This is a genomic window from Pseudomonas sp. A125 (assembly GCF_055409485.1).
This window is the reverse complement of sequence record NZ_JBUZVP010000019.1, coordinates 1-54,971: the sequence shown is the minus strand read 5'-3', so window position 1 is coordinate 54,971 and position 54,971 is coordinate 1. Positions and strand designations below refer to the sequence as shown.

General features: G+C 60.8%; 58 protein-coding genes (1 of these 58 running past the window's edge). 18 read left to right on the top strand and 40 right to left on the bottom strand.

Features of this window, described 5'->3' with window-relative positions:
• A protein-coding gene (locus ACZRN6_RS23710; RefSeq protein WP_322145825.1) for a glutathione S-transferase crosses the window boundary here: on the top strand, positions 1-153 show its end. 441 nt of this gene lie to the left of the window's left edge; the window shows 153 of its 594 coding nt (coding positions 442-594); the start codon falls outside the window, past its left edge; the stop codon is at positions 151-153.
• 137 nt (positions 154-290) lie between these two features.
• Here the strand turns inward: ACZRN6_RS23710 and ACZRN6_RS23705 are convergent, their stop codons facing one another.
• From ACZRN6_RS23705 to ACZRN6_RS23695, 3 genes are all read right to left on the bottom strand, one after another.
• A complete protein-coding gene (locus tag ACZRN6_RS23705; protein ID WP_003211212.1) occupies positions 291-470 on the bottom strand; it encodes a hypothetical protein in 180 nt (59 codons plus the stop codon).
• A gap of 156 nt (positions 471-626) precedes the next feature.
• Complete coding sequence (locus ACZRN6_RS23700; RefSeq protein ID WP_322145826.1) at positions 627-1,802, bottom strand: lactonase family protein; 1,176 nt, start codon at positions 1,800-1,802, stop codon at positions 627-629.
• A complete protein-coding gene (locus tag ACZRN6_RS23695) occupies positions 1,789-2,085 on the bottom strand; it encodes a DUF5629 family protein (protein ID WP_322145827.1) in 297 nt (98 codons plus the stop codon). Before ACZRN6_RS23695 ends, ACZRN6_RS23700 begins: the two co-directional genes overlap by 14 nt.
• A gap of 479 nt (positions 2,086-2,564) precedes the next feature.
• On the opposite strand from ACZRN6_RS23695, the gene ACZRN6_RS23690 reads away from it, so the two are divergent.
• The gene (locus tag ACZRN6_RS23690; protein ID WP_464008970.1) at positions 2,565-7,271 is read left to right on the top strand and encodes a dermonecrotic toxin domain-containing protein; all 4,707 of its coding nucleotides are present in this window, start codon (positions 2,565-2,567) and stop codon (positions 7,269-7,271) included.
• A gap of 46 nt (positions 7,272-7,317) precedes the next feature.
• On the opposite strand, the gene ACZRN6_RS23685 is transcribed toward ACZRN6_RS23690, so the two are convergent.
• Together ACZRN6_RS23685 and ACZRN6_RS23680 are read right to left on the bottom strand one after the other, a co-directional pair.
• Positions 7,318-9,693 carry an efflux RND transporter permease subunit gene (locus tag ACZRN6_RS23685; RefSeq protein WP_322145829.1) on the bottom strand — a complete coding sequence of 792 codons (2,376 nt, stop codon included), beginning with the start codon at positions 9,691-9,693 and terminating at the stop codon, positions 7,318-7,320.
• Positions 9,694-9,708: 15 nt separating this feature from the next.
• The gene (locus ACZRN6_RS23680) at positions 9,709-10,749 is read right to left on the bottom strand and encodes a WD40/YVTN/BNR-like repeat-containing protein (RefSeq protein WP_464009014.1); all 1,041 of its coding nucleotides are present in this window, start codon (positions 10,747-10,749) and stop codon (positions 9,709-9,711) included.
• Between the two features lie 428 nt (positions 10,750-11,177).
• Between ACZRN6_RS23680 and ACZRN6_RS23675 the strand changes: the two genes are divergently transcribed.
• On the top strand, positions 11,178-12,293 hold the full coding sequence (locus ACZRN6_RS23675; RefSeq protein ID WP_464008969.1) for a Gfo/Idh/MocA family protein: 1,116 nt from the start codon (positions 11,178-11,180) through the stop codon (positions 12,291-12,293).
• A 167-nt stretch (positions 12,294-12,460) separates the two neighbouring features.
• On the opposite strand, the gene ACZRN6_RS23670 is transcribed toward ACZRN6_RS23675, so the two are convergent.
• The 5 genes from ACZRN6_RS23670 to ACZRN6_RS23650 form a co-directional block, all read right to left on the bottom strand.
• A complete protein-coding gene (locus ACZRN6_RS23670) occupies positions 12,461-15,577 on the bottom strand; it encodes an efflux RND transporter permease subunit (protein WP_464008968.1) in 3,117 nt (1,038 codons plus the stop codon).
• The gene (locus ACZRN6_RS23665; RefSeq protein WP_464008967.1) at positions 15,574-16,845 is read right to left on the bottom strand and encodes an efflux RND transporter periplasmic adaptor subunit; all 1,272 of its coding nucleotides are present in this window, start codon (positions 16,843-16,845) and stop codon (positions 15,574-15,576) included. Before ACZRN6_RS23665 ends, ACZRN6_RS23670 begins: the two co-directional genes overlap by 4 nt.
• Positions 16,838-18,076: a TolC family protein gene (locus ACZRN6_RS23660; protein WP_464008966.1), complete on the bottom strand. Its 1,239-nt coding sequence runs from the start codon at positions 18,074-18,076 to the stop codon at positions 16,838-16,840. The genes ACZRN6_RS23665 and ACZRN6_RS23660 overlap by 8 nt, the downstream gene beginning before the upstream one ends.
• 96 nt (positions 18,077-18,172) lie before the next feature.
• The gene (locus ACZRN6_RS23655; protein WP_464008965.1) at positions 18,173-18,520 is read right to left on the bottom strand and encodes a hypothetical protein; all 348 of its coding nucleotides are present in this window, start codon (positions 18,518-18,520) and stop codon (positions 18,173-18,175) included.
• 219 nt (positions 18,521-18,739) lie between these two features.
• A complete protein-coding gene (locus ACZRN6_RS23650; RefSeq protein ID WP_322145835.1) occupies positions 18,740-19,660 on the bottom strand; it encodes a hypothetical protein in 921 nt (306 codons plus the stop codon).
• Positions 19,661-20,028: 368 nt separating this feature from the next.
• On the opposite strand from ACZRN6_RS23650, the gene ACZRN6_RS23645 reads away from it, so the two are divergent.
• Entirely contained in the window at positions 20,029-20,712 is a 684-nt protein-coding gene (locus tag ACZRN6_RS23645; RefSeq protein ID WP_003219726.1) for a response regulator transcription factor, read from the top strand.
• On the top strand, positions 20,690-22,087 hold the full coding sequence (locus ACZRN6_RS23640; protein ID WP_322145836.1) for a sensor histidine kinase: 1,398 nt from the start codon (positions 20,690-20,692) through the stop codon (positions 22,085-22,087). Before ACZRN6_RS23645 ends, ACZRN6_RS23640 begins: the two co-directional genes overlap by 23 nt.
• A 116-nt stretch (positions 22,088-22,203) precedes the next feature.
• Here ACZRN6_RS23640 and ACZRN6_RS23635 read toward each other — a convergent pair whose 3' ends face one another.
• The 3 genes from ACZRN6_RS23635 to ACZRN6_RS23625 are packed head-to-tail and all read right to left on the bottom strand — an operon-like array spanning position 22,204 to position 24,467.
• Complete coding sequence (locus ACZRN6_RS23635; RefSeq protein ID WP_322145837.1) at positions 22,204-22,620, bottom strand: SRPBCC family protein; 417 nt, start codon at positions 22,618-22,620, stop codon at positions 22,204-22,206.
• 27 nt (positions 22,621-22,647) lie between these two features.
• Positions 22,648-23,445 (bottom strand): SDR family NAD(P)-dependent oxidoreductase, encoded by a 798-nt coding sequence (locus tag ACZRN6_RS23630; RefSeq protein ID WP_218170914.1) that lies wholly within the window; start codon positions 23,443-23,445, stop codon positions 22,648-22,650.
• A 17-nt stretch (positions 23,446-23,462) separates the two neighbouring features.
• Positions 23,463-24,467, bottom strand: a complete 1,005-nt coding sequence (locus ACZRN6_RS23625; protein ID WP_464008964.1) for an aldo/keto reductase — start codon at positions 24,465-24,467, stop codon at positions 23,463-23,465.
• A 115-nt stretch (positions 24,468-24,582) separates the two neighbouring features.
• On the opposite strand from ACZRN6_RS23625, the gene ACZRN6_RS23620 reads away from it, so the two are divergent.
• The gene (locus tag ACZRN6_RS23620) at positions 24,583-25,470 is read left to right on the top strand and encodes a LysR substrate-binding domain-containing protein (RefSeq protein ID WP_464008963.1); all 888 of its coding nucleotides are present in this window, start codon (positions 24,583-24,585) and stop codon (positions 25,468-25,470) included.
• A 165-nt stretch (positions 25,471-25,635) separates the two neighbouring features.
• Here the strand turns inward: ACZRN6_RS23620 and ACZRN6_RS23615 are convergent, their stop codons facing one another.
• The 5 genes from ACZRN6_RS23615 to ACZRN6_RS23595 form a co-directional block, all read right to left on the bottom strand.
• Complete coding sequence (locus ACZRN6_RS23615; protein WP_081480101.1) at positions 25,636-25,845, bottom strand: YXWGXW repeat-containing protein; 210 nt, start codon at positions 25,843-25,845, stop codon at positions 25,636-25,638.
• 89 nt (positions 25,846-25,934) lie between these two features.
• Positions 25,935-26,411 (bottom strand): periplasmic heavy metal sensor, encoded by a 477-nt coding sequence (locus ACZRN6_RS23610; protein ID WP_322145840.1) that lies wholly within the window; start codon positions 26,409-26,411, stop codon positions 25,935-25,937.
• Positions 26,408-26,839, bottom strand: a complete 432-nt coding sequence (locus tag ACZRN6_RS23605) for a hypothetical protein (RefSeq protein ID WP_322145841.1) — start codon at positions 26,837-26,839, stop codon at positions 26,408-26,410. Before ACZRN6_RS23605 ends, ACZRN6_RS23610 begins: the two co-directional genes overlap by 4 nt.
• Positions 26,836-27,417, bottom strand: coding sequence for an RNA polymerase sigma factor (locus ACZRN6_RS23600; RefSeq protein ID WP_464008962.1), 582 nt, complete (start codon positions 27,415-27,417; stop codon positions 26,836-26,838). The genes ACZRN6_RS23605 and ACZRN6_RS23600 overlap by 4 nt, the downstream gene beginning before the upstream one ends.
• A 47-nt stretch (positions 27,418-27,464) precedes the next feature.
• Positions 27,465-27,785 (bottom strand): YXWGXW repeat-containing protein, encoded by a 321-nt coding sequence (locus ACZRN6_RS23595; RefSeq protein WP_322145843.1) that lies wholly within the window; start codon positions 27,783-27,785, stop codon positions 27,465-27,467.
• A 269-nt stretch (positions 27,786-28,054) separates the two neighbouring features.
• Between ACZRN6_RS23595 and ACZRN6_RS23590 the strand changes: the two genes are divergently transcribed.
• A complete protein-coding gene (locus tag ACZRN6_RS23590; RefSeq protein WP_322145844.1) occupies positions 28,055-28,198 on the top strand; it encodes a hypothetical protein in 144 nt (47 codons plus the stop codon).
• A 4-nt stretch (positions 28,199-28,202) separates the two neighbouring features.
• On the opposite strand, the gene ACZRN6_RS23585 is transcribed toward ACZRN6_RS23590, so the two are convergent.
• Positions 28,203-28,451 carry a DUF1652 domain-containing protein gene (locus ACZRN6_RS23585; protein WP_464008961.1) on the bottom strand — a complete coding sequence of 83 codons (249 nt, stop codon included), beginning with the start codon at positions 28,449-28,451 and terminating at the stop codon, positions 28,203-28,205.
• Between the two features lie 244 nt (positions 28,452-28,695).
• Here ACZRN6_RS23585 and ACZRN6_RS23580 point away from each other — a divergent pair, with 244 nt between their 5' ends.
• Positions 28,696-29,640: a diguanylate cyclase gene (locus ACZRN6_RS23580; RefSeq protein WP_464008960.1), complete on the top strand. Its 945-nt coding sequence runs from the start codon at positions 28,696-28,698 to the stop codon at positions 29,638-29,640.
• A 284-nt stretch (positions 29,641-29,924) separates the two neighbouring features.
• Here the strand turns inward: ACZRN6_RS23580 and ACZRN6_RS23575 are convergent, their stop codons facing one another.
• From ACZRN6_RS23575 to ACZRN6_RS23545, 7 genes are all read right to left on the bottom strand, one after another.
• On the bottom strand, positions 29,925-30,185 hold the full coding sequence (locus tag ACZRN6_RS23575; protein ID WP_322145847.1) for a hypothetical protein: 261 nt from the start codon (positions 30,183-30,185) through the stop codon (positions 29,925-29,927).
• 4 nt (positions 30,186-30,189) lie between these two features.
• Positions 30,190-30,318, bottom strand: coding sequence for a hypothetical protein (locus ACZRN6_RS23570; protein ID WP_322145848.1), 129 nt, complete (start codon positions 30,316-30,318; stop codon positions 30,190-30,192).
• 91 nt (positions 30,319-30,409) lie between these two features.
• Positions 30,410-31,309, bottom strand: coding sequence for a helix-turn-helix transcriptional regulator (locus ACZRN6_RS23565; protein ID WP_464008959.1), 900 nt, complete (start codon positions 31,307-31,309; stop codon positions 30,410-30,412).
• Between the two features lie 36 nt (positions 31,310-31,345).
• A complete protein-coding gene (locus ACZRN6_RS23560; protein WP_322145850.1) occupies positions 31,346-32,041 on the bottom strand; it encodes a fumarylacetoacetate hydrolase family protein in 696 nt (231 codons plus the stop codon).
• 95 nt (positions 32,042-32,136) lie between these two features.
• Positions 32,137-32,466, bottom strand: coding sequence for a hypothetical protein (locus ACZRN6_RS23555; protein WP_322145851.1), 330 nt, complete (start codon positions 32,464-32,466; stop codon positions 32,137-32,139).
• An 84-nt stretch (positions 32,467-32,550) separates the two neighbouring features.
• Positions 32,551-32,871 carry a DMT family transporter gene (locus tag ACZRN6_RS23550; protein WP_464008958.1) on the bottom strand — a complete coding sequence of 107 codons (321 nt, stop codon included), beginning with the start codon at positions 32,869-32,871 and terminating at the stop codon, positions 32,551-32,553.
• Between the two features lie 68 nt (positions 32,872-32,939).
• Positions 32,940-33,386 (bottom strand): carboxymuconolactone decarboxylase family protein, encoded by a 447-nt coding sequence (locus ACZRN6_RS23545; protein ID WP_322145853.1) that lies wholly within the window; start codon positions 33,384-33,386, stop codon positions 32,940-32,942.
• Between the two features lie 195 nt (positions 33,387-33,581).
• On the opposite strand from ACZRN6_RS23545, the gene ACZRN6_RS23540 reads away from it, so the two are divergent.
• The gene (locus ACZRN6_RS23540; RefSeq protein ID WP_322145854.1) at positions 33,582-34,184 is read left to right on the top strand and encodes an FMN-dependent NADH-azoreductase; all 603 of its coding nucleotides are present in this window, start codon (positions 33,582-33,584) and stop codon (positions 34,182-34,184) included.
• Positions 34,185-34,201: 17 nt separating this feature from the next.
• On the top strand, positions 34,202-35,623 hold the full coding sequence (gene pdxR / locus ACZRN6_RS23535) for a MocR-like pyridoxine biosynthesis transcription factor PdxR (protein WP_464008957.1): 1,422 nt from the start codon (positions 34,202-34,204) through the stop codon (positions 35,621-35,623).
• 55 nt (positions 35,624-35,678) lie between these two features.
• Here pdxR and ACZRN6_RS23530 read toward each other — a convergent pair whose 3' ends face one another.
• From ACZRN6_RS23530 to ACZRN6_RS23515, 4 genes are all read right to left on the bottom strand, one after another.
• On the bottom strand, positions 35,679-38,168 hold the full coding sequence (locus tag ACZRN6_RS23530) for a TonB-dependent siderophore receptor (protein ID WP_464008956.1): 2,490 nt from the start codon (positions 38,166-38,168) through the stop codon (positions 35,679-35,681).
• 89 nt (positions 38,169-38,257) lie between these two features.
• On the bottom strand, positions 38,258-39,202 hold the full coding sequence (locus ACZRN6_RS23525; protein ID WP_464008955.1) for a FecR family protein: 945 nt from the start codon (positions 39,200-39,202) through the stop codon (positions 38,258-38,260).
• Positions 39,199-39,744, bottom strand: a complete 546-nt coding sequence (locus ACZRN6_RS23520) for a sigma-70 family RNA polymerase sigma factor (protein WP_322145858.1) — start codon at positions 39,742-39,744, stop codon at positions 39,199-39,201. The genes ACZRN6_RS23525 and ACZRN6_RS23520 overlap by 4 nt, the downstream gene beginning before the upstream one ends.
• 207 nt (positions 39,745-39,951) lie before the next feature.
• Positions 39,952-42,099 (bottom strand): TonB-dependent receptor family protein, encoded by a 2,148-nt coding sequence (locus tag ACZRN6_RS23515; protein WP_464008954.1) that lies wholly within the window; start codon positions 42,097-42,099, stop codon positions 39,952-39,954.
• A gap of 216 nt (positions 42,100-42,315) precedes the next feature.
• Here ACZRN6_RS23515 and ACZRN6_RS23510 point away from each other — a divergent pair, with 216 nt between their 5' ends.
• Together ACZRN6_RS23510 and ACZRN6_RS23505 are read left to right on the top strand one after the other, a co-directional pair.
• A complete protein-coding gene (locus ACZRN6_RS23510; protein WP_322145860.1) occupies positions 42,316-42,474 on the top strand; it encodes a hypothetical protein in 159 nt (52 codons plus the stop codon).
• Positions 42,475-42,478: 4 nt separating this feature from the next.
• Entirely contained in the window at positions 42,479-43,117 is a 639-nt protein-coding gene (locus tag ACZRN6_RS23505; RefSeq protein WP_464008953.1) for a helix-turn-helix domain-containing protein, read from the top strand.
• A 930-nt stretch (positions 43,118-44,047) separates the two neighbouring features.
• On the opposite strand, the gene ACZRN6_RS23500 is transcribed toward ACZRN6_RS23505, so the two are convergent.
• From ACZRN6_RS23500 to ACZRN6_RS23490, 3 genes are all read right to left on the bottom strand, one after another.
• On the bottom strand, positions 44,048-44,560 hold the full coding sequence (locus ACZRN6_RS23500; RefSeq protein WP_322145862.1) for a hypothetical protein: 513 nt from the start codon (positions 44,558-44,560) through the stop codon (positions 44,048-44,050).
• Positions 44,561-45,165: 605 nt separating this feature from the next.
• On the bottom strand, positions 45,166-45,420 hold the full coding sequence (locus ACZRN6_RS23495) for a hypothetical protein (protein WP_464008952.1): 255 nt from the start codon (positions 45,418-45,420) through the stop codon (positions 45,166-45,168).
• 86 nt (positions 45,421-45,506) lie between these two features.
• On the bottom strand, positions 45,507-45,812 hold the full coding sequence (locus ACZRN6_RS23490; protein ID WP_464008951.1) for a putative quinol monooxygenase: 306 nt from the start codon (positions 45,810-45,812) through the stop codon (positions 45,507-45,509).
• Positions 45,813-45,964: 152 nt separating this feature from the next.
• On the opposite strand from ACZRN6_RS23490, the gene ACZRN6_RS23485 reads away from it, so the two are divergent.
• A complete protein-coding gene (locus ACZRN6_RS23485; protein ID WP_464008950.1) occupies positions 45,965-47,680 on the top strand; it encodes an amidase in 1,716 nt (571 codons plus the stop codon).
• On the opposite strand, the gene ACZRN6_RS23480 is transcribed toward ACZRN6_RS23485, so the two are convergent.
• Positions 47,671-47,946 (bottom strand): hypothetical protein, encoded by a 276-nt coding sequence (locus ACZRN6_RS23480; protein ID WP_322145866.1) that lies wholly within the window; start codon positions 47,944-47,946, stop codon positions 47,671-47,673. The two genes, ACZRN6_RS23485 and ACZRN6_RS23480, sit on opposite strands and share 10 nt — an antisense overlap.
• 262 nt (positions 47,947-48,208) lie before the next feature.
• On the opposite strand from ACZRN6_RS23480, the gene ACZRN6_RS23475 reads away from it, so the two are divergent.
• Positions 48,209-49,615, top strand: a complete 1,407-nt coding sequence (locus ACZRN6_RS23475) for a MalT transcriptional regulator family protein (RefSeq protein ID WP_464008949.1) — start codon at positions 48,209-48,211, stop codon at positions 49,613-49,615.
• 98 nt (positions 49,616-49,713) lie between these two features.
• Here ACZRN6_RS23475 and ACZRN6_RS23470 read toward each other — a convergent pair whose 3' ends face one another.
• On the bottom strand, positions 49,714-49,908 hold the full coding sequence (locus ACZRN6_RS23470) for a hypothetical protein (protein WP_322145875.1): 195 nt from the start codon (positions 49,906-49,908) through the stop codon (positions 49,714-49,716).
• A gap of 88 nt (positions 49,909-49,996) precedes the next feature.
• Positions 49,997-50,332, bottom strand: coding sequence for a helix-turn-helix domain-containing protein (locus ACZRN6_RS23465; protein ID WP_322145876.1), 336 nt, complete (start codon positions 50,330-50,332; stop codon positions 49,997-49,999).
• Positions 50,333-50,598: 266 nt separating this feature from the next.
• On the opposite strand from ACZRN6_RS23465, the gene ACZRN6_RS23460 reads away from it, so the two are divergent.
• A complete protein-coding gene (locus ACZRN6_RS23460; RefSeq protein WP_322145877.1) occupies positions 50,599-51,930 on the top strand; it encodes an OprD family porin in 1,332 nt (443 codons plus the stop codon).
• 329 nt (positions 51,931-52,259) lie between these two features.
• Positions 52,260-52,589: a hypothetical protein gene (locus tag ACZRN6_RS23455; RefSeq protein ID WP_322145878.1), complete on the top strand. Its 330-nt coding sequence runs from the start codon at positions 52,260-52,262 to the stop codon at positions 52,587-52,589.
• Here the strand turns inward: ACZRN6_RS23455 and ACZRN6_RS23450 are convergent.
• Positions 52,582-53,016 (bottom strand): hypothetical protein, encoded by a 435-nt coding sequence (locus ACZRN6_RS23450; RefSeq protein ID WP_464008948.1) that lies wholly within the window; start codon positions 53,014-53,016, stop codon positions 52,582-52,584. The genes ACZRN6_RS23455 and ACZRN6_RS23450 overlap by 8 nt on opposite strands.
• 128 nt (positions 53,017-53,144) lie before the next feature.
• Positions 53,145-53,321 (bottom strand): hypothetical protein, encoded by a 177-nt coding sequence (locus tag ACZRN6_RS23445; RefSeq protein ID WP_464008947.1) that lies wholly within the window; start codon positions 53,319-53,321, stop codon positions 53,145-53,147.
• A 113-nt stretch (positions 53,322-53,434) separates the two neighbouring features.
• Here ACZRN6_RS23445 and ACZRN6_RS23440 point away from each other — a divergent pair, with 113 nt between their 5' ends.
• Together ACZRN6_RS23440 and ACZRN6_RS23435 are read left to right on the top strand one after the other, a co-directional pair.
• The gene (locus ACZRN6_RS23440; protein ID WP_464008946.1) at positions 53,435-53,722 is read left to right on the top strand and encodes a hypothetical protein; all 288 of its coding nucleotides are present in this window, start codon (positions 53,435-53,437) and stop codon (positions 53,720-53,722) included.
• A gap of 69 nt (positions 53,723-53,791) precedes the next feature.
• Positions 53,792-54,067 carry a hypothetical protein gene (locus ACZRN6_RS23435; RefSeq protein WP_464008945.1) on the top strand — a complete coding sequence of 92 codons (276 nt, stop codon included), beginning with the start codon at positions 53,792-53,794 and terminating at the stop codon, positions 54,065-54,067.
• A gap of 320 nt (positions 54,068-54,387) precedes the next feature.
• On the opposite strand, the gene ACZRN6_RS23430 is transcribed toward ACZRN6_RS23435, so the two are convergent.
• Positions 54,388-54,663: a hypothetical protein gene (locus tag ACZRN6_RS23430; protein ID WP_322145881.1), complete on the bottom strand. Its 276-nt coding sequence runs from the start codon at positions 54,661-54,663 to the stop codon at positions 54,388-54,390.
• A 25-nt stretch (positions 54,664-54,688) separates the two neighbouring features.
• Positions 54,689-54,971: energy transducer TonB family protein (locus ACZRN6_RS23425; RefSeq protein ID WP_464008944.1), on the bottom strand; the 283-nt coding region annotated here is incomplete at its 5' end.

The following is a 54,971-nucleotide window of genomic DNA, read 5'->3' as shown; positions in this document are numbered from 1 at the left end:
AGCCTGGCGGATGTGGCACTCGCACCGTTTGTGCGGCAATTTGCGCATGTGGATCGGGAGTGGTTTGCCCAGGCGCCGTATCCGCGGTTGCAGGACTGGTTGCAGCGGTTTCTGGATTCGTCGTTGTTTGTCGCGGTGATGGCAAAAACCTGAGGTCAGAGCCAGCTTGTTGTGGCGAGGGAGCTTGCTCCCGCTGGGTTGCGAAGCGACCCAAAAAATGGGACTGCTGCGCAGTCCAGCGGGAGCAAGCTCCCTCGCCACAACAAGCCTGCTCTTAAAGAGTATTGCGCTCAGTTCTGGATTTTGTGGTCCAGCGCTGCGTAGAAGTTGGCGCTTTGTTGCAGGTATTTCTGGGTGTAGGCGCTGGTGCTGGTTTTTTTGCTGCTGATCTCAACGCTGGCGCTGGCTGGCAACGCAACAGTGGCGGAAACAGCGGAAGCGGCGATGATCGAGAAGAGATTGAAGTTCATGTCGGTAACCCTTGTGTTCGGTTGGCTGAGTGGCCTGTGTTGGCCTTGGAACCAAACTTACGCCCGAGGGGTTAGCCTTAGAAATTCATTGAAACACTAGCCGCTATCAATACGATTAATACAAGAGGTCAGGCCCCGCTGTGCGGGGCCTGTGGCTTATTGTCGCGCCAGGAACTTGAGGTCGCTGGGGGCATCAATCGCCAGTTTCTGCGTGGTTTTGCCCAAAAGGCCGGTCTTGGGGTCGCGCTCTACGACCACAATCTGGTTGCTCTTCTGGTTGGCGATCAGCAGGAACTTGCCGCTGGGGTCGAGGGCGAACTCGCGGGGATGATCACCTTCCACTGAGCGGCGCTGGATCTCTTTCAACTGCGCGGTGGCCGGGTCGATGGCAAACACCAGCATCTGGTTGGCGGTGCCACGGTTGCTCACGTAGAGGAACTTGCCGTCGCTTGAGGTATGCAGCGCGGCGCCGGCCTTGTCGGAGACAGGTTGGCCATCTGCAAAGTTGACCAGTTGCTTCTGGGTCAGCTTACCGTCGTTGTAATCGAACACCGCCACTTGCGCGCTCATCTCGGTGGTCAGCCAGGCGTGCTTGCCGTCTGCGGTGAACAGCAAGTGCCGCGGGCCGCTGCCCGGTGGCAATTGCACAAACGCAGGGTCGGCCGGGGTCAGCGGCAGTTCATGGTTGGCCTTGGGGTCGTAGTGGTAGGCGAAGATCTTGTCTGCCCCCAGGTCCTGCACAAACACGTATTTGCCGTCTGGCGAAGACACCACCGAATGCACATGGTTGGACGCCTGGCGCTCAGGGTTGACCCGGCTGGCCGGGTGCCCGCTCAACTGCACCGGCGGCGACAGCTTGCCTTCAGCGTCTACCGGCAATACCGCGAGGCTTCCGCCTGGATCTTCCAGCACAGAATAGTTGGCCACGAACAAGTAGCGCCCGTCGCCGGCCAGGCTGGAATAGGTCGGCTCATTGCCCAGGCTCTGCACCTGGTTGATCAGGGTCAACTGATGGTTTTTCGGGTCGATGCTGTAGCTGCTCACGCGCCCCACCGGGTCTTTTTGGCCCGGGCCGTTTTCATTCACCACAAACAGGTGCTTCTGGTCTTTGGACAGGGTCAGCCACGACGGGTTGGCCGCCTTGGCGGCGAGCACCGGCTGGCCGCTGAACTGCCCGGTGCGGCTGTCGAACTGCAAACGGTAGATGCCTTCACTGGAGCCAGCGGTGTAGCTGCCCACCAGCAATTCAAAGGTATCCACCGGCGCGGCCTGGACCGACATCGCGCCTACACTGCCGGCCATCAGCAGGGGCCAGAATTTACGCATCATCATCCGCTTCATCCTCGTCATTATTGTTGCCGGTGACGCCGCTCATGCAGACCAGGCGGTGTTCGCCCGAGTCACCGGTAAGGGTCCAGCTTTGCAGGGTTTGATCAAAGGTCGCCGCCTTGACCTGCTCCAGGCTGAAATTCCAGCGCTTCTCGGCGCGACCGTCCATGCAGCTGATCAGTAACTTCTGGTCATCCAGGCTGAAATCAAAGGTATGCAGGCCATCGATTTCGACCATCTGGCAGTCTTTAAACGCGTCGAGCAAGGTAGCGGTGTCGGCAGTCATAACCATCAATCATCAAGAGGAAAGACCTCATGATAGGTCAAATCGTTGCATCGGCCTAAGCCGCCATTAGAGGCGGCATTGCGATATCACCCGTGCGTACAGGCATTGGCCGGGTGATGGCAAATACCATCGTTCACATCCGGCCATAAATTCGCTCGGCGGTGACACCGCCATGAACAGCGGCAGGAGCCCGCCGCGAAACAGTTGCCAACGTATTCCCCAAGAAACCCAAAGCCTGCTGACGTATTTTTTCCAGCACTTTCGCGGTGCACCCCGCGAGGGTTCCACATCAGTAAGGAGGCGTTTCCATGATTTCCAGCAGCAGAGCCCCACGTGCTTTCCAGACCGTCACCCGACCGCTTGAACCCGCCCCGCTGAACTCCGCTCCTTCCCCGGGCCCAACCCCTGCGCGTCCCCTGCCCCTGCCCCGCTCGTCGGCCCCGCCAGTGCCGACGCCCGCGCAGACGACGGCCCAAGGGGTGAACGTACGCTTCGCGACACGTCCCACGGTCCGGTCGGTGGTCTCGCAGTTACTGGATGAGGCGATCAAACAGCTATTGCCCACCCTGCAACTGGACCTGGCACACACCTCGCTGTCGCGAGCGGCCGCAGATACCTCGGCGCAACAACGGCCGACCCCACTGCTGGAAGTGGCCCTGCATCACCTAATTGACCGTGACGAACTGGATTTCAACGACGCGACCTTCGACCCGCCCTTGAGCGACCCGCAAAAGCAGGCCGTCGAACTGGCGATACGCAGCCTTCGCGAACTACTCAAGCCCGCATTCCAGCAAGCCCTCACCCGCTACTGGAGCGAGCCGGGCACGGGTGAAACCGGCAGCCGCTGGCTCGGACTCAGCAACACCCTCAGCAACACCTTGCGCACCGCAGCGCTGACTCAGCCGGGGCTTACTGACGCGCACCAGGACACCCTCGACCAGATCGTGACCTGGCCCGACAGCACCCAACGCCAGCGCGCCAAGGGTAAAGATGCCGCCAGCGTATTCGTGCTCGACTCCACCCTGACGCACTCCGGCAGTACCTCCACCATGCTCAGTCCGGACCTGCTGATTACCCGGCAAATCGATGGCCAGACCCGGGTGCTGCATGCCACTGCGGCGGGCGTCATCACGCCCTATGCTTCTCTGGAAGACTTCGGCAAGGCATGGGGCAAGCGACTGGAGCAGGCCTATGTGTTCGAGGCCTTGAGCTGGAAACGCCAGGAACCCCAGGGAAATGTGTTCGATACCCAGGCGGCACTATTGCTCAATTGGCAGTTGGAGAACCTAACGTCCATTGCAGTGCCCGGCAAGGGCACCCTCAACGAGCTGGAGCAGGCCTTTGCCCGGGCGAGCAATCCGGCCCCCTGGTTTACCGATGCCTATACTCCGCCGGCGGGCACGCTTGAGCAGATGCGCGAGAAACTCCCCACCTGGATGGGTCGGGCCACCCCGGCAGAACGCCTCGCCTACAGCACCCGCACGCTGGAGCTGGCAAGCAGTGTGCAACGCAATCAGGGGCGCACCTTCCTCACCGACATTCCCGACATCCGTGAATTTACCCGGCAACAACTGCAACCCTTGCTGCAGCCCCTGGGTTTGCAGGCCGACCAGGTACAGGTCACCTTCAAGGTGCCGGTGGGTGACTTGGGCAGCGGCTATATCGAACGGGTGCCCATGAGCCTGACCGACATGGCCTTGCGTAATCTCGCCGGGCTGCCCAAGGGCGAGATGGAGGTGCGCCACCACGGCCAACTGCTGCGCGACGCCGCCCTGCCACAACAGCTCAAGCAGATCATTACCCAGGTCGACATCGGTACAACGTACCCGGCCTTGCTCCAACGCCAGTTGCTCGATGACACGCCCACCGCCCGCGAGCGCAGCACCCTGTTCGCCGAACAAGTGCCCATCCAGTTGTCGATGCAAGCCCTGGAGCTCAAGCTCAAGGGCGCAGCCGGTATCAGTGCGCGTGGCTACCAATACCTTGAAGCCGTGCTCAAACCCGGTGTCGGCGAGAAAACCGTCGATGGCCACCCTATCGTCATGCGGCCCCTGGCGTTTTTACGCAAGCCGGGGGCAACTCCCGATGTGGTCACCAACATGTTTGTGATTGAACCCCAAAACGCGGCCAACGGCCCGCACCTGCTCTACCGGCCCATGCTGGCACCTGCGCTGCAGGAATTTGCCACCCGCCAGGCCCTGCTGGAGGCGGTGCAACAACCCGGCCCGCTGCAGCAAAGCATACTGGCCTGGCTACCCGACGACCGTACACGTGCGGTGTATGGCAATGGTGGTTTCAACATTCCGAATATTGCTCATTACTACCGCTCAAATGAGTTCGACGCCCCCGATACACCGGCGCCCACGGCCCTGGCCACGGACGGCTATGCGCCAGCAAAGACCCTGGCCCGTGACCTGCACGACGGCCGGTTGATGGAGCATCTGTTCAACGCCAATGCCCGTAGCCTGGTTGACCTCGCGCAAGGGCAGTCAGTGTCCGACACGCAAAGCCGCTGGGCCTCCTACAAGGAGCTTGGCTGGCTGTTGTTCAACACCGTGCTCCCTGTTTTGCGGGGGCCGGGTGCGATGGCGGGCTGGCTGGTGCAGTTGGCCAATACCGAAGAGGACATCAAGAAGCTGACCAACCTGGATAACCAGGACGCCTCGGCGGCAACGGTCGACCTTCTGGTCAATGTCGCCTTGTTGTTGGCCCATGCCGGTACATCCGGTTCGACCACGCCCGTGGAAAAATTCGAGGAGACGGCGCGCCCCGCAGGCCCGGCGCTACGCCAACCCAACGCTGAACCGACGCCACCGCGTGCCATGGCCCGCCAAAGCCCGGCCCCGGACGCCCCTGGCGTGATTGGCAACCACAGCACCGCGCTGGATTTTTCCTTCTCCAGCCCACGGGCATTGACACCTGGGGAGCACGCGCAAATTGAGTCGTTCAAAGTGCCCGCCCCGTCCGGTGTTGGAGCTGCGATTGCCGAAGGCCCACAAAGGGGCCTGTACCGGGTCCATGAGAGGTTGTATGCGCAGGTTGATGGCCATTGGTTTCGCGCCGCCAGTGACCTGGATGGCGTGTTCATCATTGATGCAAACCACAAGGCACGTACCGGGCCGCCACTGATCCGTGACGCGCAAGGCCATTGGAGTTTTGATACCCGGCCCAAATTGAGAGGCGGGGCCGGTAACGCCAAAAGTATCGCCGCCCGGCTGAAAAAGAATGCGCAGGTCGAGCGAGAGATGCAGGCCCAGAACAGTGCGCGCGTTGGCGCTAACTTGCCGGTATTCGTCGCGCGCGATGCAATCAAGCATCAAACGCTCGAAATCAACACCGACTATCACAGTGCTCGCAAGAAACTCCAGGAGCTCTGGAAAGAGAACAACCTGGGCGAGCAACGAGGGCAGCTCACCGAGCAAATTAAAACCCAACTAGAGGCCACCAATAAGCTGAAAGCTGAACTGGAGAAAAGCCTCATAAAGCTGGAGGAAAAAACCAACACCGCCTACGCCGCCCTCCAGGAACAGGTCGAGACCCTGAACCCGAGAAAACTCGGCGGCTGGGACGACACCTCGGAAAACAAACGCCAGCGCTCCATTGACTATCAGGGCATGTTCACGATTTACCGCGATATCGAAAGCCTGCGCATCGGCCTGGTCAATGACAGTAATACCTTTGGCGTTGGCGGTGCCCCCATAGGACAAATACTGCGCGACGCGGGGACGGGCAACAGGCTGGCCTATGACGAATTGCAGGAAACCTTGAAGCGTGGCTACCACGACCGTGAAAAGCTGTGTGAAGCGGCGCAAGCCACGCAGACCGCCCTCGAAAAATGGAAAAACGACTCCGCGTACGGCAACAAAAAAGCCGAGGAGCACCTGAAAACCCAGAAGGCCTGGCCCCCCGCCTTTACCGTTCTGAAGATGAGGCTGGGGGTGCTGTCACATCTCAAGGAACTCGCTCTTAACCGGCTGACTCGCAGCACCGAACCTTCCGAGATGTTTTTTTTGCAGCGCTTCAAAGACAACGACCTCAAATCGGTCTCCAGCGCCTTTCTGGAACAGCAACAATACAGCGGCTATACCCTGGCGGAGCGCAAGGCCACCTTGCAGACGGTGATCGACAAATACCAACGGTCCTTGAGCGATATGACCTCGCTGCACGAGGAAAACCCCGCATTCTTTCGCGATGAATACCGCCAGGCCCTTGCGGATCGCCTCAACGACGTCATCAACGATGCCCGGACGCAACTGGCCGAGGTGATGGGAGAGGAGCAATCGTTGAGCCCCGCCGTGGCGAAGCATGCCGAAAAACAGCGTAAACCGGCCAACCAACGGGTGTTCAACACCCGAGATAAAGAAACCTTGATTGGCAGCCTGCGGCGCCCCCAAGCCGGGGAATCGCACCCTATCATCGACGTACTTGACGCACAAACCGGGCGCCCCATTGCCAGTTACAGCGAACACCCCACAGAGCATGAATGGGTAAAGATCGTCCCCGCTCAACCGGTACCCAGAGCCCCGGCCACGCCCTCCCCCAAATCCCTGGCATCCTACAGGTCAGACGGCCAACGGCTGATGGACGAAGGCGCCTCGATCGAGCGCTCGATTTTGTTCCAGAAAAAAAAGCTTGGGGACCCATTGCGCAGGGAAAGCCTCAACCCGCTGGACTGGAACGACATGCTCGAAGCCCAGGCCGAAAAGCTCGAACGCATGGCACAACGAACCGCCGCCGAACATGGCACCGACCCAAAGGCCACTGAACTGGTCAAGCAGTGGAACAGTGCCGTTGGCGAGATGCGCAAAAACGCCCGCCAGCATTGCGCCGACGGTTACATGGCATTGCCACCCAAACCCGCAAACGTCGATTTTCTATGGCAGCACGGGTTTGTCGACATAAACCTGTTACGCCGGGATATTGCGACCAAAAGCGGCGACGTGTTTACCGAGTATGCGGTGCGCAAAAAAGACCAGGGTGAGGTGCTGTGGTATGCCCACTTTCACTACCCGGCCAAAGGCTCGCCACGCAATCTCTATACGGCGGCCCATCTGAAAATCCCGTCCCAGCGCACCAAGACCCAGAAGGACTTGATTGCCGAAGCCGGCAACAACCGGGTGGTCGAGCAAATCACTCGGGCGCGTATTGGATCGCCACTCGATGAGAAGCTGTTTCTGAAACTCTGACGCCAAAAAAAGCCGCACACTGTGCGGCTTTGTTAAAGCGCAAGGCTTAGTGGGCGAACAACGAATTGCCCTTTTGCCCCGCCAGTTTCTCGGGCTTGATCAGGAAGCGCGCCAGCGCCGGCAACAGCCACAACGCGCCGAACATGTTCCACAGCAGCATGAAGGTCAGCATCAGGCCCATGTCGGCCTGGAACTTGATGGCCGAGAAGATCCAGGTGCACACGCCGATCGCCAGGCACAGGCCGGTGAACAGCACGGCTTTGCCGGTAGACTTGAGCGTCTGGTAGTAGGCTTCCTGCAACGGCAAACCGGCGCGCAGGAAACTCTCCAGGCGGCTGTAGATGTAAATGCCGTAGTCCACGCCAATCCCCACGCCCAGCGCCACCACCGGCAAGGTCGCGACCTTGACGCCGATGCCCATGAACGCCATCAGCGCGTTGCCCAGCACCGAGGTCAGCACCAGCGGCAGCACAATGCACAGGGTCGCTGCCCACGAGCGGAAGGTGATCATGCACATGGTGGCCACGCACAGGTACACCAGGATCAGGATGGTCAGCTCGGACTCCTTGATCACCTCGTTGGTGGCCGCTTCGATCCCGGCGTTACCCGCGGCGAGGATGAATTCCAGGCCGTCCCTGTTGTTTTCCCTGGCGAAGTCCTGCACTGCATGCACCGCACGGTCGAGGGTTTCGGCCTTGTGGTCATTGAGGAACACCAGCACCGGCGCCAGGGAGCAATTGTTGTTGTACAGGCCATCGGCGCGGGCGATGGAGTTGTTCAGCACATCCGGGTTGCGCGACAGGGTTTCCCATTTCAGGTTGCCCTCGTTCATGCCCTTGATCATCTGCTTGGACACGGTCACCAGCGAGATGGCCGACTGCACACCCTCGGTGTTCTGCATCTTCCACATCAACTGGTCGATGGGTGCCATGGCCTCATAACGCGAGCAGCCTTCGGGCGGGGTCTTGACCATCACCACCAGCACGTCGGAACTGGTGGAATAGTTGTTGATGATGAAGTTGTTGTCCTTGTTGTAGCGTGAGTCCGGGCGCAGCTCCGGCGCGCCCTGGTCGAGGTCGCCGATCTTCAGGTTCTGGCTGTACCACAGGCCGCCACCGAAGGCGACCAATGCCAGGGCAATCGACACCGGCGCGACTTTGGGGCTGGCGAACTTCGACAGCAGGCGCCAGAACGGGTGTTCGCGGTGCGCGTCCTTTTTGCTTTTGGCGATGGCGCGCTTGCTGATACCCACATAGGAAATCGCCACCGGCAGCAGGATCAGGTTGGTGAACACGATGACCGCTACACCCACCGAGGCGCCGATCGCCAGTTCGCGGATCACGCCGATATCGATGATCAGCAGGGTGATAAAACCGACCGCATCGGCGAGGATCGCGATCATTCCCGGCAGGAACAACTGGCGAAAGGTGCGCCGGGCGGCAGTCAGGGCATTGTCGGCATCACTGGATTGCAGGGCGATCCCGTTGATCTTCTGTACGCCGTGGGAAATACCGATGGCGAAGATCAGGAACGGCACCAGCATCGAGTAGGGATCCAGCCCGAACCCCAGGGCATGCATCAGCCCCAGTTGCCAGATAACCGCCACCAGCGTGGTGCTCAACACCGCGATGGTGCTGCGCAGGCAGTTGGTGAACCACAGCAGCAGCACCAGGGTGATGACGAACGCGATGCCAAAGAACAGCACCACCATCACCAGGCCGTCGATCAGGTCGCCGACCTTCTTGGCAAAACCGACAATGTGGATCTTGACGTTGGGGTTCTGCGCTTCGAACTTGTCGCGGATCTTGTCTTCGAGTTCATGGGAAAACTTGCGGTAATCCAGGGCCAGCAGCTTGCCTTGGTCTTGCGGGTCGGGGTAGGACTCCAGCAGCGGAATGTCGACGATGCTCGACTTGAAGTCGTTGGCCACCAGCCGCCCGACCTGCCCGGACTTGAGCACGTTGTTGCGCAACTGATCGAGGCTTTCCGGCGAGCCGTTGTAGCTCTGCGGGATCACTTCACCGCCGGCAAAGCCTTCTTCGGTGACTTCAGTCCAGCGTACGCTGGGGCTCCACAAGGACTTGAGCCCGGAGCGGTCAACGCCGGAAATGTAAAACACCTCGTCGTTGATCTGACGCAGGGTCTCCATGTACTCCTTGGTAAAGATGTCACCGTCCTTGGCTTCCACCGAGATGCGCACCGTGTTGCCCAGGTTCGCCAGGTCGTTGCGGTGCTCCATCATCTTTTCGATGAAGGGGTGCTTTAAGGGGATCATTTTTTCGAAGCTGGTGGACGGGCGAATTAACGTCGCCTGCCAGAACAGGAAAATACTCACCACCAGGCAGATGATGATCACTGCCGGGCGGTTATTGAAAATCAGGCGCTCGAGAAACGTGGCCTTGTCGTTGTGATGACTGCTCATGGTGTCCCCGCCTTCTTATTGTTTTATCGGCTCGGCACCGGTCGGCGTTGCGACGCGTACGCCACCCTGCCCCACCAGAATCAAGTTGCCGTTGCCCGCCGCCGTGACCGCCGACAGCGAAATACGGTCCGGGCGATTGAATACGCTGAAGGTCAGCCCGTCGTCGTGGCTGACCACCACGCTGCCGCCGTTGCCCACCACCACGATGGAGCCGTCGTCCAGCAGGGTCGCCCCCGACAAGCCGAACTCCAGCGCGCCGCGGGTGGCGTTCAACTCGACCGGCTCCCAGGTGCTGCCAAAATCGGTGGAGCGAAACAGGTTGCCGCGCAGACCGTACGCCAACAGGGTTTGGGGCTGGGCGGTACCGATCACACCAAACAGCGAACCCTCGTAGGGGCCTTCGAGTTTTTCCCAGGTTTGGCCCTCGTCGTGGGAGCGGAACATGCTGCCCTGCTCGCCGACGATAAACAGCCCGGCGTCTTTCACCTCGGCGATGGCGTTGAGGTGAAACTGGTCTTCGTTGTCGAGGCGGTCGCTGACGTCGTCCCAGGTCTTGCCGCCGTCGGTGGTTTCGATCAGCGCACCGTAGGCGCCCACGGCAAAACCGTTGCTGGCGTCCTTGAACCAGACGTCGAGCAGCGGTGCTTCGCGTTTCAGGTCCTGGAATTGTTGGGCCCAGGTCCCGCCGCCATCGGTGGTGGCGAGGATCTGTGCGTCATGGCCCACCGCCCAGCCGTGCTGCTCGTCGGCGAAAAACACCGCCGTCAGCAGTTGCCGGGTGGGGACTTTGGCTTGAGTCCAGGTGGCGCCCTGGTCGTCGGAATAGAGGATGTGCCCGCGATCACCGACCGTGACCAGGCGCTTGCCTGCGTGCACCACGTCGATCATCAGGCTTTTGGCGGCCTTGGGGGAATCAATGGCAAACACCGCTGCGCCGGTGGTTTCAGTGGCGGCGTGGGCAGGTGTCGACAACGCGACAACGCCCAGCAACGAGAGCGCTGTGGCCAGCAATGCGACCCTGCGCGTGGCCTTCGGGCGGTAAAACACCACACCCATGACAGGCTCACTCATAGACCTTTCTCCCATTTATTATTGTTAGGTCGTCTTGCCGTGCGGAGCCCTGAAACCTGCAATCTAGAGCGCCTTGGGCAAGCTGGGCCATCCTAGCGGGCTTTGGAATCGTCTGACAATCGGCGCTACGTTATGTTTTGTTAACTGGAGGGGTTTGGGCCGGTGCTGAATGTAGTGCTATCAGCAGCGGTGATCCGTGGAGGGGGCCGTTGTGGTGAGGGAGCTTGCTCCCGCTGGAGTGCGCAGCGCTCCCACGCTTTTTGGGGGCCGCTGCGCAGCCCAGCGGGAGCAAGCTCCCTCGCCACGGGTGAGGTGTGAGCTTTGGGAATGAACATTTATTCTATGTGTTGAGTTTTGGGAATATTTATTCCATAAATAGGCTTCTCAAAATAATAATTTGAAGGAACCCGGCTATGCGCGAACTCGGAATCGGTCTGATTGGCACAGGCTTTATGGGGCGTGCCCACGCTCTGGCCTTTAATAACGCGCGGGCGGTGTTTGAGCTGCCGGTGAAGCTGACACTGGCCGCTTTGGCCGATGCCAATACCGAGCGCGCTACGCGCTGCGCCAGTGACTGGGGGTTTGCCAGGGCCCATGGCGACTGGCAGCAGTTGATCGACGATCCCAAGGTCGATGTCGTCGCCATCACCACGCCGAATCATTTGCATTACCCCATGGCCATGGCGGCGCTGGCGGCGGGCAAGGCGGTGTACTGCGAGAAGCCGCTGGCGGTCAGCCTGGAGCAGGCGGCAGCCATGCGCGAGGCGGCCAGCAAGGCCGGGGTGGTGACGCGGGTGGGTTACAACTATCAGCACAACCCGATGATTGGCCTGGCCCGGCAGTTGATCGCCAGCGGCGAGTTGGGGGAGATCATCAGTTTTCAGGGGGAATTCAGCGAGGATTTCATGGCGGATGCGGCGTCGCCCTGGTCGTGGCGCTGTGAGGTCGGGCATGCCGGCGGTGCATTGGCGGACTTGGGCAGCCATTTGCTGTCGATGGCGCGGTATTTGGTGGGGGATGTGCTGAGTGTGTGTGCCGATACACAGACGGTGCACGCGCAGCGGCCCGGCACTGCCGGGAGTGAGACGCTGCGGGAGATTGCAGTGGATGATCAGGTGCATGCGTTGCTGCGCTTTGCCAATGGTGCGCGGGGGACGGTGAGCAGTAGTTGGCTGAAGCATGGGTATAAGAATCACCTGAGTTTTGAGATCAGTGGCACCCAGGGCACGTTGTTGTTTGATCAGGAACGGCTGAATGAATTGCAGCTGTTTCGGGTTGGGCAGGATGGGTTTCAGCGCTTGCTGGCGGGGCCTTCGTTGCCGGGGTATGCGGCGTTCAGCCCGGCGCCGGGGCATCAGTTGGGGTACAACGAGTTGAAGACGCTGGAGGTGCATGAGCTGCTGATGGCGTTGGCTGGCAAGGGTGGCGATGGGACGGATTTTGCGGCGGCGTGGGAGGTTGAGCGGTTGGCGACGGCGATTCGGGTGGCGGCCAGGGAGGAGCGGTGGGTCAGGCTGAGTGAGGTTTGAAGGATAGAGGAGATTCAAATGTGGGAGCCGGGCTTGCCCGCGATAGCGGTGTGTCAGGCACCCTATCAGGTGACTGGTACACCGCTATCGCAGGCAAGCCAGCTCCCACAGAAGCCAGCTCCCACAGAAGCCAGCTTCTACAGAAGCCAGCTCCCCACGTTAGATTTTCATTGTGCTTGGGATTTGCGCATCAGGCGGTAGGCGGCCGGGATGACGAAGAGTGAGAGCAGCGGTGCGGTGAGCATGCCACCGATCATTGGGGCGGCAATCCGGCTCATGACTTCGCTGCCGGTGCCGCCGCCCAACAGGATCGGCAGCAAGCCGGCGATGATCACGGCCACGGTCATCGCCTTTGGGCGCACGCGCAATACGGCACCTTCGATGATGGCTTGCAGCAATGCCCGGTCCCCGCCTCCTTGGCGTTCAGCCCAGGCGTTTTTCAGGTACAGCAGCATGATCACGCCGAACTCGGCCGACACACCCGCCAATGCGATAAACCCGACGCCGGTCGCCACCGACAGGTTGAAGCCCAGCCAGTACAACAACCAGACCCCACCGGTCAGCGCAAACGGCAATGTGGCGAGGATCAGCAGCGCCTCATCCACCCGGCGGAATGTCAGGTACAGCAATACGAAGATGATCAGCAATGTCGCCGGCACCACCAGCTTCAGGCGTTCATTGGCCCGCTCCAGGAACTCGAACTGCCCCGAATAGCTGAGGCTCATGCCCGGCTGCAACTGCACTTGCTGGTTGATCGCCTCACGCAGGTCCTTCACCACCGACGCCAAATCACGGTCGCGCACGTCGATGTACACCCAGCCGGAAGGCCGGGCGTTTTCGCTCTTGAGCATCGGCGGGCCTTCGGTGACCTTTATGTTGGCCACCGTGCCCAGCGTGATCTGGCTGCCCGACGGGGTGTAAATCGGCAGGTTGCTCAAGGCACTCACCGAGTCGCGCCATTCTTTCGGGTAACGCAGGTTGATGGGAAACCGCGCCAGGCCTTCGACGGTCTCGCCGATGTTTTCACCGCCAATCGCCCCGGAGACGATGGACTGCACATCGGTGATGTTCAGGCCATAACGCGCAGCCGCCGGGCGATCAATATCCACGTCGATGTAACGCCCGCCGGTCAGGCGTTCAGCCAGGGCCGAACTGACGCCGGGCACCGTCTTGGCGACTTTTTCCACGGCCTGTGTCACCGCGTCGATCTGCATCAGGCTGGTGCCCGCGACCTTCACGCCAATCGGGCTTTTGACCCCGGTGGCGAGCATGTCGATGCGGTTGCGGATCGGCGGGATCCAGATGTTCGTCAGCCCTGGCACCTGCACCACACGGTCGAGTTCCTTCACCAGTTTTTCCGGGGTCATGCCGGGGCGCCATTGGTCTCGCGGCTTGAACTCGATGGTGGTTTCGAACATTTCCAGCGGGGCCGGGTCGGTGGCGGTTTCTGCACGGCCAGCCTTGCCAAACACATGGGCAACTTCCGGCACACTCTTGATCAAGCGGTCGGTACGTTGCAGCAACGCGCCCGCGGTTTGCGTCGACAGCCCCGGCAGCGCCGACGGCATGTACAGCAGGTCGCCCTCATCCAGCGGCGGCAGGAATTCACCGCCCAGCTGCGACATCGGCCACAGCGCACTGGCGACCATCAACAGCGCCACCAGCAAGGTCATGCGCGGCCAGCGCAATACGGCTTCCAGGGCCGGTTGATAGAGTTTGATCAGGCCACGATTCAGCGGGTTGCGTTGCTCGTCGGGGATGCGCCCGCGAATCCAGTAACCCATCAGCACCGGGATCAAAGTCACCGACAACCCTGCCGCTGCGGCCATGGCGTAGGTCTTGGTGTAGGCCAGCGGCCCGAACAGCCGGCCTTCCTGGGCTTGCAGGGTGAACACCGGGATAAACGACAAGGTGATGATCAGCAGGCAGAAAAACAGCGCAGGTCCCACCTCCACCGCTGCGTCGGTGATGACCTTCCAATGTTCATCGCCCTTCAGCTCGCGGTTCGGATGCGCGTGGTGCCAGGCCTCGATTTTCTTGTGGGCATTCTCGATCATCACCACTGCGCCATCGACCATTGCACCGATAGCGATTGCAATCCCGCCCAGGGACATGATGTTGGCATTGATGCCCTGGAAACGCATGACGATAAAGGCGATCAACACTCCCACCGGCAACGAGATGATCGCCACCAGCGAGGAGCGCAGGTGCCAGAGGAAAATCCCGCACACCAAGGCCACCACCAGGAACTCTTCCAGCAACTTGTGGCTGAGGTTGTCCACGGCGCGGTCGATGAGTTTGCTGCGATCGTAGGTGGTGACGATTTCCACGCCGGGCGGCAAGCTGGTTTTCAGTTGCTCCAGCTTGCTCTTGACCGCCGCAATGGCCTCGCGGGCATTCTTGCCGCTGCGCAGGATCACCACGCCGCCCACCGCTTCACCTTCGCCGTCCAGCTCACTGATGCCCCGGCGCATGTCCGGGCCCAACTGGATCGTCGCCACATCCCCCAGGGTCACCGGCACGTTGTTGGTGGCGAGCCGCAGGGGGATGCCGCGAAAGTCCTCCAGGGTTTTCAGGTAACCGGAGGCGCGCACCATGTATTCCGACTCGCCCATGTTCAGTACCGAGCCACCGGTTTCCTGGTTGGCCTTGCCGATGGCTTCCACCACCTGGGCCTGGGTGATGCCGCGACTGGCCAGCGCCAGCGGATCGATCTGCACCTGGTACTGCTTGACCTGGCCGCCGATGGTCGCCACTTCGGCGACGTTGGGCAGGGTCTTGAGTTCGAACTTGAGGAACCAGTCCTGCAACGAGCGCAGCTGCGCCAGGTCATGTTTGCCGGTGCGGTCCACCAGGGCGTACTGGTAGATCCAGCCGACACCCGTGGCGTCCGGGCCCAGCGCCGGTTTGGCGGATGCGGGCAAACGCGCCTGCAACTGGCTCAGGTATTCCAGCACCCGCGAGCGCGCCCAATACAGGTCGGTGCCTTCGTCAAACAGCACGTAGACGTAGCTGTCGCCAAAGAACGAAAAGCCGCGCACGGTCTTCGCCCCCGGCACCGAGAGCATGGTGGTGGTCATCGGGTAAGTGACCTGGTTCTCGACAATCTGCGGCGCCTGGCCCGGGTAGGGCGTGCGGATGATCACCTGCACGTCCGACAGGTCCGGCAAGGCATCCACCGGGGTGTTTTGTACCGACCACAGGCCCCAGGCGGTGACAAACAGCGTGGCCAGCAGCACCAGAAAACGGTTGGCCACCGACCAGCGAATCAACAGGGCGATCATGGCCGGGCTCCCGGTTGCATGCTCATACCGTCCCTGGACCCCTCATTTGAAAAACCATCGGACGATTGAGCGGTAATCCCCGTCAAACTTGCTTCAGAGTCCAGCAGGAATTGACCCGAGGCGACCACCTGCTGGCCTTCCTGCAAGCCTGCAACGATTACAGTCTGGTCCTGGTTTTCGGCACCGGCCTGAACTTCTACCGGGCGATAACGCCCGCCCTCCTCGGCCACCATCACCAGCACGCGTTTGCCGGTGCGAATCAATGCCTCGCTTGGCAGCAACAGCACCGACTGCCCGGTGGCTTGCGCCAGATTCACCTGCGCGGTCATGCCGGGCCGCAACATGCCGTCCGGGTTGGGCAGCTCGACCCGAACCTGCACCGTGCGGCTGTCCATGGCGGTGGCCGGCAGAATCGCGGCGACGGTGCCTTTGACGACGCGCCCCGGCAACCCGACAAAACGGCTCTCGACGGATTGCCCAACGGCCAATGCGCCACTCTGGGCTTCAGGTACGGCGACTTGCAGCCACACGGTAGCAAGGCCATTGATGCGCGCCAGGGTTTGGCCCGCCGCAACGGTCATGCCCTCACGCACCTCCAGTGTTTGCAACGCGCCACCCAGCGGGCTGGTGATGGTCATCACCGATTGCACCCGGCCGCTGCGTTCCATCTGCGTGATCAGCCCGGCGGGCATGCCACTCAGGCGCAAGCGCTGGCGAGCGGCGGCCAACAGGCCGGGGTCGCTGTGGCGCAACGCAAGGAACTCTTCCTGGGCACCCGCCCATTCCGGCACCAGAATGTCAGCCAGCGGCGTCTGAGCCTTGAGCACATCACCCGTCGCACGCGCGTAAACCCGCTCCACAAACCCGACAGCGCGGGCCTGCACCACCGCCACCTCACGGTCGTTGAACGCCAGGACTCCCGACAACTCAAGACTCGACGCCAACACCCCCCGGCTGACACTGGCCAGGCGCACACCGATGTTCTGGGTCAGGCTCGAATCGATATGAATCGCCGCCCGTTCCTCGTCGCCACCGCCATAACGCGGCACCAACTGCATGTCCATAAACGGCGACTTGCCCGGCTTGTCGAACTTCTGCTGCGGGTACATCGGGTCGTACCAGTACAGCGCCTTTTTCTCGTCCGACGCCTGCATCGCCCCGGCCATGGACGGTTGCGCTACGCGCATCTGCGCCAGCCAATAGCCGCCACCCAGGCCCAGGAGTAATACCCCGCCCAGCAGGGCTACGTTCACGATTCGGTTATTCATTGGCAGGTTCCCCGTAAGCGAAATACAGCTGGGCGCCGATCAGGGCGCGCTGCTCAATGGCATCAATCTGTTTGAAGCGCGCCTCGACCAGCTCGCGGCGGGCGCTGACCACGTTCATCAGGTCGCCCTTGCCCGCGCGATAACCCGCCAGGCTCAGGGAAACCTTCTCCTCGGCCAACGGCACCAGGCTGTCCTGGCTGCGCTGCACGGCGCGGTCCAGGCGCTGATAATTGGCCAGGTCGTCTTCGAGTTCCTGGGTGTGTTCACGGGTCTTCGCTTCGCGTTCGGCATCCAGTTGGTCGAGTTCGGCCTGCTTGGCCGCGATGCCGGGGTTCTGTCGGCGACCGGGAAAAATCGGCAAGTCGAAGGTCAGTTGCAGGCTGACCATGTCGCCGTACTCACGGCCACGGTGCTGATAGTCGACCTCCCAACTCCAGTCCGAGGTCTTTTGCGCCTTGGCCTCGTTCAGTCGAGCTTCGGCCTCGCGGGTGCGCGGCACAAAGGCTTGCAGAACCGGATGCTGGTGCAGGTTGTGGGTGAAGCCGGTGGTGTCGACTTTCCAGTTCGGCAACTGCCCGCTGGGGGCTTCACTGGCGGCCGGGCCGATCCAGCGCTTGAGCGCGGCGCGGGCCTGGGCACGTTGCTGAGTCAGCTCGTCCTCGCGCTCGGCAAGGTCGGCGGCTTCCTGCCGGGGGATCACCGCGTCGGAAGGCTGGCCACGACCGCCGGCCAACTGCGCACGCACGGTGTCTTGCAGCAGGCGATTGTGTTGATAGAAGTCCTGGAACAGTGCCACTTTGCGTTCCACCGAATAGGCGCGAATCCACGCCTGGGCGGTGGCCTGCCGTACGTTCAAGCGTTCGATCCGGCCTTCGGCGGCAGCCGTATCCACCGTGGCCGAAGCCAACTCGACCCGCGCCTTGCGCTTGTCGCGACTGGGTACTTGTTGCTGGATGCCGATCATTTGCTCGGTCATGTCATCACCATACAACGTGCCGCGATTGGGCCCGCCAATGGGGAAATTCTGCAGGCCGACTACCAGTTTCGGGTCGGGCAGTTCACCCGCCGGAATCGCCGCCTGGGTCGCAGCCTGCAATTTGGAAGATTCAGCCGTCAGCGACGGCGCGTTGTTTTGCGCCAGGCGCAAGGCTTCGTCCAGGGTCAGCGCAGACGCCAGTGTCGGCCATACCAGCACGCCCACCACCAGGGCACGCACGCATAGGGAATTCATTTTGAAGTTTCCTGTTCTGTTGCGCTGCGCACCGCTTTACGCGGCCCACAGCAAGGCCATCCCGGGTCAGGGACGAGTCTTCAGGTGCAACAGGGTTCAGGTACGGGGCGGACGCCAGACGCCGGAAGGCGTGCGGTCGGGGATGAAATCAGAACCGAGGCTTGCCACCACGGGGGTGGAGACAGCAACAGGGGACTTGAGCACTGGCATCGACAGCTGCAACATGCCGCCGGTCTTGCATTCCTGCCCTGGCTTGCAGCTCTTGCCGTGGTCGGCGTGGCCGGCACCGTCCGCGCAACAGTCGGGGGACATGTCGCCCATCATCTGCATGTCGGACATCTGCATCGGGCACGGTTCGGTGCTTGAGGCCACACCCGCCATCCCGGTCAGGGGAAGCGTGAGGCTCAACAGCAGGACCAGGAAAAAACGCAGATAGCGGCTCATGGGGCGAGAGTCTAGACAAAAAGCGGTTAAGCAACAATTAACAAAAACCGGAGATTTGGCTTCCAGGCGCAGCAACAAAAAACCGCACCTGCTGGAGCAGGCGCGGCTTGGGTCAAACAGACAGCAGGATCAGTGCATGAAAATCGCGATCAGGATGATGACCGGGATAGGCACACCGAGGAAAAACAATAGTAATGAGCGCATGACGTTCTCCTTGAATTAACGAACAGGTGGCAGCGAAGTGGAGGTGGTGTAGGCATCGGTTTCCAGGTACACCACGGCATCCCGGCGACGACCGCCAAAGGTTGCCGCGAGGCTGGCAAAAAACGCACCGATCAACAGCGCCACGAAGGTCCACAGCGAGGTGTAGGCAGCCACTTTCGCAGCTGTGTCGGCAGCCTGTTTGGCTTTCAACTTGGCGTCATCCAGGGCTTTTTGGGCCTGGCCATAAACCTGGTCAACACGCGCCTCGGCATCGGCCTGGCTGAGGTTGGTGCGCTGGCTGATCAACTGTGCAAGGTATGCACGGTCTTCAGGGGCCAGCTGGCCGTTATTGCTTACGGTACGCGCAAAAATGCGCGCCACGACGCCGTGCACCGCGTCATCACTGACGGCCGCTGGGCGATCATCGCGGAACAGGCTGTCGACGTAGTAGCCGAAGTCTTCACCCTTGGTGGCAGCACCCGCCGCCTGGCTCATGCTACTGGCGGCACCCGAGGCCACGCTGGCACCGGCCTTTACACCACCGCTGACCACACTGCTGACCGAACCGACGATCAGCACCGCCGTCACCAGTGTCGCCACGGCCCAGGCCAGGAAGCCATGGGCGGTGTCGCGAAAGTACACCTCATCGCCGTGCATATTGGCCCACTTCACCCGCAGGCGACCGGCGAGATAACCGCCCATCCCCGACGCGATGATTTGCGTAACTGCCAGCCAGACAATGGTGGAAATGCCAAGCCCTTTAGCGCTGATGCCACTGTCGGCCCACGGCGAAACCGCCGAAAAGCCCAGGCCGAAGCCCAGCAATACCAGGATCAGGGACAACGCAGCTGCCGCAGCAGCCCCGGCAAAGATGGCGCCCCAGGAAACCCCGGAGAGCGCGCTCGATTCTTGCAGCGTGGATGAGGATGTGATCATTGTTGTTTTGCTCCAGGCATGAAAAATAGTGTTACAAGTCTCAAAAGGGACAGTGCAGTCGCCGTGCCAGGAACTTAAAAAATAAAAACCTATGTTTTTCAACATGTTAAGTAATTTGAACTAACTCAAACCATGCAACTTGCAAGATATGCCCTCAAGCAGCGGGCGTTATGCATTCCTCGTAGGAAACAACCGCGCGCACGGCCATGCTGGGCAAAAAATCCTACACACACAGCATTCGTTCAGAATCAGCGGGGTAAGGTGAATTGTGTCGTTTATGCCTACATAAATTTTTATTTAGGAAGCGGGCTATCATTTCTTGGCAAAATGCCCGCACTTCAGTGTGAATCGCTCACCAGGTAACCCTTATGACCCGCATTTTGACCATCGAGGACGACGCCGTAACGGCCCGCGAGATCGTTGCCGAGCTGAGTAGCCATGGACTGGACGTAGACTGGGTAGACAATGGCCGTGAAGGCCTGGTCCGCGCCGTCAGCGGTGATTACGACCTGATCACCCTCGACCGCATGCTCCCGGAACTGGATGGCCTGGCCATCGTCACCACCCTGCGCACCATCGGCGTGTCGACGCCGATCCTGATGATCAGCGCCCTGTCCGATGTGGACGAACGGGTACGCGGCCTGCGGGCCGGTGGTGATGACTACCTGACCAAACCATTCGCTTCCGACGAAATGGCTGCCCGCGTCGAAGTGCTGCTGCGCCGCAAAAGCACGGTCAAGGAATTCGAAACCGCCCTGCGTGTGGCCGATCTGGAATTGAACCTGATCAGCCGTGAAGCCAGCCGCGCCGAACAGCCCCTGAGCCTGTTGCCGACGGAATACAAACTGCTGGAATTCCTGATGCGCAACACCGGGCAAATTCTGTCGCGGATGATGATCTTCGAGGAAGTCTGGGGTTATCACTTCGACCCGGGCACCAACCTGATCGACGTGCACATCGGCCGCCTGCGCAAAAAAATCGACCCGCCGGGCCTCACGCCGCTGATCCGCACGGTACGAGGTTCCGGGTATGTCATTGCTGAACCCCTCTAAAGGCTGGCGCTCCTCCAGCAGCCGGCTGCTGGCGCTCTACAGTTCGTTGTTCGTGGCCTGGAGCTGCATCCTCATGGGCGTGCTGTACTACGAGGTGTCCGGTTACCTGGGCGACCTCTCGCGCCATTCGCTGATGCAACGCCAGCACTTGTTCCAGCGCTTTGACGGCGAAGAACTGGTGGAAGCCCTGACCACCAGCATGACCTTCGACATGAAGGGCGTTGACGCCTACGGCCTGTTCGACGATCAGTTCAACCCCATCAGCGGCCCGATCCGCGTGATACCGCCCGACCTGCCGATGGACGGACACATCCACGCCCTCGCCAACTGCATTGATTCCGACGACCCGAAACTGCCGCGCGACAGCTGCGACGCCGTGGCCACCCACACCGAAGACGGCCGCTGGCTAATCCTGGTGCGCGCCAATGGCTCGCTGTTCGGCGTGACACGCATCATCCTGCACGCCTTGCTATGGGGCATCACCCTGACGATCATTCCTGGCGCGGCCGGTTGGCACCTGCTCAGGCGGCGCCCGTTACGGCGGATTCGCGGGATCCAGGCCAGTGCCGAAGCTATCGTCGCCGGCGACCTGACCCACCGCTTGCCGCTGTCAGACCGGCGCGACGAACTGGACATGCTGGCGGCCATCGTCAACGCGATGCTCGACCGCATCGAGAAGCTGATGAACGAGGTCAAGGGCGTGTGCGACAACATCGCCCACGACCTGCGCACCCCGCTGACCCGCCTGCGGGCGCAGTTGTATCGGATCCAGCAGCAAGCCGATGAAGACGCACCCCACGCGCTGCAACTGGACGCGGCCATCGCCGAAACCGACACCCTGATGGCACGCTTTCGCGGCTTGCTGAGGATTTCCGAACTGGAAGACCACCAGCGCCGTTCAGGCTTCCTGGTGCTCGACCCCCTGCCCTTGCTGCAGGAACTCCACGACTTTTACCTGCCCCTGGCGGAAGAAGGCCAGATGGAGCTGCTGCTGCAAGTGCCGCCTTCGTTGCCCTGGATCACCGGCGACCGCGCCTTGCTGTTCGAAGCGCTGGCCAACCTGTTGAGCAACTCGATCAAGTTCACCCCACCGGGCGGCGAAGTGATTTTGCGGGGCGTAAACGATGCCGGCAGCACCCGCATCGAAGTGCTCGACTCCGGCCCCGGGATTCCGGCAGCGGAACGTGCAGCCGTGTTCCAGCGCTTTTACCGGGTAGACGAAGGCAATCAACAACAAGGCGGGTTTGGGTTAGGGCTATCGATCGTGGCCGCGATCATCAACCTGCACGGCTTCAAACTGGAAGTAGGCAGCAGCGAAAGCGGCGGCGCAAAATTGATCCTGGAATGCCGCCAACAACTGATGCCCGAAGCCTGAAGAACACCCCAACCCCAATGTAGGAGCTGGCTTGCCGGCGATGCAGACACCTCGGTGTATCAGGTACACCGAGCTGATGCGATCGCCGGCAAGCCAGCTCCTACAATTGAGCCTTATTAACCCGGGAAATTGCCCCGCAGCGCCTCAAGCCCACCGCTATACACACCGGCAAACAACTCCTCCACCGCCGCATCCGTCACACCGGCCACCGGGGTAAACACCCCCGACCAGGTGACCTTGGCGGAACTGGCAGTCAGCCCTTCTACCTTCAACGTCGCCAGGTACTCACTCACCGGAAACGGCGACTCGCTGATCGAGTAACTGTAGGTGCGTGCGACGTTATCAAACGTTTGCAGCCGCTCCACCACCACACCACCGTCTGCAGTTTGCAGATGACGCACACGCCCGCCTTCACTCGGCTCGCTCTTGGCGATAAAGGGCAGCCAGTCCGGCAGCGCATTAAAGCCGCCAACCAATTGCCATACCTGTTCGGCCGACACCGGGATTTCAATAACAGCAGATGCTTTTGCCACGATTAATACTCCAAACCATTCAAAAAATTAGATTGCCATGCTGTCGACAACGCCGCCGTCGACCCGCAACGCGGCACCGGTGGTTGCAGAGGACAACGGTGAAGCAATGTACGCCACCAGATTAGCCACTTCATCCACATTCGCGGCGCGCTGGATGATCGATGTCGGCCGGGCGTTGCGCACAAATACATCCGCCTCGTCCCGCGCACTGCGCCCGGACTTGGCCACCGCGTCCTTGAGCATGTGCTCCAGGCCGTCGGTAAAGGTCGGCCCCGGCAAAATAGCGTTGACCGTCACCCCGGTGCCCGCCAGCCGTTTGGCCAAGCCATGGGACACTGCCAGGTTGGCGCTTTTGGTGACGCCATAGTTGATCATGTCGGCCGGCGTTGCCACGCCCGATTCCGACGACACGAAGATCACCCGGCCCCAGCCCTGCTTGACCATGCCCGGCGTGTAGTGCCGCGACAAACGCACGCCGGAGATCACGTTGACCTCGTAGAAACGCGTCCACTCGCTGTCGGGTGCGTCGAAAAAATCCACGTCGTTGAAGATCCCGAGGTTGTTCACCAGGATGTCGGCCCGAGGTTCGGCGGCGAAGAGTTTTTCTGCGCCCTCGACGGTGCCCAGGTCGGCCACCAGCCCACGCAGTTCGGCACCCGGGACCGCCTGGCGAATCGTCGCCAGCGCCTCGTCGACCTTGCCCGATTCACGCCCGATCACCACCACCGTGGCGCCGGATTGTGCCAGCGCCTGGCTGATGCCCAGCCCTATGCCGGCGGTACTGCCACTGACGATTGCGACTTTGCCACTGATATCAATTTTCATCGTTCGCGTTCCTGTGGTTAGAGCGGCAGCGGTGCGCGGGCCGAAATCAATCGGGCATCGCGCAGGGCCTGCCAAAAGGCTGCGGGAATCTTCTCTGACAACGCCGCGACGTCTTCAGCAATTCGACCCGGACGACTGGCACCCGGAATCACCGTCGCCACTGCCGGATGAGCCAGGGAGAATTGCAGCGCAGCGGCTTTCACACTCACGCCATGAGCCGCAGCAATCGCCTTGATCTGCTCGACCTTGCTGATAATTGCCGGGCTGGCTTTCTGGTATTCAAAATGTGCGCCGCCCGCCAGGATGCCCGAGCTGTATGGGCCGCCGACCACGATCTCGACATTCTGCGCCAGCGCCGCGTCCATCAGGCGCTGCAAGGCACGTTCGTGGTCGAGCAAGGTGTAGCGGCCCGCCAGCAGGAAGCCATCAGGCTGGGCTTCGGTCAGGTCCAGGGTCAACTCGCACGGTTCCACGCGGTTGACGCCCAAGCCCCAGGCCTTGATCACGCCCTCTTCACGCAGGCGGGTCAGTACCTTGAAGGCACCGGTGCGCGCCTGGTTGAAGTAGTCGAGCCATTGGTCACCGTAGAAGTCCTGGGCGATGTCGTGAATCCACACGATGTCGAGGCGGTCGGTTTGCAGGCGGTTGAGGCTGTCCTCGATGGAACGCAGGGTGGCATCGGCGCTGTAGTCGTTGACCATTTTGTTCGGCCGGCCATGTTCGAACACACCGCTTTTCTCACCCAGGTCGCGGGCGCTTTCTTCCACTTCATCCAGGATCACCCGGCCGACCTTGGTACTAAGCACGTAGTCGTCACGGTTGTAGTTCGACAGGGCCTGGCCCAGGCGGATTTCCGACAGGCCCGAACCGTAGAACGGCGCGGTGTCGAAGTAACGCACGCCCTGGTTCCAGGCGGCCTCGACGGTGGCCTGTGCCTCCTCTTCTGGAATCGCGCGGAACATGTTGCCCAAGGGGGCGGTGCCAAAACCCAGCACGCCGGGCAATTTGTCTTTCAAGCTCATGGGTAAATCCTCAAGTGTTCAAGGCCGCTGTGTTGACCGTTGAGCAGATCGTAGATTGCAGAGATCGGACCGTCCAAGACATACTGCGACCAACTTGAGTCCCTACAGGTCTTACATGATCGATTTCCGCCAATTGCGCTACTTCGTTGTAGTCGCTGAAGAAGAACACGTGGGGCGTGCTGCCGAACGGCTGCACATCTCCCAATCGCCCCTGAGCCGGCAGATCGCCCAACTGGAAGAACGCCTGGGCCTGACCCTGTTCGAGCGCAGCCAACAGCGCATCCGCCTGATCCGCGACGGCCAGACGTTCCTGGCCGAAACCAAGGCGCTGTTGACCCACGCCAACCGCCTGGAGTCCCTGGGCCGGCGATTGGGCAAAGGCGAAGAAGGCGGTCTGTGCATCGGCTACATCGAAAACGCCATGCACGCAGGCGTGCTGCCGAATGCCTTGAAAGTGCTGCGCGAGGCACGGCCCAACGTGCACATCGCCCTGTACAACCTGCCCTCCATCGAGCAACTGGAAGGCTTGCGCCAACGCAGCCTGGACATCGCCCTGGTGGGTGAGCCACCGGCAGCGGACGATCCGGACCTGGTGGCCCTGCAAGTGCTGGACGACCCAATGTTACTGGCGCTGCCCGAACAGCATCCGCTGGCCAGCGTCAGCGAGTTGCTGCCCGAACACCTGGCCGAGCAGCAATGGATTGGTGTGCAACGCAAGCCTGGGGCGAACCCGGCGGATGACTTTGTCGCCGCGTGCATTCGGGCAGGCTTTACCCCGCAGATTCCGATGGAAGCCAGCGAGCCGTTTACCGCGCTGGGGTTGGTGGCGTCGGGGTTGGGTGTGGCGATGGTGCAAAAGGGTTTGAGCCGCAATGCGCCACCGGGCGTGGTGCTGCGGGAACTGCCGTGGCTGACCTACACCACACCGCTGTGGGCGGCGTGGCACCGGATCAATTTGCGGCCGTTGGTGGAGACGTTCAGGAAAGTGCTGACGGAGCGTTGAGGGTATTGGGGCATGTGTTATTGGATCGCCTGCCCCGATCAAATGTGGGAGCCGGGCTTGCCCGCGATGCAGGCACCTCGGTCTGTCAGTAAGACCGCGGTGATGCCATCGCAGGCAAGCCAGCTCCCACAGGGGTTCGGTGTTGTTGCTGAAAGTGGTGAAGGATCAGTAGCGCCAATGCCCCGGCACCCACAACCACTGCCCGTTCCCCCAGCGGTAGTGCCCCCGCACCCACTGGTACCCCGGCGCCGGAGCCACCGGCACTACTTCTACCAACGGCGGCGGGCGCCGTGGGTGAACAGGTTCAACGATGCAACCAGACAACGCAGCCGCCATCAATGTGGCGGTGAGCGTGGCCTTGAATAGACGGGACATGGCACGGTTCCCCAATGAAACTAGCCGTCGCCTGGGTGGCGGGCTTACCCGGGTTAAACGCTGCCAGCCGGGAAAATCCGTCGCCTGTCTCAGTTATTTTTGGCTACCTTGCCCTTCGCCTGCCCTTTCAAATACAACGCCTCCACCAGCCGCTGGCGCTCATCCCGGGGCAAGGTGCTGGCGAACTGCGCCAGGGTGTTGTCCACCAAAGCCCGCAGCGCCATGTCCGCTTCCCGGGCTTTGCCCAGGTCTGTCACCAAGGCCTCTCGGTCCAGGGTCGGCGCCTCCAATTGCTTGATCACATCCAGCCGCGCCTCGCGCCCGGCGAGCACCAGCGGTTGGCTGTCGGCGCGGTTCTGGCGCAACAGTTGACGCAGCTCCTTGCGCCGCTGCGGCGGCAGCTTGACCATCGCCTGGCGCAAGCCATGCTGGTTCACCACCGCTTCGGCGGGCTTGGCAGTCGCCAGCCAGTGGTACAGGCCACCGCCGACGCCGCCGATCAAAAACACGTTGAACAACACCGACACAACCAGCAGCGGCTTCAGGTACTTGGGTGACGGGGTCATTGCTCGCTTTCCTCGGCGTTGACGGTAAAGACGACATCGGCGTCGCCCTGGTCGAAGACACTCGGCAGCACTTCAGGACCGAGCATGGGCAGCGGCACACTCAATGACGCGACCAGGATGCCGGCGGCGATCCCCGCGACGCCCACGCCGACAAACCCGGCCGGCGACAGCCAGCCGGCGTAGCGCGCCCAGAAGGACCGGCGCTGGGGAAATGACTGGCGGATGTGCCGCGCCAGCGCCGGGTCGACGGGCGCCAGTTGATAGCCGTCCAACTGGCCATCGAGCCAGCGCGCCTGGTGCAGCACCTCAAGTACGCCGTTATTCCCTGCGTCCAGCAGTGCCTGGGCCTGCGCCTGTTCGGCGCGGGGCCAGCGGTGCAGGTGGCCGCCGTAAGCCTCGGCCAGTTGGGCAAATCGTTCAGGCGTCATGGTTTTCCCCTTCCTGGGCGGGCGGGCCCGGGTGTGTCGTCAAGGTAACTGCGCAAGTTGCGCCGCGCCCGTGACAGCAAGCTCTCCAGTGCCTCGACGCTGATGTTCATCAGCGCCGCGGCGTCGATATTCGACAGCTCTTGATAGTACTGCAGCACGATTGCCTCGCGCTGGCGATCAGGCAGCGACGCCAACGCCCGCGCCATGTGCTCACTGCGCGCGGCCGCTTCCAGCTGTTCATCGGGGGCGGGCGCGCTGTCGAGCACTTCGTGCATGGCCTCTTCGTCGTGCAACGGGCGCTCCTTGCGCCGGCGCAAATGGTCGTGGCACAGGTTGAGCACCACGCGGTGCAACCAGGTGTCGAAGCGTGCTTCGCCACTGCGCCAACTCGCGGCCTGGCGCCAGATACGCAGGAAGCTTTCCTGGGCCACGTCCCTGGCCTCGTCGGCATCCCCGAGGATCCGACTGGCGAGCGCGAGCAAACGCGGGAGCTTGCGCGTCACCATTTCGTTGATGGCCGCCGGTTCGTTGTTACCGATGCGGGCCAACAGCTCAACGTCCGGATCAGTGTCTTTCAATAGGGCAAGTCTCGGTCCGGTGGCTAAGGGTCAGGTTGACGAAGCTGTCAGCGAATCCAGTGCCCTTCCATCCAGTACCAGTTGGGGCCGCGTGATTCCCAGTGGCCTGGCTCCCAGCGGGCGTTGCGCATCACCGGCTGCCAGTGACCCGGCACCCAGGCATAGCCGCGCCCTTCGTAACGCCAGTGCCCGCGGTCCCACACATAGCCCTGGCGTTCGACGGGAACCGCCTCGACGCGCATCGGCGGCGGCGCATCGCGAATGATCACTTCGGTCTGGGCAAAGGTCGGCGTGCTGACCAGGGCGGCCAATGCCAGCGGGATCAACAGGGCAAAACGGAACGCGGCCAAAGGTCGTGCAAGTCTCATGACAACTCCTTCATCGGCGATCGCCAGTGATCGCAGCTGTAGGGTTGAACGGCAGGTGCTGAGGAAATCCGTCGCGCTGGAATCAATTTTTTTCGCGACCACTGCGCACGTCAGGCAGGGCCAGTATTGCCCAGGGTTTGCGGGGGTTTGATGAAATATGCAAAAAGCTGCGACGGATTTGGCCAGGCGGTCGCGTTCAAGGGTTAACCGCTGGCAATCGGCAGGCTCATCTGTTGATTGGCAGCGTTCACTACCTTGAGGAAATCACCATGTCTCGTCGAATTTCACTGCTGGTTGCCGCCGTCCTGCTCATGAACCTTGGCGGCTGCGTGTTCCTGCCGGGGCACCGCGAGCACTGCTGCTGGCGCGGGTACGGGGTAGTCACCGCACCGACTGCACAAGCGATCTCCTGAGTCGCTAACCGAAGGCTGCAAACCCTCTGCGCCCGGCTTTGAGCTCGGTGCGCAGTTCGCCGATAAGGTTTGAGATGGCACGGACGCTGTCCAGGCCCAGGGGAGACACGCGAGGCAGCAGCAAGTCGACGCGCCCGGAGGTGGGATCGAAGATATTGATGCGCAGCGAACCGTCGCTGTTCAACGAGCAGTCACAGGCGAGCGGCAGGAAGCCGGACTCCATGATGTGGCAAAACTCGGCAATTGAAAGCATTGGGCACCCTTTCCCTGGACCGGGCTCGGAGGACATGATCCGTCTAGGGTAGATGAGCTTTTTCAGCTTGCCCGGGAATTAAATCAAAAGTGATACTTAGTGCTCATTTAGCCTGAAACCGCTGGCCGGTTGACGCCAGAAAAACCACGTCACGACCTCCCATCCGATGCCGCGCGAAGCACTTGATTCCTGGCGATGATGGCCAGATGCTCTGGGCGTTTGCCACCCTCCGAGTACCTCCCGCATGAACATCGACCCGCCAAGCGAACCCGACAGTGCCGTGTACAAGACGTTGCTGGAATCGACCAAGGCCATTCCCTGGCGCATCGACTGGCAAACCATGACATTCAGCTACATCGGCCCACAAATCGAGGCGCTGCTGGGCTGGACACCGCAGAGCTGGGCCACCGTGGATGACTGGGTGGCACGCATGCACCCGGACGACCGCGAGTACGTGGTCAACTTCTGCGTCTCGCAGTCGCGCGCCGGCGTCGACCACGAAGCCGATTACCGGGCGCTGACCGCCAGCGGCGAGTACGTGTGGATTCGCGACGTGGTGCACGTACAGCGCAAGGACGGCGAGGTGCAGGCGCTGATCGGCTTCATGTTCGATATCAGCGAACGCAAGAAGACTGAAGAACACCTGATTCGCCTGCAGAAACAGCTGGAGGAATATTCATTCCAGGACGGCCTGACCGGCATCGCCAACCGGCGCATGTTCGACACCGTACTGGCGCGCGAGTGGGCCAGCGCCCTGCGCAGCCAATTGCCGCTGTCGTTGATCCTGTTGGATATCGACTATTTCAAGCAGTACAACGATCTCTACGGGCATATCAAGGGCGATGAATGCCTGCGCCAGGTGGCGCGCACGCTATCGCTGGCGGCCAACCGGCCACTGGACTTCATTGCACGCATTGGCGGCGAGGAGTTCGTGTGGTTGCTGCCGCAAACCGATGCCGAATCCGCTCGGCGCGTGGCCGATCGCTGCTTGCACCTGATACGCCAGCAACAGATCGAGCATGGGCATTCGGCAGTGTCCAACCTGTTCACGTTGAGCCTGGGCGTGGGCACCTGCACGGTAAAACCGGGCAGCGCGGCGCTGGCATTTGTCGAGGCGGTCGACAAGTTGTTGTACCAGGCCAAGCGCAATGGCCGGATGCGCGCGGAGTTTGCCGACGTGGCGGATTGATACAACGCTTGAATCGCAGGCAAAAAAAATCCCAAGTAGCTGATGGAAACTTGGGATTTAAAAATGCATAAACCGTGGGAGGTGAACGCACGGCTATTTTACCCACAGGGGAAACTTGCAACAAGATAATCTTCAACCTTTCGTCGGATTAAAACAACGCTAAGTCGTTCAATAACCACACTTTTTTAATGGATCCGATTTTTAAAGCGCCACTTTTTGGTGCAATACCCAGCGCGATTAAACATACCGCAATGTTTATTCCGCGACAAAAACAAGCTCATTGATTAAAGGGGCGTGGGCGACTTCAGATAACGTTCATTCAAGTGTTTGCACGGATCCACCAGTTCAAGTTCGTTCTGGGGCATGGTGCGCGAGACACTGGCTGCCTGGCGGCATAACGCCAGGCGCTCCGCCGCCTCTTCGCGCTGCCGATCAACCTGGGCATTCACCCGAACGAAATAGGCGCCCAGCACCACGGCCGTGCACAGAACCCCGACGACAAAGTAGCGGAAGGCGTTGGATTGAGGGGGCTCCAGCTCGCTCATACGCTCATTGCACCGTGTGTTTCTGATAGCGAACGTCGTCACACAGGGTTCCACTCACCTGCACCACTGCGGTGCAAATCTGGAAAATGGCATTGATCTCGTCCGCCGTTGCCAACCGAATAACCGTACCCATGCGCACCGCTTCCCAATGAGACGCTCAATTGTATGTAAATTGAAACACATCGGTTGTGGTGGATTTGTAAAACAGTCATCCGGATTACGCGTTAATCCTGTTCACGTCGCCTGAACTGCCCTGGCGCCAGCCCGTGGGCCTTGCGAAAACACCGGGAAAAATAGGCCTCGTCGGTAAACCCGCAACGGTGCGCAATTGCGCCAATCATCTGCGGGCTATTGAGCAGCAGCGTACGCGCCAGTTGCATGCGACGGTCGAGTACCAATTGGGAGAAGGGTTTGCCGGTTTCCTTGCGCAGCAGGTGGGTCAGGTAGTTGGGCGACAGGAAAGCGGCCGCCGCCGCGTCGGTCAGGTTCAGGGTGGGTTCGTGCAGATGCTCACGGATATAGCCCTGCACCCGCGCCAGGGCGTCCTTGCGGCCACGCCGGGTGGCGTTGTTGGCGGCGAAGGCCTGGAGCGGCTCGGCATACGCTTGGCAAACCAACCCGACCAACTGAAACAGGTAACCCTTGAGCCGCTCCCGGGCGCCGAAGCTGCGCTGGGCATCGAGGGCACGCATCTGCTCCAGCCAGGTTTTGACTTCCTCGAAAGCGGCATCATCGAGGATGAAGTCCAGCTGTTCCTGAAAGCGAAACGGCGACAGTTCCGGGGCCTGGCCGATGGGAATGTCTTCCAGGTCCAGCGGGTCGCAGGTCAGTTGCGGCAGGAAAAATCCCTGGCTGAAATTGATCAGCATGAAATCGCCGTCTTCGGGATGGGGAATCACGTGCAGGCGATGAGGCAGGATAAAGGCCAGGGCCTTTTTCGGGAACGGGCGCACCGCACCGCCGATGTGCTGCACGGTGTCACCGCCCAGGTTGATCTGGATCTGGAAATACTCGTGGCGATGGGGACTGGTCAGCGCCGCCCTGCCCCGTTTGTCGCGGATATAGAAGTCGGGGCGGTCGCTGCGTTGTTCCATGCCGTAGGTGGTGATGCGGGTGCCGGGCATAGGTATTTCTCGAAGGGCCAGGGCACCACTGTAGCGTCAACCCTGGCTGAGGGTGAAGTTCAGCTCGGCCAGGCCGTCAATGCCGGCAGTCACCACATCGCCCGGTTGCAAGGCGCCGACGCCCGCCGGGGTGCCGGTGAAGATCAAGTCGCCGGCCTTCAGCGCCACGGATTTGGACGCATGGCTGATCACCTCGCTGACCGACCAGATCAGGTCCGCCAGGTCGCCCACTTGACGTTGCTGGCCATTGACGTTGAGCCAGATGCGCCCGCTGCCCGGATGGCCGACGTCACTCACCGGCCGCAACGCAGTGCAAGGTGCCGACTCGTCGAAGGCCTTGGCCCATTCCCACGGCCGCGAGAGCTTTTTCGCCTCGGCCTGGAGGTCACGGCGGGTCAAGTCAATGCCCAGGCCGTAACCCCAGATATGCGCGAAAGCGTCTTGCGGGGCAATGTCCACGCCGCCCTTGCCGATGGCCACCACCAATTCGACCTCGTGATGCAGGTCGGCGGTCATTGGCGGGTAGGCGATCACGCCCTCGGCCGGCACTACGGCATCGGCCGGTTTCATGAAAAAGAACGGCGGCTCGCGGTCGGGGTCGTGGCCCATTTCGCGGGCATGTTCGCTGTAGTTGCGCCCCACGCAAAACACCCGGCGCAGCGCGAAACGAGCGTCGTCGCCGTGGATGGCGAGGGATGGAATGTCGTTGGGGGTGATGACGTAGCGGGTCATGGCGTATGCCTCTTCGGTTGCCTGGGGCCAGTATGCGCAACGGCACCAGGGCGAAGTTGGACAGGCTTACGCAGATTTTGTACTGGGCGGTGCAATCATTTACGCGCCAGCTTGTAGCGCAGGCAGTCCTGGTAAAAGCTCTGGCGAATCACCTCGGGCTTGACCCGTGAACGGCTGTCGTAGGTCTGCTCGGTGATGCCCATGGCCATCATGTGCATCCAGGACTTCTTGAACTGGTAGCTCTTCAGCTTCTGCCGGGCGGCATACAGCGAGACGCCCGACAGTTTCAATTCTTGCGCCCGGGCCGCCGTACCCGCGCCCCAACTGCACATGTATTTGTCATTATCCCGCAGCTCCCGCGCCTCTACCGAAAGCGCCCCACCTGCCAGGGAACAGGCGATCAGCATGATTCCAACCTTGCGCATTTGCATCCCCGTCTAACCACCTGAAAATAAAAGTGATTTTGGCGAGAATTTTGTTACAAAGGGGCCAGCAAATTGCCTTCTTGGCTAATTTGTCGAGACCAGTTTGAGGCCGATCACGCCTGCCAGGATCAGCACGATGCACAAAACCCGCAACGGCGCAGTGGAGTCGCCCAGCAATGCCATGCCGATAATCGCGGTGCCAGCGGCGCCGATTCCGGTCCAGACGGCGTAGGCACTGCCCACCGGCAGCGTGCGCAGCGCCATCGAAAGCAGGATCACGCTGCAAACGCCGGTCACCACGGTGAGCAATCCGGGGGTGAATCGGGTGAAGCCATCCGAGGCCTTCATCGCGAACGCGAAAGCAATTTCAAGAATGCCGGCCAAGCCGAGCAGTAGCCATGCCATGGAGTGAGCCCTCAGAAAATACAGTGAGTGTGCGGCGAGGCGCCCCGCCACATCGAACCCGCGTTGGCTTATGCCTTGGCAGCCGCCGCTGGGGTGGTGCGGAAGGTGATGCCCAGGCGGTTAAAGGCATTCATCAAGGCAATGCCGTAGGTGAGGTCGGCCAGTTCCTTGTCACTGAACTCGGCTGCGGCCGCCGCGTAGCCCGCGTCCGACACATCGCTGGCGGTAACGGCTTCGGCAAACGCCAGGGCCACGCGTTCACGCTGGGTGAAGACCGCGCCAGCGTCGTGCCACACCGGCACCAGCACCAGCTTGTCCACGGCCAGGCCTTGCTTGAGCAGGTCCCGCGAGTGCATGTCGATGCAAAACGCGCAGCCGTTGACCTGCGAAACCCGCAGGTAGACCAGGTCGATCAGCTCTTTGGACAGGCCACTGTTTTGCAGGTAAACGTAAACCCCGCCGAATGCTTTGTAACCTTCAGGGGAGGCTTTGGAGTAGTCGAGACGCGTTGTCATGGTGAAATCCTGTAGAGGTTGGATGAAGACGCCATCTTGCGGCGCCATGGCCTACCCCAAAAGATCCATGATCTGGCTTGAACAATAGGCCATGAATGCGCCGAAATGGCCTAGTCTCAATCTTGATTCTTGGCTCTTTGGCATGGGTCATGGGGTTCGTAGACTGAAGGCCGTCAACCCAGGAAGCACCGCACCATGAATATCCTCCATGTCAGTGCCAGCCCTCGCGGGCAAGCGTCGGAGAGCAACGCGCTCTCCCAAAAAATCATTGAATGCCTGCGCCAGCGGCACCCGGCCGCCGAGGTAACCCAGCGGCTCATCGCCGGTGATGCCATGGCGCCGTTGGACGAGCCTTACGCAACGTCCCAGCAGTCGACCGCGGATATCTCGCAGGCAGGTTCGATGGCCCAGTCCGAGCGGCTGGTTCGCGAGTTGGAGCTGGCCGATGTCGTGGTGATTGCCACCCCCATGCATAACTACTCGGTGCCAGCGGCCCTCAAGTTATGGCTCGATCACATTGCACGGGTGCGCCGCACCTTCGATATCTCGGCCCAGGGCAAGGTCGGCTTGTTGCAGGACCGGCCAGTGTTCATTGCCGTGGCCTCAGGCGGGCGATTTTCCGGGGAGCGCGCGCACCAGCCGGATTTCCTGACGCCGTACCTGAAAACCATCCTGGGCATGATCGGCCTGCACGACGTGACCTTCTTCAGCGTCGAGGGCACTGCTTCACGCCCGGAAACACTGGCTCAGACGCGTCGCCAGACCGACCAGGCGCTACACGACTACTTCGCAACCTGAACAGGACCCGCCGCCGGATGAGCACCTCGACCAAGGCTTTTTCACCGCTGGACGCCGGCTCCACAGAGCCGATCTACCGGCAACTCTACTGGCGGTTCCGCAGCGCGATTGCCGACGGTTTGCTCAAGCCCGGCGAACGTATACCGGCCGCCCGGGCTTTGGCCAAGGAGCTTGGCCTGGCCCGGGGCACCATCGACACCACGTATGCGCTGCTGGCGGCCGAAGGCTATATCCAGGCCCGTGGCCAGGCCGGCACCGTGGTGGCGGAAGGGATCAAGGCCAACCTGCCGGAACGTCCCGCCGCCCTCAGCGACCATAATGCCGTGAGGCAAAAAGCCGCCGTGCTGCCGTTTCAAATGGGCCTGCCGGCACTGGATGCGTTCCCGCGCAAGGTCTGGTCAAAGATCGCCGCCCGCTGCGCGCGCGCCACCCAGGTCGCAGACATGGCCAACCCGTGCGTGTACGGTTTGAACTCGCTGCGCACGGCAATTGCCAGTTACTTGCAAGTTGCCCGGGGTATCCACTGCTCGCCCGCACAAGTGTTTGTCACCTCGGGCTACCGCAACACGTTGAGCCTGATCGCCCATGCGCTGCTGGAACCGGGCGACCGAGTGCTGGTGGAAGACCCGGGCTACCTGTTCACCCGGCCGTTGCTGGATTACCTGAACATCCAGGCCACCCCGGTACCCGTGGACCAGGACGGCATGCAGGTATCCCATGCCGTGCAACAGGGCAAAGGCGCCCGCGCGGTGGTGGTCACCCCGGCGCATCAAAGCCCGCTGTGCGTCTCGCTGTCGTTGCCCAGGCGCCTGGAGCTGCTGGACTGGGCCAGCCGCCAGCAGGCTTGGATCATCGAGGACGACTATGACGGCGAATACCGTTACGTCAGCCGCCCGCTGCCGGCCCTCAAGAGCCTGGACCGCGACGGCCGGGTGCTCTACGCCGGGACGTTCAGCAAAGTGTTGTTTCCCGGGATCCGCCTCGCCTATCTGGTGGTGCCTGTGGCTCAAGTGGAACGCTTCGAACACGTCAGCCAGACCTTCCTCGGGGGTTGCCCGGAACTGACCCAGGCGATCGTCGCGACGTTTATGGCCGAAGGGCATTTTGCGCGGCACATCCAGCGCATGCGCAAGCTCTACGGTGAGCGTCGGGAAGCCACGGCCAGAGGGTTGCGCAAAGCCTTGGGCGAGCATATTTCGATTGATGCCCAACCGGGCGGGATGCACTTGGTCCTGCGCCTGAACACCCAACAATCCGACCGCCTGTGCGTGGAGCGCCTGGCGCAGGCCGGCATTTATGCAGAAGCCTTGAGCGACTGGAATATCCATAGCCAGACCGGGCCCGGGTTGTTGCTGGGCTTTGCCAATATCGAATCAGAAGCCGTCGCCCAGGCCCTTGGAAAACGCATCCTGGACGTGATTGAGCCCACGGCGAACTAACTGTTTTTGGCCTTGGCGATGCTGCTCCCGAATCCTTTCGCCAAGGCCTTTTTATTTACCACTGATACGTCGCGCTGGCCTGCACGGTGCGCTGTGAGCCATACCAGCACCACGAGTAGGAATAGCAGGACGCGACGTACTCTTTATTCGCAAGGTTGGTGGCATTCACTGCCAGGCGCAGGTTGTCGCCCTGGCGGTTGATGTGTGGAATGTCGTAGTGCACCGCCGCATCGAACAGGGTGTAGCCAGGCACTTTTAGGGTGTTGGCGGTATCGCCCCAGGAGGAGCCTACATACCGCGCACCGGCGCCTACGCCAAAGCCCTTCAGGGTGCCGTCGTGCAGGGTGTAATCGGCCCAGGCCGATGCGGTATGGCGTGGCACGGCGTAGGTGGTGGTGCCTTCGGCCGCCACGGCCGGGCCCACGCCGATGTCGCTGATGGGCGCATAGCGCACGGTGTTGTTGGACTTGCTGATGCGGTTATCCAGGTAGGCGTAGGCCGCGGTGATGTCCAGGTTGTCGTTCAGGCTGGCCTTGCCCTCAAGCTCAAAGCCACGGGATTGTACTTCGCCGTCCTGGATCTGGCAGCGCGAGCCGTTGCACAGGTGGGAAGCGTCCGGGTCCAGCGTCGGCACGTTGGTCTGGCGCAGGTCGAAGATGGCTGCGGTGATGAAGCTGTTGCTGCCCGGTGGCTGGTACTTGATCCCGATCTCGGTTTGCTTGCCTTCGGTGGGCTGGAACGTCGAACCGCCGTAGCCCGTGCCGGATTGCGGCTGGAAGGATTCCGAATAGCTGACATACGGCGCCAAGCCATTATCGAACAGGTAGACCAGGCCCAGGCGGCCGGTGAACGCCTTGCTGTCCTGGCTGGATTTGGTCTTCTTGCGGGTGGTCATGGCCAGGGTGCTGTTGTCGGTGCTGGCCCAGTCATAACGCCCGCCCATCAACAACACCCATTTGTCCCACTTCATCTGCTCTTGCAGGTACACGCCGGTTTGCTCGCTGCGCGAAGTCGCGTCGCTGGTATACGCCGGAACCGGCACGGCCGCGCCGTAGACCGGGTCGAAGATGTCCAGTGTTGGACCTGCGGTGTACACGCCGCTGCCGGATTTGGTATCAGTGCTGGTGTTCTGGTAGTCGGCGCCCATCAGCACGGTGTGCTGCAACGGCCCGGTGTCGAATTTGGCCTGCAACTGGTTGTCGAGGGCGTAGGCGTCGATGTTCACATCGCTGGCGATGGTCGAACGCCGAATGGTGCGGTAATCACTCTCCAGGTAGTTGCTGTAGAGGCTGCGGTACTGCCCTTCGCTGCGCAGGTATCGCGCGTTCTGGCGCACGGTCCAGACATCGTTGAAGTGATGTTCGAAGGCGTAGCCGATGGAGTAGTACTCGCGGTCACTCTTCTCGAAGCTTTTTTCGCCGTCGTAGAAATCCACGTCGATCTTGCGCCCGGTCGGGCTGTGCAGCACCGAGCCCCAGGCCGGCATCGAACCGTAGGACGCGCCCTTGGGGTCCTTCTGGAAGTGCCCGAGCAGGGTCAGCGAAGTGTTGTCGTCCGGGCGCCAGGTGAAGGCAGTGGACAAGGATTGGCGGCGGGTTTCGGTGTGGTCGATCTGCCCGTCGGCATCATCGAACAGGCCGGCGACGCGGTAGGAATACACGCCTTGATCATCCAGCGGGCCACTCAAGTCAAAGGTGGTGCGCTTCTTGTTGAAGGTGCCGTACTCCACGCCGACTTCATGGAACGGCGTGTCCAGCGGGCGCTTGCTGACCATGTTGATCACACCGCTGGGCGTGCCCTGCCCGTACAGCACCGACGCGGGCCCGCGCAGTACTTCGACGCGCTCCAGGTCGAACGCATCTTTTTGCGGCAAGGCATCCCGGCTCGATGGCATACGCAGGCCGTCGAGGTAGGTGGCCGGGGCGAAACCACGGATGGTTAACTGGTCGAGGCGTGAAGCGGTGGAGCCACGGGTTTCCGGGATCACTGCGGCGCTGTAGCGCAGGATCTGGTTGAGGCTTTCGGCGTTTTGCGCACGCATCTGGTCTTTGGTGACTACGGAGATCGATTGCGGGGTTTCGATCAGCGCCGTGTCGGTTTTGGTGCCCGACAGACTGCGGGTGGCTACGTAGCCAGACACCGGGCCGGTGGGGGTTTCTGACGGGTAGGCGCCGCTGATGGTGGTGGCCTGCAACTCCATGGCGCCGTCGGTGTGCGCGATGGCTTCGAGGCGGTAGCGGTTGTCGGCAATCTTCACAGCTTGCAGGCCGCTGCCGGCCAGCAGTTGAACCAGGGCGGCGTCGGTGCTGTATTGCCCGGCCAGGCCATTGCTGTGCTTGCCGCGGGTCAGGCTCGAATCAAACGCCAGTACCAGGCCGGCCTGTTCAGCAAGGCTGTTGAGGGCCTGGCTGAGGTCCCCGGCAGCAATGGAAAACGCGGGGCTTGCGGCCGCGAAGGACGCTTGAGTGGCCAAAAGGGGGACGGCGGCAAAAGCCAGCGCCACTGAAAGGGCGAGTGGCTGTAAGGGACGAACAAGGCGCGACATGAGAAGTCCTGGAAAATGGGGTTCTATTAGTCATGACGGCCATGTCGGAAAATCGGGCATGAATGAGAGCAATTTTTATTCAGGTTTTTTTACCGCGGCTTGATCACCACCACCCAATCGGTGAAGTATTCCACCTTGATCGGCAGGTTATCCGCCAATGACGCCAGCGCCGCGCCGGTGTCATCGAGCTTGAATACCCCCGACACGCGCATCCCTTGCAGCGCCTGCGGGTCAAAGCGCACCAGGCCGTCGCGGTAACCGGCCAGGGTTTGCAGCACCTCGCTCAGGGGCCGGTCGTCGACCTTGAGCAGGCCGCGGGTCCAGGCTGCCGGGTCGGCGTTGCCGGTGGGGCGCGGCTCGCCAGCCTGCCCGTGCTTGAGCGTGGACTGTTGCCCCGCCGGCACTTTCACCTCGGCTGCGCGGTTGCCTTTGACGGCCACGGTGGACTCGATCACGGTGACCACGGTCGAGCCATCCCCGGCCTTGCGCACCAGGAAGCGGGTGCCCAACGCCGTGGCCGTGCCCTGGTCGGTGTGCACCACGAACGGCCGTTGCGCGTCCTTGGCCACCTCCACCCACATCTCGCCCTGCAACAGTTCGATCACCCGTTGCTGGCCGTCGAACTTCACGTCCAGCGCCGAGTTGCTGTTGAGTTGCACCTGGCTGCCATCCGCCAGTGCCACCTGGCGCCGTTCACCGACGCTGGTGCGCTGGTCGGCCATCCACACCGGCATACGCTCAATCCCGGCCCAGCCACACAGCAACACACCCACCAGCGCGACGGCCTGGGTGCCACGGGCGGCAAACCGCGATTTCTGCGGGGCAAATGCTCGGTTCAGGGCGATGCGCGCCGGCGCGGCCGGCAAGGTGTCGAGGCTGCCCCACACACTGCGCATGCGCTCGATCGCGAGGGCGTGCCGAGGGTCGGCCTGGCACCAAACCTGGAAGGCTGTGCGGTCGGCCTCGGTCACGTGTTCGTCGTGCAGCAACGTCAGCCAGCGGGCGGCTTCACTGATGATCTGCTCGGCACTCACGACAGCGGGTCCGCCCCGTGCAGGGTGTGGTAGCAGTGCACCAGTGCGCTGGAGATATAGTTCTTCACGGTGCTGGATGACACCTGCAGTTGTTCGGCGATTTCGCTGTAGGTCAGCCCGTCGAGTCGACTGAGCAGGAACGCCTCGCGGGCCTTGGCCGGCAACCCGGTCAGCATCTCGGCGATCCGCTCCAGGGCCTGGAGTGCCACGTGAATCGCTGCCGGGTCGGGCATGCCGGCGTCTTCGCTTTGAATCGCCAGGGCTTCCATGTAGGCCTTTTCGATCCGCCGCCGACGTGCGCCATCAATCATCAAGCGCCCCGCCGTGGTCGCCAGGAAGGCCCGTGGTTCCTTGATGGTATGGGGTTCGGCCAACAGCAGGATGCGGATAAACGCGTCGTGCGCGAGGTCGGCGGCATGTTGCGAGCAGCCCAGTTTCTTGCGCAGCCAACCGTGCAACCAGCAATGGTGGTCACTGTAGAGGGTGCTGATGGTCTGCTGGCGACGGGCGATATCACCCTCAGCGACAGGAAAGTCATGCATGCGCAAAAATTTCTCAAACAAGAAAGATTACCAATTGCGCGAACGATGACAGTAAAACGCAGGGCGAGCAAGGGTGGAGTGATGGGCTGCAATGAATCTGCGACTTCCTGTGCCCACCTTGAAAGCAACCCGTTGTGTTCCAAGTGGCCTGGAAAAAATTGGGATGATCCAGCAGTAACCCACTGCCAGCGTCAAACACTTTATGGATTAACGCCAGCTCCAGGAAACCCCGGTGTACACGCCCATGCCATCCCCCGGCGTCGAACGCGCAACATCCATTCCCTTGTCGTCATAACCCGGCGTGACCGTATTCGCGTAGCGCTGGTTGGTGAGGTTGCGCAGGTCGACCCAGGCTTGCCAGTCGTGCTTGGGCGCGTCATACCCGAGCGTCGCGCCGAGTAGCGTGTAGGCCGCCGCGTAGTAGGAGTTGGCGTAGTCCACGGCCACCCGCGATGAATGCTCGCCGTTGAGGCTGGTGTAGAAACCGCTCGGGTGGCTGTAGCGCAATTGCGCCTGGTAGTAGTGCCTGGGAATGCCGGGCAAGGTGTTGTCGCCGAAGCGGTCGTCGTTGCGGTAGCGAAAGTCGCTGTAGGTGTAGGCCTGGCGCAAGGCGAGCTGGCCGCTGCGGTCGGCGTCCCACAGCGGGCTGGTCAGGCTCAGTTCCAGGCCTTGGTGCACCGTGGGGCTGGCGTTGGACTCGGCAATTATTGCGGATGTGGTGGGAGTCGCGGCCTGGGTTTCGACGCCGAGCAGTTCGTGGCGCACCTCGGAACGGTACAGCGCCAGGTCCCACTGGCCGAACCATTCCTCGCCTCGCCCGCCGACTTCCAGGGTGGTTGCGGTCTGGTTTTTCAGCTTCACGCCTTCGCGCTGCAACCCGCTCGCCGGGCCGCTGTTGGCCGGGAAATACCTGTTGGAACCCCAGATCATCGACCACGCATGGGGCGGTTCAACCGAGCGACTCAGGTTGCCGTACACCTGCAGTTGGGGGCTTAAGTCATAACGCAAGCCAACCCGCGGTGCGTAATCCCAATCGTGCTGGCTGACCGGGGCATGGGTTTGTGGATAGCTGACTTCGGTTTCGCGATGGGTGTAGATCGCCGCCAGCCCGGTGGTCAGCCACAGGTTTGGCACCAGTTCCAGGTCATTGCCGATATGCAGCACGCTGTCGGAGCCCAGGTAGCTGTAGTCACGGGTCTTGGTACCGGGCGCGTAGCCCGCCGTATTGCCGACCGGGATCCGCACGAATTCCGAGCCGCCGTTATTCGGCATCGCCTGGGTGGTACGCAGGCCAATGGTGGTCTTGCTGTCGCGCCCGAACAGCATGTCCTGGCGGATGTAGTTCACGCTACCGCTGACGTCGGTGTAGGCCACCTTGAGACGGTTGGTGCCTTCGCGCAGGTCCATCGGGTAGTCGTGATACGCCAGCCCGACCTCGACCTGGGCATTGTCGTCCAGGCGCAGGGTGGTTTTGTTGGCGATCCAGGTCGAGCCTGGTTGTGTGCGCCGGGAGTCCCGCGCCACGTTGAGGGTGGCGGCGGCGCGTGGGTCGTGGCTGATCTGGTCGCGGGTGAGCTTGCCGGGGGAATCGTTGTCGGTTTCGCGGTAGCGGAAATAGAAGCGGGTTTCCAGGTCGGGGTTGAAGCGGTAGCCAAAGTTGGCCGCCATGCCTTGGCCGCTGCCGGCGCTGTGGTCCTGGAAACCGTCATAGTGCGAGTCGGTAAGGCTGATGTAGTAGTCGGCATCACCCAACACCTGCCCCGAGCTGATTTCCCGCTGGGCGTAGCCATGGCTACCGGCCTCGTAGCGCACCTGCAATTTGGCCGCGTCGTAGCCGGTGTGGGTCACGTAGTTGACTGCACCGCCGAGGGCCAATGCGCCCTGGTCAAAACCGTTGGCGCCGCGCAGCACTTCAACCCGACTGAGCCACAGCGGGTCCTTGAGTTCGTAGGGCGTGCCGCCTGGGCCGGTCAGCGGCAGGCCGTCGAACGTTTCGTAAAGGCCCGAAGCGTGTGCGCCGGGGCCACGGTTGATGCCCGAGCCACGAATGGAAAGCTTCACCCCTTCATTGTTCGCGGCCTTGGCGTACACGCCGGCCTGGTACTTGAACACGTCTTCATTGGTGCTCACCCGCCCCTGGCCGACGCGGCTCATGTCGATGTAGTTGGTGGCGCCGGGCACGCTCTTGAGCTGGGCCTGGGCCAGTTCATCAGCGCTGAGTTCGGCACTGCTGACTTCAACGGGTGCCAGTTGCAGCGTGTCTTCGGCCTGGGAGACCGGGCTGAAGCTCAGGGCGGCGCCAAAACCCAGCAAGGGCCAGGCTTTTCGGGCGGGGAACAGAAACGCGGGGGGCATGGGGGTAAATCCTTGGAATTCGTTTTTGCGACGGGCTTGGTCCGGCACAAGGTCTGTGGTGGGAAGCCCGCGAGGCCCGGCGGGTCACCACTTATGAACGGATGGCCCTCATCCGGCGTTAAGTCCAAAATCGAATTACCAAATGCAAACTCAGTATTTATGGAAATAAGCGTCACGACTTACTGTAGGGCCATTGAGTCCCCAGAGATTTACCTCATGCACGCATCTGCCACCGTCATCGATTTCACCCTTCACCGCAAACGCCGCCAGGCTCGCGCAGCGGCAGAGTTGATGTGGGCGATGTACGCGGCGCGGGCTGGGGTCGCGGTGTTTACCGTACACACGACGGCGTCCAGCGATACCCGCCGGGCGTGAGGCGATGAATTTCCTGCACGCGATTCCAGAAGTACCCGCTCTCCCCTCCAAACCCAAGGACTGCAACAGCGGCGACGATGATGCCATCGGCCAGTGCGTGGCGCAGAACCTGCAACGCCTGCGCAGTAAACGCTACCTGTCACTGGATGCCTTGGCGCGCAACTGCGGCGTCAGCCGGGCGATGCTCGCGCAGATTGAATCCGGGCGCAGCGTGCCGTCGATCAAGGTACTGTGCAAGATCGCCAAAGGCTTGAAAGTCTCGGTGGCCGCGTTCCTGGAAAACCGTGCGTTCGAAGGGGTTGAGCTGCTGCCGGCGCAACAGAGCAAACGCCTGGTGAGCGCCGATGGGACGTTTACCAGTCGCGCGCTGTTTCCCTACGATATGGCGCGCCAGTCGGAGTTCTACGAGATACGCCTGAAGGCACTCGGCGAAGAAGTTTCAGAAGGTCACGGGCCGGGTATCCAGGAAAACCTGGTGGTGGCCCAGGGTGTGCTGGAGGTTAGCGTCAACGAAGAGCGCTACCTGCTTTCCACTGGTGATTCGATCCTGTTCTACGCCGACCAGCCCCACCGCTACCGCAACCCGGCAGACAGCGAGGCCGTGGCGTTTCTGGTGATCACCTACCCGGAACGGCTGGACTGAAACTGGCACTCGCCGCAATGCGGTTTACCCGTAGCGCAGCGTCAGTATCTACAGCCCTTTGTTGTGTTGGGGTTGGGCTGGGCTGGGTGTATATCCGTTATTTAGGTGATGGCTTAGATGGGTTCCGCCCTTACGGCGGGTCACTTTTGAAAGGAGCCCAAAAGTAACCAAAAGGCTCTCGCCCCACCACTCGGCACCTCGCCTAGGCTCGGTGTGCCCTCACGCAGGCTTTGGACCGTGGGCCGCCGTCATGGGCCATCCTTGGCCCAGGACGGCTAACCCGGCGTCCTGCCGGGTTACCCACGCTCCAAAGCCTGCGTTCGGCCAGCGTGGTTGACGGGGCGCCTAAGATCAAGATCACAAGCAGATCAAGAACACAGCGGCCTACAGGCCGGCTTGAGTGTTAAAAGCCAGATCAACAGCTAAAGCGGGCACGGTTCCAATGTAGGAGCTGGCTTGCCGGCGATGGCATCGCCTCTGTGTATCTGAAAGACCGAGTCGCCTGCATCGCCGGCAAGCCAGCTCCTACAGCTTTTGCCCTGGCTTTTAACACTCAGGTCGGCTTTCAGGCCGCCGTGCTCTTGCTTTTGATCTTGATCTGACTGCCCCATTCAGCCCGAGGCCGAACGCAGGGATTGAGGAGCGGGTAAACCGGCAGGACGCCGGTTTAGCCGCGACGGGCCAGGGACGGGCCGTCGCGGCGGCCCGCGGAGCAATTCCTTCGTTCGGGCACACCGAGCCTAGGCGAGGTGCCGACAGGCGGGGCAGAGCGTTTTGGTTACTTTGCCGCTTTTGCAAAGTGACTCGCTGTAAGAGCGAAACCAATAGCAGCCATTACCTAAATAACGGATATGTACCCAACCCAACCCACCCCAACCCCAACAACATTGCCCGCACTCACCAAGCCTTTTTGGTTTCACGCCATACCAATCAGCAGGTGCAGCACATCATCGGCATGCCGTTGCAGCTCATCATCATCGGCATGGCGCAGTCGTTCATCATCTTCATCATCAACATGCAGCAGTTGTTCATCATGCCCATGCCCATACCTGGCATCGGCATCATTTTGCAGGTCATGCAATCTGCTTCCATCTTGCACTCCATGACGCACTTCATCATCGGCATCGGCATGCCCATCGGCATCATCATCGGCATGTTCATGGCGGACATGCTGTTCATCACCGCCTGACCATCTTCGGACATGCACATCATCGACAGGTTGGCGCACTGCATCATCATCGGCATGCCGCAGTTCATCATCATCGCCATCATCTCGGCGTTGTTCTTGAACATCGCCATGTCCATGCCAGCGGCCGGCTTCACGGTGCACATCATGGCCTCGTCGGTCATCGTGCAGGTCATGGTTGCCATCATCATCGGCATGCCCATCATCGGCATCATCGGCATCGCGTTGTTCATTGGCATCTGCAGGGCGTTCATCATGTTCGAAACTCCGTAATCGACAGGAAGTGAGTAAGTTCTGGCGCCGATTCTAGAGAAGCCGCACAACCGCGCAAGGCGCTGGCGCAGCAGCAGGAATAGATGTTCCATGGGGGTTTATTGGAGCGAGGCAGCCAATAACTCCGCGATAACAGACGTTATGAAGCAATCGCGCCGACCGGCTCCGTAATAAGGGCTGAACCGGCGCGATGGATATGCGATCGAGGAATGGCACCCATCCATAAGGAAATAAACGATCTAACCACCCTGAAAATACTCGCTCACTCGGCGAAGAATCCCACAAAGTGCCATCCGCCACCGACGGCAAGGTGATGGTTTCGCCTTGGTCAAGTCCGGCCAATGCCGCGTCCACCAGGTTATCGGTGGTCATGACCGACGTCTCTTGCAGCGCGGAAAGGAGAATGCCCGACGCGTGCCAAATTTCGGTAGCGGTGGCGGCCGGGAGCACTATCTGTACCTTCACCGCCGTTTCCGCCAGCTCCGATTGCACCTATGACGCGGCACGTGGCGCGTGGCGCGTTGTTTGCGGCCACTCAGACGGGCAAGCCAGCGCCACGGTATGGGATTGCCTGAGGCGCCAGCGGGTTTTATTGAATACCGATGGAAACGCGCCGCACAGTCTGCTCCTCACGGGGCAGGCTGATGTCGGTTTCGTAGCTGCATTCGGGGCCGGTGCAGCTGTTTTCCAGGGTTACCGGCGCCAGGCTCTTGACCGGGAAGCGCGGCTTGGGCTCGGCCGGGGGCGTGAAAGGCACAGCGCTGAGGATCGGTGCCTCGTAGGTCAGGTCCAGGTTGGCAGCGTGGGCCGAAGTGGCCAGAACGGCGAGCAGTGCGCTCGCCATGACAGTCCTTGTAAACACCATCGAAATCTTTCCAAGCAGCAAAAAATCAAGGGTCAATGATAAACCCTTGAGCCATCGGGTTGAAGTCAAGGTGTCTGGACCGCGGGTTCCAGCACCAATACGTTGGCAGGCCCTGCACGGAATGTCGGGTTAAGCTTCGCGGCTTCCAGCATGTGAGGTGCTGCGTGATGATCCTTGAGCGCCGCCTTTGAAGCCCATGTCTCGAGCAACACGAAGCTGTCGCTGTTGCCGTCGACCGGGTGCAGGTCGTACTGGATGCAGCCCGCTTCGGCCCGCACCAGCGGAGCGAGCCTGGCAAACGCGGCCAACTGGTCTGCACCCCGCCCAGGCTGGGTATTGATGATGACGACAAGCCGGACTTCAGCAGACATAAACAGCACCGTTATCGATAAGAAAAGTGAGCGGCCACAGTAAGGGATGCCCTGCTCTGGCGCTACGAAAAATCTATCAGTAAGCTACTTTCACTGCATGGATTGAGTCAGCGCTCAAACCCTCCCCCTTTTCTGCACCCGGCGATAAGAACGTGATCGAAGTAACCGAAGTTTCCATTGCCCAACTGCGCACTGCGCTCGAATCAGGCCAGGCCACGGCGGTTGAATTGGTAGAGGCCTACCTTGCCAGGATCGACGCCTTTGATGCTCCCAACACCGCCACGGCACTCAACGCGGTAGTGGTGCGCAACCCGCAAGCACTTGACGAAGCCCGCGCCAGCGACGCACGCCGAGCCAGCGGCAACACCCTGGGGCCGCTCGATGGCATTCCCTACACGGCCAAGGACAGCTACCTGGTCAAGGGCCTCACCGCCGCCTCCGGCAGCCCGGCTTTTGCGAACCTGACCGCCTACCGCGATGCGTTCACTATCGAACGGCTGCGCGCCACCGGCGCGATCTGCCTGGGCAAGACCAATATGCCGCCGATGGCCAACGGTGGCATGCAGCGCGGCGTGTATGGCCGGGCCGAGAGCCCGTACAACGCCGACTACCTCACCGCACCGTTCGCCTCGGGCTCCTCGAACGGCGCCGGCACGGCCACCGCGGCGAGCTTCGCGGCGTTTGGCCTGGCGGAAGAAACCTGGTCCAGCGGGCGCGGCCCGGCGTCCAACAATGGCCTGTGTGCCTACACCCCGTCCCGTGGCGTGATCTCGGTGCGCGGCAACTGGCCGCTGACCCCGACCATGGACGTGGTCGTGCCCTACGCCCGAACCATGGCCGACCTGCTTGAAGTGCTCGATGTGGTGGTGGCAGAAGATCCTGAAACCCGCGGCGACCTGTGGCGGATGCAGCCCTGGGTGCCGATCCCGAGCGTGGCCTCGGTACGCCCCCAATCCTATGGTGCCCTGGCCGCGACCGGCGAGGCACTGGCCGGCAAACGCTTTGGCGTGCCTCGCATGTACATCAATGCCGACCCTGAGGCGGGCACCAGCGATGACCCGGGAATCGGCGGCCCCACCGGCCAGCCAATCAAAACCCGCGCCTCGGTGATCGACCTGTGGGACGCCGCGCGCAAGGCACTCGAAGCGGCCGGCGCCGAAGTGGTCGAGGTGGACTTCCCGCTGGTTTCCAATTGCGAAGGCGACCGCCCGGGCGCACCTAAAGTGTTTACCCGTGGCCTGGTGTCCAAGGAATTCCTTCACGATGAATTGTGGGAGCTGTCGGCCTGGGCATTCGACGATTTTCTGCGCGCCAATGGTGACCCTGCACTGAACCGCCTGGCCGATGTCGACGGCCCGAAAATCTTCCCCCACGACCCTGGCACCCTGCCCAACCGCGAAGACGACCTGGCGGCCGGCATGGACGAGTATGTGCGTATGGCCCAGCGGGGCATCACCCCGTGGGACAAGATCAGCACCGTGCCCGACGGCTTGCGCGGCCTGGAACAGACTCGGCGCATCGACCTTGAGGACTGGATGGATAACCTGGGGCTGGATGCGGTGATTTTCCCGACAGTCGCCGACGTAGGTCCGGCGGATGCGGATATGAACCCGGCGTCGGCGGATATCGCCTGGAGCAACGGGGTGTGGGTGGCCAACGGCAACCTCGCCATCCGACACCTTGGCGTACCGACGGTGACGGTGCCGATGGGCATCATGGCGGATATCGGCATGCCGGTAGGGCTGACCTTTGCCGGCCGGGCGTATGATGATTCGGCGCTGCTGCGATTGGCCTTCGCGTATGAGTCGACGGGCAGCAAGCGCCGGGTGCCGCCACGCACGCCGGTGTTGGTGGCGGGTCAGGCCTGATTGTCAGCGGCGCTGATTTTGCGCATCAACTGATCGGCCTCCGACCCGGGCTCAAATCGGAAGCCGCCCATCTCTTCAAGGAGCAGGCAATCGCTGATTGCCTGCCAAAGTTGCTCCTGGGTTGGCTTGTTGCGCAGCAGGATGTACGAGAGCAACAGTCGCTCGATGGGAACGCCTCGATCACAAGCGGTTTCAATGATTGCCAGCAGGATAAAGCGCAGTCGAACTTCCCGCTCCGTGGGCCAAACCGTTTTTCGCTTACCCAATGCAGGGCCTCAATATCAGGAAAAGCGTCAGGCTATGACCGAGCGAGGTGTTGTTTCAAGCACTGCATGGGGAGAAAGCCCCGCTCCTACAGTAAACAGGGAAAGGGCTTACGAAATCTCACAGAACGAAGTTAGCGCACTGTCCGGCCTCGGCCCCAACGTACCACAACACGTAAACATTCCGTTACTCATCATCTCAACGCTAGTTGCCCATTACTGATAAAGCCTTCAGACCTACCTTATCGACACGAGCGCCCCCGCCGTGAACCATGACCCTTCAAGTGATTCCCAGCACACCTGGCGTTGGATCGGCAAACTGACGCCGCCGCTGACGTTACTCACTTCAATGCCCCGACACGAACTGTTGGCGTCACTAAAAGCGCGGGTTGAAGGGCCGTTGATTCTGCTGGTAGCACCGCCCGGATACGGCAAAACAACACTGTTGATGCAGTGGCGCCAGGAGCTACTCCACACCTCCCCAGACGCAACCGTTGCCTGGCTATCGCTGGATGAGGCAGACGCAGAACCCAACCGTTTCCTGGCCTACCTGATCCTGGCGCTCGACCACGCAGGTCTTGATCTCGGGCACCTGCCTCGGCTGGCGAAGTTCCAATCCCTGGATGCACACCCACAACGCACCATCACAGCCTTGCTTCACGCCATGGCGCGGGAAAATCGCGCCGTCACCCTACTGCTCGACGACTACCACACAGCTGCCAACGAGCACCTCGAGCCCATTGTGCAAGCGTTGCTGGAACAGGCTGTACCCTGGCTGCAATGGGTAGTCACCAGCCGCACCCGCCCCCAGTGGCCACTGGCACGCTGGAAAACCATGGGATGGGTGCACGAGGTATCCGCTCGCGAATTGGCCCTCTCAACCAGCGAAACCAGTTCGATCCTTGGACCCGACCTCTCATCGTCAGACCTGCATCACCTGCATGAAACAACCGAAGGCTGGCCGGTGGCCGTGCAACTGGCTCGGCTGTGGCGAGCCAGTTGCAACGGCTCGCTGTACAGCTTGAGCGAATTCTCTGGCCACGTTACCGATATCGCCGCCTACTTGACGGAGCAAGTCGTGGGATGCTTGCCGCAAGCGTGCCAATGCTTCTTGATCGATACATCATTGCTGGAGCGTTTCAATGCAGGGTTCGCTGACGCGATACGCGGCCGCACAGACAGCGCCCAACTGCTCGCACAACTGAGCCACCTGGACGCCCTGCTGGTACCGCTGGACGCCAAGCGCCAGTGGTTCCGCTATCACCGCCTGCTGCGAGATTTCCTGAGCAAAAAATGCGACGCCACAAACGCCCAGCGCATCCACCGCGCTGCTGCCCATTGGCTGGCACAAGAAAAGGACTGGATCCCGGCTGTCTCGCATGCGTTGCGCGCCGGCGACACCGCGCTGGCGGTGAATATGGTGGTGCGTGCCGGAGGATGGGAGTCCGTGTTAAGCCATGGGATACGCTATGCACAAAGCCTGCTGCGGCAATTCGACGAGCCAACCCGGCGCAGCGAGCCTGATCTTTTGCTGCTCCAAGCCTACCTGCACGCCAAGCTGGGAAACCACGCGCTGGCCACTCAACTGCTGCAACTGGCACATGGTGTCATCCAGAACGACAGGCGCCTGATGCGTCCACGCCGGGAATTAGTGTGGTCGGGACAAAGATAGAGCGGGAAAACAGGAAAAAGTGCGGTGGCGAGGGCAGGAATGTTGCCTACAGGACAAGTCCGACACCGTGTGTCGGGCTTGTTCCAGTGAATCTTGGATTAGTTGTCGGGGTGTTCACTCGCTACCGAATCGGCGGCGTCCACGTCGGACATGTCTTCTTCCAGAGGCGCGTCGTCGTCCGATGGCAGAGGCACCTCGGGCTGGCGCCTGGGGTCATGCCCGGTTTCGTTGTCTGTACCACGCGTTACGCCCTGCTGGGATACGTTTCCAGGGGCCTTCTCGTCAATTTCCATGCTGGCTCTCCGTTGTGGCGCGCGGGATGTCCGTGCTTGAACATAAGAAACCCCACGGCAAGGCGAGTGCCGGGAGATGGACGAACGGTTATGTGCTGCGGTTTTTCGGGCGAGTCACTTTAAAAAGGATCTCTTCTTCGCCCTCGCCCTGGAACAACTCCTTGGCAATCACGCGGTTATCCAGCAGCTCTTGTGCCTTCTCCCACGACAGTTTGACTATCGCCTGTTTTTTGCCAGTCACCACGTACACCACGTCCATGCCCTCATTGGCGACAGCCGCCAAATAATCAGCGCGAGGCAGTGTTTCCCCAAGTTCGTACTGTTGCTGCTCAATCGGCGTGACGCCACCAATGTGAGCCAGGCGCTGAACGGTCAGCCCCATGCGTTGCCGTTCGTTTTTCAGTCTCCGACCAATTTCTTTCATCGCAAGCCTCTGCTCTGATGTCCAAAGTGCACCCGTCCGACCGGGCCCGTCTCTTCAATGGAGAAACATCCTGGCCAGAAATTCAATTTTCCTCATGGAACACATTCACAGGAAGCAGCAATAGCCGGAACGCGCGTTATCAGCTGGCCTTCACACGACCGAACCGCAGCAAAGGGGTATCAAAATATTCATCCAGTTTCATTTGTTGATGGTCGGGGCTATCGCCTTAATGCTCCAACACGAACTCGTGCACTGGAGCCAATATAATGAAAAAAAAACGCCAACCGCTACTTCAGCTCAACACCTTGGCCGTGGCACTGGCACTCGCCTTCCCGGCCATCAGCTATGCAAGCGATCAGTCAGATTCAAAAGGCTTTGTTGCGGACAGCAGCTTGAATATTCTCAACCGCAACGTGTTCTGGAACCAGAACGGCAGCATCGCCCACACCCGGGACTGGAGCCAGGCGCTGATGGCGAACTACAGCTCCGGCTTCACCCAAGGCACCGTCGGCATCGGCATTGATGCGTTTGCCGACCTGGCGTTGCGCATCGACGGCAGCACCGACCGGGCCGGCGGCCCCACCATCCCTTCCGACGCCAATGGCCATCCGGATCATGGTTACGCCAAGGCCGGCGGTGACGTCAAGTTCCGTATCTCCAATACCACCCTCAAGGTCGGTGACCTGCAGCCCACGTCACCGGTGTTCGCCACCGCCGATAACTACCTGATGCCGCAGACCGCATCGGGCTTCCAGATCGACAGCCACGAAATCACCGGCCTGAACCTGGAGGCCGGGCATTACACCTCCGGCACCGGTAACACCACCACCTCACGCAGCGGCGACATTCTCGCCAGCTATGCCGGTGTGGGGGCGGCGTCGGCCAGCTTCGCGGGTGGCAAGTACCAGTTCAGCAAGGAATTCACCGCGTCGCTGTACGGGGCGCACCTGGAAGACGTTTGGAACCAGTACTACGTCAACTTGAACCTTGTTCATCCATTGGCCGATAACCAGTCCGTCGCGCTGGACTTCAACCTCTACCGCACACTGGACGACGGCAGCGCCAAGGCCGGGACCATCGACACCACCGCAGCCTCGCTGGCGGCGGCCTACACCCTGGGCGCGCAGACCTTCACCCTCGCCGGACAGAAGGTCCATGGTGACGAGCCATTCGACTATGTCGGCTTTGGCGGCACCAACGCCGGTGTCGGTGCCGGCCGCTACGGCAACTCGATCAACCTCGCCGACTCAGTGCAGTACTCTGATTTCAACGGCCCGGGCGAGAGGTCCTGGCAGATGCGCTATGACCTGGACATGAGCACCTTTGGCGCCCCCGGCCTGAGCTTCATGGCCCGCCATATTCGCGGTGCCGGCATCGATGGAACGCATACTCCCGGCAATTCGGCCTACACCGGTTTCTATGGTGCCAATGACCAGGAACACGAAACCGACGCCGAGGTGAAATACGTCGTGCAGAGCGGCCCGGCCAAGAAGTTGAGCTTTCGCCTGCGAGAGGCTTGGCACGATGGCGATGCGAACACCGGGGGGCACCTGGTGCAGACGCGCCTGATTACCGAGTACCCGCTGAACATCTTCTAAACAGAGGGTTTGTCCGGTTGCTGGATCAGCCGGGCGCTGTGCGCGTGTCACGGGGCCCGGCTTCGTCGTGCTGTGCGTTCTCGTGGCGGTGTGCGAGCTGATCGCGCTGAACCATTTCCTTGGGCGCACGGGATAGTCGCGAATTCCTGAACCCCAGAAACGCAAAAGCCCCGCAATAGCGGGGCTTTTCAAGGTAGTTGTCGTGCCTCCCGTCTTGCTACCCCAAAGCGCAACGTAGCAGTACTTCATGCGCCGTATAGCCCGCATCCAGCAACGCAAACGACAAACCTGGCTCGCACTGCCGGCCAGCGGAATAGAAGAGGTAGGCCATGGCCAAGACTGTGCAGGAGCGCTCGGCGAAAACCGCAAGGAAGCGCGTGGCACTTGCCGAAGAAGAATTGAGGCTCAGGGTTCGCCTCGGACCCCGGCAGGCCCTGGCCGACCTGATAGAGTGGTCAGGCATTACTGAGCAGGACGAGGCGATGACGCTGATGATTCATCACCTACACGCGATGGGTTCAGCGAAATGCCAGCCGCTGCTGAATCCACCGCGCCACGAAATCGAGATATCGGAAAACGTGGCGCGGGAATTCCTCAATAAAAGCCTGCTCGCCATCCAGAAAGACCCGGGCGACGATATTATCGAGCCATCTATTTAACTGATGTCGAAGGCGTTTCGTTGGCAACAGAATCCGCAACATCTGCCGGCTGCCCAGTCTCCACGTCACGAACCTCATATCTCCACCATGACAGCGAAGAGATCCCATAGAGACCATAAGTACGGCCGCCCACGAGATCAACGGTCATTTCAATCGGAGCAGTTTGCTGTTCAGCGGTAATAAATTTACGAACTTGAATCTTATGCCTGCCTGCACCCAGTCGGTATTCGCTTTGGCGGCTCAACCAATATAGGGTTTGATCGTCGTCAATCTTAAATATTGTCAAAGATTTATCGAACTGCTGAATCGTAGCGATTTCGGAGTTTGATTTTCCTTCTGCACTTTTGTGTTCGTAATGAATACACCCGGTCAGCGTGAAGCTGAACAAAATCATTGCTATAAAGCGCCAAAAAATCTCGTGTCGCATCAATGCTCCTTATAGGCTCAAATCCAAGGTGTGGATCGATACCTTATCCTTTTCCAAAATCCCATCCTACTCGCAGCATCCGGTAACGGTCGGGCACGGCTGGGTGAAATTGGCACTTTGGGATGTAGCTAGACCTTCACTGCGCTCTTGATAATCCAAACACCAAACAGAACAAACACTGCTGATTTAGCCACGTCGAACAGAGAATCTCTTCCAGCAAACAACTCGAAAGCCGAAAATAGTAGTGAGATCGTCCCTACTACCACCAAACCATAACCAACCGGGCGCACGTACTTGGGGAACATCTATTCATCTCCATGATAAAACAGAAATTGTAAATTTTCCCGCCCAGTAACGCCATCAATCATTCAGCCTCCATCCGATATCACGGAGGGCGGCGCTTGACTGGAGATAATTCATGAGCGACCAGTTCTACCTGCAAGACAGTCGCAGCCACGCCTACGTCGGCGATGGATTGTCCTTCTGGGGCTTTGGCGGCTCTGGATATGTCACCGACCTGGCCAAGGCCCAGGTGTTCACCCGGGACGGCGCTTGCGATCACCGCGACACTGACATTCCGTGGCCCAAGGCCTACGTCGATGCCCGGGCGCGTATTGGTGTCGACTGCCAGCGTGTGACGTTGAGCGAGGTGCTGGACCAACACCCCGACGCAGCCGAGTTTTACATCCAGAAGCCGCAGTGCTGAAACGGCAACAACCTGATTTGGCTTTGCGAAGATGGCGTGTTCACAAGCGACCTTTCCAAGGCTGTGGTGATGCCGAGGGCCCACACCGTCACCTGGATCGGCAAGCTCGGCCAATCAGGCGCGGTGGTCTGGCCCAAGCCCTACATCGACGCGCATAGCCGCAGTTTGGTCGAACGCGATGACGTGAACATCAAGGAAGCCCTGCGCGGTACCGGAATCAAGTTGGCCAAGCCGAAGAAGCCAAAAATAATGATGTTCAATTGCGACGGCTGCGGCCGGCTCATCAGTGACGCGCGGCGCTATCGGGAAGACTGCCGGAACTGCGGGGCGAGCAACACTCCTTGATCCGGCTCCATGCCGGTCACCCGTAATACCCCATATCAACGAATTGCGCCATCAGCAGAGTCAGGAAAAGCCTTATGGAAATCGTCTGCCAAGGACAGCAAATCGTTTGACTTGGGCATATCAGAACCCAAAATTATAGTATTAGTTTCCGCCTGTTCAAAAACCGCTTTGAATTCCGGCGCGGGATTTTTTCCAACTATAAATTTAAAGAAAATCCCGAGAACGTCAAACTCGTGCAGGCAACACCCAGCCTCCTCAATACAGGCTGGAAACCTCAACAACCTATGAAGATTATAGTTAGTGTTGAGGGTTACAATTAATCAAACGTCTTTGATGGCATCAGTATTGCCAAGAAGATAATCTTTAAATCTACCTTCATACAATCGCCCCAGCGTTCCTTTATGTATGGATGGATGTGATCCCCAATCCCAAACGTTGGAACGCCAAACAACGCTTGCACCGAAGTAAAACAGACTTTCTAAAATATCCGCTTTGATTTCAACAGGGTTGAAGAGAGAGAAATTTGGGCTTGACTGGGTTGATACACTCGACAAAAGCTGCTCCAACAATGGGAAATTAGTGTGAGTCGCCCACATTTTGGATACTGGCCCCTCCCCTCGCTTAGAGAATATTTCCGTCTAGAGAGTAGATAAGCGGGGCAGTGATCGTAATCGGGCCATCTTTCATTAAATCGGCTGGTGGTTTTGGCAGTGGCTGGGCGCGACGGATTAACCCTAAAGTGGCCGCGTCCAAGTCCACATTGCCTGAACTTTGTATCAGCTCATAAGAAACGACATTCCCGTCGCCATCTATCGTGAAACGCAGTTGGTTTGTGCCTTCAACCCCGGCCAATTGTGAGGCGATCGGGTAACTTTTGAATTTATTCAAATGAGCCACAAGCCCT

What these genes read in the sequence shown, in the direction of transcription:
- ACZRN6_RS23705 (WP_003211212.1), bottom strand. Translation starts at nt 470, where the DNA reads ATGAACTTCAATCTCTTCTCGATCATCGCCGCTTCCGCTGTTTCCGCC.
- ACZRN6_RS23700 (WP_322145826.1), bottom strand. Translation starts at nt 1,802, where the DNA reads ATGATGATGCGTAAATTCTGGCCCCTGCTGATGGCCGGCAGTGTAGGC.
- ACZRN6_RS23695 (WP_322145827.1), bottom strand. Translation starts at nt 2,085, where the DNA reads ATGACTGCCGACACCGCTACCTTGCTCGACGCGTTTAAAGACTGCCAG.
- ACZRN6_RS23685 (WP_322145829.1), bottom strand. Translation starts at nt 9,693, where the DNA reads ATGAGCAGTCATCACAACGACAAGGCCACGTTTCTCGAGCGCCTGATT.
- ACZRN6_RS23680 (WP_464009014.1), bottom strand. Translation starts at nt 10,749, where the DNA reads ATGGGTGTGGTGTTTTACCGCCCGAAGGCCACGCGCAGGGTCGCATTG.
- ACZRN6_RS23675 (WP_464008969.1), top strand. Translation starts at nt 11,178, where the DNA reads ATGCGCGAACTCGGAATCGGTCTGATTGGCACAGGCTTTATGGGGCGT.
- ACZRN6_RS23670 (WP_464008968.1), bottom strand. Translation starts at nt 15,577, where the DNA reads ATGATCGCCCTGTTGATTCGCTGGTCGGTGGCCAACCGTTTTCTGGTG.
- ACZRN6_RS23665 (WP_464008967.1), bottom strand. Translation starts at nt 16,845, where the DNA reads ATGAATAACCGAATCGTGAACGTAGCCCTGCTGGGCGGGGTATTACTC.
- ACZRN6_RS23660 (WP_464008966.1), bottom strand. Translation starts at nt 18,076, where the DNA reads ATGAATTCCCTATGCGTGCGTGCCCTGGTGGTGGGCGTGCTGGTATGG.
- ACZRN6_RS23655 (WP_464008965.1), bottom strand. Translation starts at nt 18,520, where the DNA reads ATGAGCCGCTATCTGCGTTTTTTCCTGGTCCTGCTGTTGAGCCTCACG.
- ACZRN6_RS23650 (WP_322145835.1), bottom strand. Translation starts at nt 19,660, where the DNA reads ATGATCACATCCTCATCCACGCTGCAAGAATCGAGCGCGCTCTCCGGG.
- ACZRN6_RS23645 (WP_003219726.1), top strand. Translation starts at nt 20,029, where the DNA reads ATGACCCGCATTTTGACCATCGAGGACGACGCCGTAACGGCCCGCGAG.
- ACZRN6_RS23640 (WP_322145836.1), top strand. Translation starts at nt 20,690, where the DNA reads ATGTCATTGCTGAACCCCTCTAAAGGCTGGCGCTCCTCCAGCAGCCGG.
- ACZRN6_RS23630 (WP_218170914.1), bottom strand. Translation starts at nt 23,445, where the DNA reads ATGAAAATTGATATCAGTGGCAAAGTCGCAATCGTCAGTGGCAGTACC.
- ACZRN6_RS23625 (WP_464008964.1), bottom strand. Translation starts at nt 24,467, where the DNA reads ATGAGCTTGAAAGACAAATTGCCCGGCGTGCTGGGTTTTGGCACCGCC.
- ACZRN6_RS23620 (WP_464008963.1), top strand. Translation starts at nt 24,583, where the DNA reads ATGATCGATTTCCGCCAATTGCGCTACTTCGTTGTAGTCGCTGAAGAA.
- ACZRN6_RS23615 (WP_081480101.1), bottom strand. Translation starts at nt 25,845, where the DNA reads ATGTCCCGTCTATTCAAGGCCACGCTCACCGCCACATTGATGGCGGCT.
- ACZRN6_RS23610 (WP_322145840.1), bottom strand. Translation starts at nt 26,411, where the DNA reads ATGACCCCGTCACCCAAGTACCTGAAGCCGCTGCTGGTTGTGTCGGTG.
- ACZRN6_RS23605 (WP_322145841.1), bottom strand. Translation starts at nt 26,839, where the DNA reads ATGACGCCTGAACGATTTGCCCAACTGGCCGAGGCTTACGGCGGCCAC.
- ACZRN6_RS23595 (WP_322145843.1), bottom strand. Translation starts at nt 27,785, where the DNA reads ATGAGACTTGCACGACCTTTGGCCGCGTTCCGTTTTGCCCTGTTGATC.
- ACZRN6_RS23590 (WP_322145844.1), top strand. Translation starts at nt 28,055, where the DNA reads ATGTCTCGTCGAATTTCACTGCTGGTTGCCGCCGTCCTGCTCATGAAC.
- ACZRN6_RS23585 (WP_464008961.1), bottom strand. Translation starts at nt 28,451, where the DNA reads ATGCTTTCAATTGCCGAGTTTTGCCACATCATGGAGTCCGGCTTCCTG.
- ACZRN6_RS23580 (WP_464008960.1), top strand. Translation starts at nt 28,696, where the DNA reads ATGAACATCGACCCGCCAAGCGAACCCGACAGTGCCGTGTACAAGACG.
- ACZRN6_RS23575 (WP_322145847.1), bottom strand. Translation starts at nt 30,185, where the DNA reads ATGAGCGAGCTGGAGCCCCCTCAATCCAACGCCTTCCGCTACTTTGTC.
- ACZRN6_RS23570 (WP_322145848.1), bottom strand. Translation starts at nt 30,318, where the DNA reads ATGGGTACGGTTATTCGGTTGGCAACGGCGGACGAGATCAATGCCATT.
- ACZRN6_RS23565 (WP_464008959.1), bottom strand. Translation starts at nt 31,309, where the DNA reads ATGCCCGGCACCCGCATCACCACCTACGGCATGGAACAACGCAGCGAC.
- ACZRN6_RS23560 (WP_322145850.1), bottom strand. Translation starts at nt 32,041, where the DNA reads ATGACCCGCTACGTCATCACCCCCAACGACATTCCATCCCTCGCCATC.
- ACZRN6_RS23555 (WP_322145851.1), bottom strand. Translation starts at nt 32,466, where the DNA reads ATGCGCAAGGTTGGAATCATGCTGATCGCCTGTTCCCTGGCAGGTGGG.
- ACZRN6_RS23550 (WP_464008958.1), bottom strand. Translation starts at nt 32,871, where the DNA reads ATGGCATGGCTACTGCTCGGCTTGGCCGGCATTCTTGAAATTGCTTTC.
- ACZRN6_RS23545 (WP_322145853.1), bottom strand. Translation starts at nt 33,386, where the DNA reads ATGACAACGCGTCTCGACTACTCCAAAGCCTCCCCTGAAGGTTACAAA.
- ACZRN6_RS23540 (WP_322145854.1), top strand. Translation starts at nt 33,582, where the DNA reads ATGAATATCCTCCATGTCAGTGCCAGCCCTCGCGGGCAAGCGTCGGAG.
- pdxR (WP_464008957.1), top strand. Translation starts at nt 34,202, where the DNA reads ATGAGCACCTCGACCAAGGCTTTTTCACCGCTGGACGCCGGCTCCACA.
- ACZRN6_RS23530 (WP_464008956.1), bottom strand. Translation starts at nt 38,168, where the DNA reads ATGTCGCGCCTTGTTCGTCCCTTACAGCCACTCGCCCTTTCAGTGGCG.
- ACZRN6_RS23520 (WP_322145858.1), bottom strand. Translation starts at nt 39,744, where the DNA reads ATGCATGACTTTCCTGTCGCTGAGGGTGATATCGCCCGTCGCCAGCAG.
- ACZRN6_RS23515 (WP_464008954.1), bottom strand. Translation starts at nt 42,099, where the DNA reads ATGCCCCCCGCGTTTCTGTTCCCCGCCCGAAAAGCCTGGCCCTTGCTG.
- ACZRN6_RS23510 (WP_322145860.1), top strand. Translation starts at nt 42,316, where the DNA reads ATGCACGCATCTGCCACCGTCATCGATTTCACCCTTCACCGCAAACGC.
- ACZRN6_RS23505 (WP_464008953.1), top strand. Translation starts at nt 42,479, where the DNA reads ATGAATTTCCTGCACGCGATTCCAGAAGTACCCGCTCTCCCCTCCAAA.
- ACZRN6_RS23500 (WP_322145862.1), bottom strand. Translation starts at nt 44,560, where the DNA reads ATGATGAACGCCCTGCAGATGCCAATGAACAACGCGATGCCGATGATG.
- ACZRN6_RS23495 (WP_464008952.1), bottom strand. Translation starts at nt 45,420, where the DNA reads ATGGCGAGCGCACTGCTCGCCGTTCTGGCCACTTCGGCCCACGCTGCC.
- ACZRN6_RS23490 (WP_464008951.1), bottom strand. Translation starts at nt 45,812, where the DNA reads ATGTCTGCTGAAGTCCGGCTTGTCGTCATCATCAATACCCAGCCTGGG.
- ACZRN6_RS23470 (WP_322145875.1), bottom strand. Translation starts at nt 49,908, where the DNA reads ATGGAAATTGACGAGAAGGCCCCTGGAAACGTATCCCAGCAGGGCGTA.
- ACZRN6_RS23465 (WP_322145876.1), bottom strand. Translation starts at nt 50,332, where the DNA reads ATGAAAGAAATTGGTCGGAGACTGAAAAACGAACGGCAACGCATGGGG.
- ACZRN6_RS23460 (WP_322145877.1), top strand. Translation starts at nt 50,599, where the DNA reads ATGAAAAAAAAACGCCAACCGCTACTTCAGCTCAACACCTTGGCCGTG.
- ACZRN6_RS23455 (WP_322145878.1), top strand. Translation starts at nt 52,260, where the DNA reads ATGGCCAAGACTGTGCAGGAGCGCTCGGCGAAAACCGCAAGGAAGCGC.
- ACZRN6_RS23450 (WP_464008948.1), bottom strand. Translation starts at nt 53,016, where the DNA reads ATGCGACACGAGATTTTTTGGCGCTTTATAGCAATGATTTTGTTCAGC.
- ACZRN6_RS23445 (WP_464008947.1), bottom strand. Translation starts at nt 53,321, where the DNA reads ATGTTCCCCAAGTACGTGCGCCCGGTTGGTTATGGTTTGGTGGTAGTA.
- ACZRN6_RS23440 (WP_464008946.1), top strand. Translation starts at nt 53,435, where the DNA reads ATGAGCGACCAGTTCTACCTGCAAGACAGTCGCAGCCACGCCTACGTC.
- ACZRN6_RS23435 (WP_464008945.1), top strand. Translation starts at nt 53,792, where the DNA reads ATGCCGAGGGCCCACACCGTCACCTGGATCGGCAAGCTCGGCCAATCA.
- ACZRN6_RS23430 (WP_322145881.1), bottom strand. Translation starts at nt 54,663, where the DNA reads ATGTGGGCGACTCACACTAATTTCCCATTGTTGGAGCAGCTTTTGTCG.